Origin of the sequence: Pseudomonas sp. KU26590, assembly GCF_026153515.1 — a bacterium.
In the GTDB taxonomy this organism is placed as follows: domain Bacteria; phylum Pseudomonadota; class Gammaproteobacteria; order Pseudomonadales; family Pseudomonadaceae; genus Aquipseudomonas.
Genome location: NZ_CP110644.1, coordinates 280,748 through 336,585, shown reverse-complemented (window position 1 = coordinate 336,585; position 55,838 = coordinate 280,748). Strand labels below are relative to the sequence as shown.

General features: G+C 59.9%; 53 protein-coding genes and 1 pseudogene (2 of these 54 running past the window's edge). 25 read left to right on the top strand and 29 right to left on the bottom strand.

The window, feature by feature from the left end:
- A protein-coding gene (locus tag OKW98_RS01585; protein ID WP_265387697.1) for a hypothetical protein crosses the window boundary here: on the top strand, nt 1-332 show its 3' end. Its footprint begins 967 nt before the window's first position; the window shows 332 of its 1,299 coding nt (coding positions 968-1,299); its start codon lies off the left edge, out of view; its stop codon occupies nt 330-332.
- Nucleotides 333-416: 84 nt separating this feature from the next.
- On the opposite strand, the gene OKW98_RS01580 is transcribed toward OKW98_RS01585, so the two are convergent.
- The 3 genes from OKW98_RS01580 to OKW98_RS01570 form a co-directional block, all read right to left on the bottom strand.
- A complete protein-coding gene (locus OKW98_RS01580) occupies nt 417-1,421 on the bottom strand; it encodes an asparaginase (protein WP_265387696.1) in 1,005 nt (334 codons plus the stop codon).
- A gap of 30 nt (nt 1,422-1,451) precedes the next feature.
- Entirely contained in the window at nt 1,452-2,906 is a 1,455-nt protein-coding gene (locus tag OKW98_RS01575) for an alanine/glycine:cation symporter family protein (protein WP_265387695.1), read from the bottom strand.
- A gap of 199 nt (nt 2,907-3,105) precedes the next feature.
- Nucleotides 3,106-4,530 carry an aspartate ammonia-lyase gene (locus OKW98_RS01570; RefSeq protein WP_265387694.1) on the bottom strand — a complete coding sequence of 475 codons (1,425 nt, stop codon included), beginning with the start codon at nt 4,528-4,530 and terminating at the stop codon, nt 3,106-3,108.
- A 211-nt stretch (nt 4,531-4,741) separates the two neighbouring features.
- Here OKW98_RS01570 and OKW98_RS01565 point away from each other — a divergent pair, with 211 nt between their 5' ends.
- From OKW98_RS01565 to OKW98_RS01545, 5 genes are all read left to right on the top strand, one after another.
- Nucleotides 4,742-5,653 carry a LysR substrate-binding domain-containing protein gene (locus tag OKW98_RS01565; RefSeq protein ID WP_265387693.1) on the top strand — a complete coding sequence of 304 codons (912 nt, stop codon included), beginning with the start codon at nt 4,742-4,744 and terminating at the stop codon, nt 5,651-5,653.
- A 211-nt stretch (nt 5,654-5,864) separates the two neighbouring features.
- Nucleotides 5,865-6,356 carry a 5-(carboxyamino)imidazole ribonucleotide mutase gene (gene purE, locus OKW98_RS01560; RefSeq protein ID WP_074885928.1) on the top strand — a complete coding sequence of 164 codons (492 nt, stop codon included), beginning with the start codon at nt 5,865-5,867 and terminating at the stop codon, nt 6,354-6,356.
- Nucleotides 6,357-6,363: 7 nt separating this feature from the next.
- The gene (locus OKW98_RS01555) at nt 6,364-7,446 is read left to right on the top strand and encodes a 5-(carboxyamino)imidazole ribonucleotide synthase (protein WP_265387692.1); all 1,083 of its coding nucleotides are present in this window, start codon (nt 6,364-6,366) and stop codon (nt 7,444-7,446) included.
- A 262-nt stretch (nt 7,447-7,708) separates the two neighbouring features.
- Nucleotides 7,709-7,954: a GlsB/YeaQ/YmgE family stress response membrane protein gene (locus tag OKW98_RS01550; protein ID WP_037016790.1), complete on the top strand. Its 246-nt coding sequence runs from the start codon at nt 7,709-7,711 to the stop codon at nt 7,952-7,954.
- Nucleotides 7,955-8,033: 79 nt separating this feature from the next.
- Nucleotides 8,034-8,570 carry a DUF3299 domain-containing protein gene (locus tag OKW98_RS01545; RefSeq protein WP_265387691.1) on the top strand — a complete coding sequence of 179 codons (537 nt, stop codon included), beginning with the start codon at nt 8,034-8,036 and terminating at the stop codon, nt 8,568-8,570.
- A gap of 130 nt (nt 8,571-8,700) precedes the next feature.
- Here the strand turns inward: OKW98_RS01545 and OKW98_RS01540 are convergent, their stop codons facing one another.
- A complete protein-coding gene (locus OKW98_RS01540) occupies nt 8,701-9,612 on the bottom strand; it encodes a D-hexose-6-phosphate mutarotase (protein ID WP_265387690.1) in 912 nt (303 codons plus the stop codon).
- A gap of 108 nt (nt 9,613-9,720) precedes the next feature.
- Nucleotides 9,721-10,122, bottom strand: coding sequence for an acyl-CoA thioesterase (locus OKW98_RS01535; RefSeq protein WP_037016781.1), 402 nt, complete (start codon nt 10,120-10,122; stop codon nt 9,721-9,723).
- Nucleotides 10,123-10,502: 380 nt separating this feature from the next.
- On the opposite strand from OKW98_RS01535, the gene OKW98_RS01530 reads away from it, so the two are divergent.
- Entirely contained in the window at nt 10,503-11,798 is a 1,296-nt protein-coding gene (locus OKW98_RS01530) for an MFS transporter (RefSeq protein WP_265387689.1), read from the top strand.
- Nucleotides 11,799-11,853: 55 nt separating this feature from the next.
- On the opposite strand, the gene OKW98_RS01525 is transcribed toward OKW98_RS01530, so the two are convergent.
- Entirely contained in the window at nt 11,854-13,212 is a 1,359-nt protein-coding gene (locus tag OKW98_RS01525) for a hypothetical protein (protein ID WP_265387688.1), read from the bottom strand.
- Nucleotides 13,213-13,673: 461 nt separating this feature from the next.
- Here OKW98_RS01525 and OKW98_RS01520 point away from each other — a divergent pair, with 461 nt between their 5' ends.
- The 7 genes from OKW98_RS01520 (at nt 13,674) to OKW98_RS01490 (ending at nt 22,786) form a co-directional block, all read left to right on the top strand.
- Entirely contained in the window at nt 13,674-14,654 is a 981-nt protein-coding gene (locus tag OKW98_RS01520) for a phosphate ABC transporter substrate-binding protein PstS family protein (RefSeq protein ID WP_265387687.1), read from the top strand.
- Between the two features lie 184 nt (nt 14,655-14,838).
- A complete protein-coding gene (locus OKW98_RS01515; protein WP_265387686.1) occupies nt 14,839-17,124 on the top strand; it encodes an ABC transporter permease subunit in 2,286 nt (761 codons plus the stop codon).
- 15 nt (nt 17,125-17,139) lie between these two features.
- Nucleotides 17,140-18,810, top strand: coding sequence for a phosphate ABC transporter permease PstA (gene pstA / locus OKW98_RS01510; protein WP_265387685.1), 1,671 nt, complete (start codon nt 17,140-17,142; stop codon nt 18,808-18,810).
- A gap of 103 nt (nt 18,811-18,913) precedes the next feature.
- Nucleotides 18,914-19,747: a phosphate ABC transporter ATP-binding protein PstB gene (gene pstB, locus OKW98_RS01505; RefSeq protein WP_265387684.1), complete on the top strand. Its 834-nt coding sequence runs from the start codon at nt 18,914-18,916 to the stop codon at nt 19,745-19,747.
- 51 nt (nt 19,748-19,798) lie between these two features.
- Nucleotides 19,799-20,557, top strand: coding sequence for a phosphate signaling complex protein PhoU (gene phoU, locus OKW98_RS01500; protein WP_122534192.1), 759 nt, complete (start codon nt 19,799-19,801; stop codon nt 20,555-20,557).
- 173 nt (nt 20,558-20,730) lie between these two features.
- Nucleotides 20,731-21,636: a response regulator gene (locus OKW98_RS01495; RefSeq protein ID WP_265387683.1), complete on the top strand. Its 906-nt coding sequence runs from the start codon at nt 20,731-20,733 to the stop codon at nt 21,634-21,636.
- Nucleotides 21,637-21,877: 241 nt separating this feature from the next.
- Nucleotides 21,878-22,786 (top strand): peptidoglycan DD-metalloendopeptidase family protein, encoded by a 909-nt coding sequence (locus OKW98_RS01490; protein WP_265387682.1) that lies wholly within the window; start codon nt 21,878-21,880, stop codon nt 22,784-22,786.
- Between the two features lie 95 nt (nt 22,787-22,881).
- On the opposite strand, the gene OKW98_RS01485 is transcribed toward OKW98_RS01490, so the two are convergent.
- The 3 genes from OKW98_RS01485 to phoB all read right to left on the bottom strand — a co-directional run bounded on the left by OKW98_RS01485 (nt 22,882) and on the right by phoB (nt 26,362).
- On the bottom strand, nt 22,882-24,222 hold the full coding sequence (locus OKW98_RS01485; RefSeq protein ID WP_265387681.1) for a hemolysin family protein: 1,341 nt from the start codon (nt 24,220-24,222) through the stop codon (nt 22,882-22,884).
- Between the two features lie 100 nt (nt 24,223-24,322).
- Nucleotides 24,323-25,582: a phosphate regulon sensor histidine kinase PhoR gene (phoR, locus tag OKW98_RS01480; protein WP_265389623.1), complete on the bottom strand. Its 1,260-nt coding sequence runs from the start codon at nt 25,580-25,582 to the stop codon at nt 24,323-24,325.
- 90 nt (nt 25,583-25,672) lie between these two features.
- Nucleotides 25,673-26,362: a phosphate regulon transcriptional regulator PhoB gene (gene phoB, locus OKW98_RS01475; RefSeq protein WP_065988205.1), complete on the bottom strand. Its 690-nt coding sequence runs from the start codon at nt 26,360-26,362 to the stop codon at nt 25,673-25,675.
- Nucleotides 26,363-26,532: 170 nt separating this feature from the next.
- Between phoB and OKW98_RS01470 the strand changes: the two genes are divergently transcribed.
- The gene (locus tag OKW98_RS01470; RefSeq protein ID WP_265387680.1) at nt 26,533-26,913 is read left to right on the top strand and encodes a hypothetical protein; all 381 of its coding nucleotides are present in this window, start codon (nt 26,533-26,535) and stop codon (nt 26,911-26,913) included.
- Nucleotides 26,914-26,948: 35 nt separating this feature from the next.
- On the opposite strand, the gene ubiA is transcribed toward OKW98_RS01470, so the two are convergent.
- Together ubiA and OKW98_RS01460 are read right to left on the bottom strand one after the other, a co-directional pair.
- Entirely contained in the window at nt 26,949-27,839 is an 891-nt protein-coding gene (ubiA, locus tag OKW98_RS01465; RefSeq protein WP_265387679.1) for a 4-hydroxybenzoate octaprenyltransferase, read from the bottom strand.
- Nucleotides 27,839-28,417, bottom strand: a complete 579-nt coding sequence (locus OKW98_RS01460) for a chorismate--pyruvate lyase family protein (RefSeq protein WP_265387678.1) — start codon at nt 28,415-28,417, stop codon at nt 27,839-27,841. Before OKW98_RS01460 ends, ubiA begins: the two co-directional genes overlap by 1 nt.
- A gap of 595 nt (nt 28,418-29,012) precedes the next feature.
- On the opposite strand from OKW98_RS01460, the gene OKW98_RS01455 reads away from it, so the two are divergent.
- The 4 genes and pseudogenes from OKW98_RS01455 to OKW98_RS01440 all read left to right on the top strand — a co-directional run bounded on the left by OKW98_RS01455 (nt 29,013) and on the right by OKW98_RS01440 (nt 31,535).
- Entirely contained in the window at nt 29,013-29,180 is a 168-nt protein-coding gene (locus OKW98_RS01455) for a rubredoxin (protein ID WP_002555879.1), read from the top strand.
- Nucleotides 29,181-29,214: 34 nt separating this feature from the next.
- Entirely contained in the window at nt 29,215-30,363 is a 1,149-nt protein-coding gene (locus OKW98_RS01450) for an NAD(P)/FAD-dependent oxidoreductase (protein WP_265387677.1), read from the top strand.
- A 188-nt stretch (nt 30,364-30,551) separates the two neighbouring features.
- Nucleotides 30,552-30,821, top strand: a pseudogene (locus OKW98_RS01445) (HU family DNA-binding protein); the annotation flags it as partial.
- 327 nt (nt 30,822-31,148) lie between these two features.
- A complete protein-coding gene (locus OKW98_RS01440; protein ID WP_265387676.1) occupies nt 31,149-31,535 on the top strand; it encodes a helicase in 387 nt (128 codons plus the stop codon).
- Between the two features lie 204 nt (nt 31,536-31,739).
- On the opposite strand, the gene OKW98_RS01435 is transcribed toward OKW98_RS01440, so the two are convergent.
- The 6 genes from OKW98_RS01435 to exbB all read right to left on the bottom strand — a co-directional run bounded on the left by OKW98_RS01435 (nt 31,740) and on the right by exbB (nt 38,467).
- Nucleotides 31,740-33,128, bottom strand: coding sequence for an aminoacyl-tRNA deacylase and HDOD domain-containing protein (locus tag OKW98_RS01435; RefSeq protein ID WP_265387675.1), 1,389 nt, complete (start codon nt 33,126-33,128; stop codon nt 31,740-31,742).
- Between the two features lie 87 nt (nt 33,129-33,215).
- Nucleotides 33,216-35,291 (bottom strand): ATP-dependent DNA helicase RecG, encoded by a 2,076-nt coding sequence (gene recG / locus OKW98_RS01430; protein WP_265387674.1) that lies wholly within the window; start codon nt 35,289-35,291, stop codon nt 33,216-33,218.
- 8 nt (nt 35,292-35,299) lie between these two features.
- Complete coding sequence (locus tag OKW98_RS01425; protein ID WP_065988216.1) at nt 35,300-36,229, bottom strand: hydrogen peroxide-inducible genes activator; 930 nt, start codon at nt 36,227-36,229, stop codon at nt 35,300-35,302.
- A 91-nt stretch (nt 36,230-36,320) separates the two neighbouring features.
- A complete protein-coding gene (locus tag OKW98_RS01420; protein ID WP_265387673.1) occupies nt 36,321-37,064 on the bottom strand; it encodes an energy transducer TonB in 744 nt (247 codons plus the stop codon).
- Nucleotides 37,061-37,486, bottom strand: coding sequence for a TonB system transport protein ExbD (gene exbD / locus OKW98_RS01415; RefSeq protein ID WP_133773871.1), 426 nt, complete (start codon nt 37,484-37,486; stop codon nt 37,061-37,063). Before exbD ends, OKW98_RS01420 begins: the two co-directional genes overlap by 4 nt.
- A 3-nt stretch (nt 37,487-37,489) precedes the next feature.
- The gene (gene exbB, locus OKW98_RS01410; RefSeq protein ID WP_265387672.1) at nt 37,490-38,467 is read right to left on the bottom strand and encodes a tonB-system energizer ExbB; all 978 of its coding nucleotides are present in this window, start codon (nt 38,465-38,467) and stop codon (nt 37,490-37,492) included.
- A 211-nt stretch (nt 38,468-38,678) separates the two neighbouring features.
- Here exbB and OKW98_RS01405 point away from each other — a divergent pair, with 211 nt between their 5' ends.
- Nucleotides 38,679-39,539 carry an SDR family oxidoreductase gene (locus tag OKW98_RS01405; RefSeq protein WP_265387671.1) on the top strand — a complete coding sequence of 287 codons (861 nt, stop codon included), beginning with the start codon at nt 38,679-38,681 and terminating at the stop codon, nt 39,537-39,539.
- A 123-nt stretch (nt 39,540-39,662) separates the two neighbouring features.
- On the opposite strand, the gene OKW98_RS01400 is transcribed toward OKW98_RS01405, so the two are convergent.
- The 6 genes from OKW98_RS01400 to OKW98_RS01375 form a co-directional block, all read right to left on the bottom strand.
- Nucleotides 39,663-40,400, bottom strand: coding sequence for a hypothetical protein (locus OKW98_RS01400; protein ID WP_265387670.1), 738 nt, complete (start codon nt 40,398-40,400; stop codon nt 39,663-39,665).
- A gap of 57 nt (nt 40,401-40,457) precedes the next feature.
- Nucleotides 40,458-40,838, bottom strand: coding sequence for a RidA family protein (locus OKW98_RS01395; protein ID WP_065988223.1), 381 nt, complete (start codon nt 40,836-40,838; stop codon nt 40,458-40,460).
- Between the two features lie 24 nt (nt 40,839-40,862).
- Nucleotides 40,863-42,971 (bottom strand): bifunctional GTP diphosphokinase/guanosine-3',5'-bis pyrophosphate 3'-pyrophosphohydrolase, encoded by a 2,109-nt coding sequence (gene spoT, locus OKW98_RS01390; protein ID WP_265387669.1) that lies wholly within the window; start codon nt 42,969-42,971, stop codon nt 40,863-40,865.
- A gap of 60 nt (nt 42,972-43,031) precedes the next feature.
- Nucleotides 43,032-43,295, bottom strand: coding sequence for a DNA-directed RNA polymerase subunit omega (gene rpoZ, locus OKW98_RS01385; protein WP_265387668.1), 264 nt, complete (start codon nt 43,293-43,295; stop codon nt 43,032-43,034).
- A gap of 129 nt (nt 43,296-43,424) precedes the next feature.
- Entirely contained in the window at nt 43,425-44,045 is a 621-nt protein-coding gene (gene gmk, locus OKW98_RS01380) for a guanylate kinase (RefSeq protein WP_265389622.1), read from the bottom strand.
- 13 nt (nt 44,046-44,058) lie between these two features.
- A complete protein-coding gene (locus OKW98_RS01375; RefSeq protein WP_265387667.1) occupies nt 44,059-44,922 on the bottom strand; it encodes a YicC/YloC family endoribonuclease in 864 nt (287 codons plus the stop codon).
- Between the two features lie 289 nt (nt 44,923-45,211).
- Here OKW98_RS01375 and rph point away from each other — a divergent pair, with 289 nt between their 5' ends.
- Nucleotides 45,212-45,934 carry a ribonuclease PH gene (gene rph, locus OKW98_RS01370; RefSeq protein WP_265387666.1) on the top strand — a complete coding sequence of 241 codons (723 nt, stop codon included), beginning with the start codon at nt 45,212-45,214 and terminating at the stop codon, nt 45,932-45,934.
- Between the two features lie 48 nt (nt 45,935-45,982).
- Nucleotides 45,983-46,351: a DUF4870 domain-containing protein gene (locus tag OKW98_RS01365; protein WP_265387665.1), complete on the top strand. Its 369-nt coding sequence runs from the start codon at nt 45,983-45,985 to the stop codon at nt 46,349-46,351.
- A gap of 83 nt (nt 46,352-46,434) precedes the next feature.
- Here the strand turns inward: OKW98_RS01365 and OKW98_RS01360 are convergent, their stop codons facing one another.
- On the bottom strand, nt 46,435-47,214 hold the full coding sequence (locus OKW98_RS01360) for an exodeoxyribonuclease III (protein WP_065988229.1): 780 nt from the start codon (nt 47,212-47,214) through the stop codon (nt 46,435-46,437).
- 82 nt (nt 47,215-47,296) lie between these two features.
- Here OKW98_RS01360 and pyrE point away from each other — a divergent pair, with 82 nt between their 5' ends.
- Both pyrE and OKW98_RS01350 read left to right on the top strand, forming a co-directional pair.
- Complete coding sequence (pyrE, locus tag OKW98_RS01355; protein ID WP_265387664.1) at nt 47,297-47,938, top strand: orotate phosphoribosyltransferase; 642 nt, start codon at nt 47,297-47,299, stop codon at nt 47,936-47,938.
- Nucleotides 47,939-47,950: 12 nt separating this feature from the next.
- Nucleotides 47,951-48,562, top strand: a complete 612-nt coding sequence (locus tag OKW98_RS01350; RefSeq protein WP_416147854.1) for a DUF4124 domain-containing protein — start codon at nt 47,951-47,953, stop codon at nt 48,560-48,562.
- Nucleotides 48,563-48,647: 85 nt separating this feature from the next.
- Here the strand turns inward: OKW98_RS01350 and argB are convergent, their stop codons facing one another.
- The 4 genes from argB to coaBC form a co-directional block, all read right to left on the bottom strand.
- Nucleotides 48,648-49,553 carry an acetylglutamate kinase gene (argB, locus tag OKW98_RS01345; RefSeq protein WP_265387662.1) on the bottom strand — a complete coding sequence of 302 codons (906 nt, stop codon included), beginning with the start codon at nt 49,551-49,553 and terminating at the stop codon, nt 48,648-48,650.
- A gap of 22 nt (nt 49,554-49,575) precedes the next feature.
- Nucleotides 49,576-50,973 carry a phosphomannomutase/phosphoglucomutase gene (locus OKW98_RS01340; protein ID WP_265389621.1) on the bottom strand — a complete coding sequence of 466 codons (1,398 nt, stop codon included), beginning with the start codon at nt 50,971-50,973 and terminating at the stop codon, nt 49,576-49,578.
- A 1,304-nt stretch (nt 50,974-52,277) separates the two neighbouring features.
- A complete protein-coding gene (gene dut, locus OKW98_RS01335; protein WP_265387661.1) occupies nt 52,278-52,733 on the bottom strand; it encodes a dUTP diphosphatase in 456 nt (151 codons plus the stop codon).
- 6 nt (nt 52,734-52,739) lie between these two features.
- Entirely contained in the window at nt 52,740-53,948 is a 1,209-nt protein-coding gene (gene coaBC / locus OKW98_RS01330) for a bifunctional phosphopantothenoylcysteine decarboxylase/phosphopantothenate--cysteine ligase CoaBC (RefSeq protein WP_265387660.1), read from the bottom strand.
- Nucleotides 53,949-54,080: 132 nt separating this feature from the next.
- Between coaBC and radC the strand changes: the two genes are divergently transcribed.
- Nucleotides 54,081-54,755: a RadC family protein gene (gene radC / locus OKW98_RS01325; protein WP_192171453.1), complete on the top strand. Its 675-nt coding sequence runs from the start codon at nt 54,081-54,083 to the stop codon at nt 54,753-54,755.
- Nucleotides 54,756-55,394: 639 nt separating this feature from the next.
- On the opposite strand, the gene OKW98_RS01320 is transcribed toward radC, so the two are convergent.
- Nucleotides 55,395-55,838, bottom strand: partial view of an ABC transporter substrate-binding protein gene (locus OKW98_RS01320; RefSeq protein ID WP_265387659.1) — the end only. 1,146 nt of this gene lie beyond the right edge of the window; 444 of the gene's 1,590 nt are visible here — the last part of the coding sequence; the start codon falls outside the window, past its right edge — the gene reads right to left on this strand; it ends in the stop codon at nt 55,395-55,397.

Here is a 55,838-nt window from a genome sequence, read left to right as displayed (position 1 = left end):
GCGGTGAGCCGTTAAGTATCCCATTGGGAGAGGGTAATATCGGTAGCTACGTCATACCGCTGGAATCGGGGCTGTCTATTGGCATCGGGACAACCTTCGGTGATACGAGTGCGCTTACTCTGAGCCGGATTAACGCTGACGGGACGCTGGATACAACTTTTGGTGAGCAGGGATCAGTACTGACCAAGGTTCCAGGGTACCTGTTCACTTCCTTTGCTGAAGAGATAAAGGATGACGAAGGAGCAGAGAGTAAGCTGCTCATAGGAGGATGGGTGGTTAACCCAAGGCCGGGTGAGAACACCAGTTTCTGGATTTCCCGGTACCTTACTTAAGTTCATGCAGCTGCATGCCTTACTTCGTAGGTTCCGTTTTCGCGAAGTAGGGCCCCGTTTGAAGCTACTGATTTCAGAGTAGCTTTAACGCAACTCGCCGCAAACATCCAGCTCAACCAGCCGTCGTACTTCCTCCCCCTCCAGACCAGCCCCCAGCAGTGCATGCAGCTTGCCGAATGCGGCTTCGCGGGTCATGCCTCCGCCGGACAGCACGCCGGCATCGCGCAGACGACTGCCAGCCTCATATACGTCCAGTTCGACGCCGCCTTCGTGGCATTGGGTAATCGCCACGACCACGACGCCTTGCTGATACGCACGCTGCAGGCTTGCAAGGAATCCTGCGTTATCGCTGGGGCCAGTGCCGCTGCCGAAGCATTCCAGCACAAGACCTTGAATGCCGCTGTCGATCAAACCGTCGAGCTGTGCAGCGCCAATGCCGGGAAACAGGGGCAGCACGGCGACATTCGCCAGTTTCTTAGGCTGGCGGTAATCCAGCGCCGTCGGCAACGCCGATACAGCCTCACCACCCCGGGCGCGATTAAGCGCCGCGAAAGGGTTACGGCCGAAGCTGCGAACCTTCGCACACCGTGTCGGCTCAAGCAGCTCGCCATGGAAGTACAAATGCACCCCCGAGGCGAGCCCTTGATCCAAGGCCTGCAAGGCGCCGTTGACGTTTTCCCAGGCATCGCTGTCGGGAACACCGGCTGGCAACATGGAACCGGTGAACACAACCGGGGCATTCAGGCCCAACAGTTGAAAGCTCATGGCCGCTGCGCTGTAGGCCAGGGTGTCGGTGCCGTGCAGGATCAGCACGGCATCGCAATGCTGAACCTCGATCGCGTCCACCACCGCTTCACGCAAGCGCTGCCAGTAGTCAGGGGTCATGTTGGCGCTGTCGATCAGGGGAGACATTTCGCGGAACGACCACTGCGGCACCAACAGTTCGGGCAGTGCGGCCAGTTGCTCAGCCATGCGTGCTTCAAAGCCGGAAGCGGGTGCCAGCCCGTTTTCGCTGGCCTGCATGCCGATGGTTCCACCGGTATACAGCACCATCACCTGGCGGGCTGCTGCGTGGTTTTTGCGATTCATGCCTGTCTCCCTGTACTGACGCTCAAATGATCAATGCGCGTCCGCGACCGATTTGCCGCTGACCGTTGCCGAGGTTGCCGCAGGCTGCGCGGTACCAGGCTTTGGCCAGGCTTGCAGGTCCAGGTCCAGATCAGGGAACTGGCTGGAGTCGAAAACCGGCGTCTTGATGCCGGCTTTACGCTGGTCATCGTAGTCTTTCAGCACCCGCAGCGCGATTTTGAACAGCATCGCCAGCGCAATCAGGTTGACGAAGGCCAGTAGCGTCATGGTGATGTCAGCGAAGGCGAACACCGTGCCCAGATCTTCGACCGCGCCCCACAGAATCAGCGCAAGGACCAACACGCGATAGAAGAAGATCGCCTTGCGGTTCTCGCCCAGCAGGAAGCGCAGGCTGTTTTCGCCCAAGTAGTAGTTGTAGAGAATCGAGGTGAACACGAACAGCGCCAGCGCCACGCTGATGAACAGCCTGCCCCAGTCACCGACGACGGCGGCGAGGGAGTTCTGCGTCAGGGCAATGCCATCGCCTTCGAAGCCGGGCGTGTAGAAACCCGACAGCAGGATCAGCAGCGCGGTGCAGGTGCAGATGACGAAGGTGTCGAGGAACACGCTGAACGCTTGAACCACACCCTGTGCAACCGGGTGCTCGACCTGAGCGACCGCTGCCACGTTGGGTGCGCTGCCTAAGCCGGCTTCGTTGGCGAAGACGCCACGTTTGACGCCCATGACAATGGCGCTGCCGATCAGGCCACCGAACACTTCATCCATGCCGAACGCGCTTTTGACAATGGTCATCAGCATGTGTGGAACGTGCTCGAACTGCACACCAATGACATACAGCGTGACCGCGATGTAGACCAGCGTCTTGATCGGCACCAGCAGGTCGGCGACCTTGGCGATGCGCTTGATCCCGCCGACGAACACCAGGCCCAGCAGAATCGCAAGACCGACGCCGGCGTAGCCTGGCGAGATCTTGAACGCGTCGTTGAGCGAGTGGGTCACGGCGTGGGATTGCAGGCCGTTGAAGGCGAAACCGAAGGTCACCAGCAACAACACCGCCATGATCATGCCCAGCCAGCGTTTACCCAGGCCGTGCTGAATGTAATAGGACGGGCCGCCGCGGAACTGGCCTTCGGCGTCGCAGCGTTTGTACAGCTGGCCGAGGGAGCATTCGAAAAAGCTGCTCGCCATGCCGACAAGGGCAGTGACCCACATCCAGAACACCGCACCGGGTCCGCCCAGGGTGACGGCGATGCCGACGCCTGCGATGTTACCGGCGCCGACGCGGCCGGCAAGGCTTAGCATCAGGGCCTGAAATGAACTCAGCTGGCCCGCGCTGCTGCGCAGACTGTCGCGAAAAACCGCGAACATGTGAAAGAAGTGACGGAACTGAACGAAACGCGAGCGAATCGTGAAATATCCACCGAGCCCCACAATGAGCACGATCAGTACTTTTCCCGAGAGGAAGTCGTTGATGACTTCAAGCATTGGTGTTTCCTCGCTTTCTTAGAGGGTGCGCACTATACCGGCGCGCGTTATTGGAGTCTTTATCCGGTTTGCATCAAGCCCGAATGACGCTGGGCAAAAAAAAGGGCCTGGAAGCGTGTGCTTCCGGCCCTCAAAAGGGTGAGGGGTGTCTAGACCCTCAGCCTGGTGATCGTGTTGCAAGTGCTGCAGAGCCGGACGATCAAGCCTTCAAGGGCACGAGTCGCGGCGCAATCATGTTCTCGGGGCGCAGGATGTCTGCCAGCATGACGTCATCGAGCAAGCCCTCTTCACGCACCAGCTCCAGCACGCCACGGCCTGTTTCCAGTGCAACGCGGGCGATACGGGTAGCGTTCTCGTAACCGATGTAGGGGTTCAGTGCGGTGACAAGGCCGATTGAGTGCTCGACCAGTTCGCGACAGCGCGCTTCGTTGGCGGTGATGCCGACGATGCAGTGTTCGCGCAGCATGTCCATGGCGCGCTGAAGCAGGCGAATCGAGTCGAAGATCTTGTAGGCAATCAACGGCTCCATCACGTTCAGCTGCAACTGGCCGCCCTCGGCAGCGATGGTCAGCGCCAGGTCGTTGCCCATGATTTCGAAGGCGCACATGTTCACCGCCTCCGGAATCACCGGATTCACCTTGCCCGGCATGATCGAGCTGCCTGGCTGACGGGCAGGGAGGTTGATTTCGTTGATGCCGGTGCGCGGGCCGCTGGAGAGCAGGCGCAGGTCGTTGCAGATCTTCGACAGCTTGACCGCGGTGCGCTTGAGCATGCCGGAGAACAGTACGAAAGCACCCATGTCGGAGGTGGCTTCGATCAGGTCCGCAGCTGGCACCAGCGGCTGGCCGCTGATGGTCGCAAGACGCTGAACGGCCAGGTGCTGATAACCAGGGTCGGCGTTGATGCCGGTGCCGATGGCGGTGCCGCCGAGGTTGACTTCGGTCAGCAGCTCAGGCGCCAGGCTGCGCAGGCGGTTGAGGTCTTCAGTCAATGTAGTGGCGAAGGCGCGGAATTCCTGACCCAGGGTCATCGGTACTGCGTCTTGCAGCTGGGTGCGGCCCATTTTCAACACGTGGTTGAACTCGTGACCTTTGGCCGCGAACGCCTGAATCAGGCTGTCGAGGCTGGCGAGCAGCGCGTCGTGGCCCAACAGCAAACCCAGGCGAATGGCCGTCGGGTAGGCGTCGTTGGTGGACTGCGCCATGTTCACGTCGTTGTTCGGGTGCAGGAATGTGTATTCGCCCTTGGCATGACCCATCGCTTCGAGGGCGATGTTGGCGATGACTTCGTTGGCGTTCATGTTAGTGGAGGTGCCGGCGCCGCCCTGAATCATGTCGACGACGAACTGATCGTGGAAATCACCGCGGATCAGTCGTGCACAGGCTTCGCTGATGCCCGCATGCTTCTCGGTGCTCAAATGGCCCAGCTGATGGTTTGCATCCGCTGCTGCCTGCTTGACCATCGCCAGCGCTACGACCAGCTTCGGGTAGTGCGAAAGCGGAACGCCAGAGAGGCGGAAGTTATGCACTGCGCGCAGGGTCTGGATGCCGTAATACGCTTCAGCGGGTACTTCGAGAACGCCAAGCAAGTCTTTTTCGATGCGAAATGATGCAGCGGAGGACATGATAGAGAAAGTCTCAAGAGGGGCACGGACTAAGCCGGAACGCCCTTGATACTAGGCCTGTGGGCTATTCTGGACCAATGCTGTAAAACGCTGCCCTATGCGCAATCGGCATAATGTCGCTGTGACGTGGGTATTGTGACGTGCGTGTGAATCAGTGTATGAGGCTCCCGTCCGCACGCGCGAATGCGCAACTTCCAAAGCTGGAGAAACGATGAACCTGGAAAGCAAATGGCTGGAAGACTTCAGTGCGCTGGCCGCGACTCGCAGTTTTTCCCAGGCGGCGGAACGTCGGTTTGTCACGCAACCGGCCTTCAGCCGGCGCATTCGCAGCCTTGAAGCGGCGCTGGGGCTGACGCTGGTCAATCGCTCGCGCACGCCGATCGAGTTGACGGCGGCGGGGCAGTTATTCCTCGTCACCGCCCGAACGGTGGTCGACCAGCTCGGCGAAGTACTGCGTCATTTGCACCATCTGGAAAGCGGGCAGGGCGAAGTCATGCAAATCGCCGCCGCGCATTCGCTGGCATTGAGCTTCTTCCCGCGCTGGATCGCGCAACTGCGCAATGAAGGGCTGAATATCGCCACACGCCTGGTCGCCACCAACGTCGGCGACGCGGTGCACGCGCTGCGTGAAGGCGGTTGCGATCTGATGCTGGCGTTTTACGACCCCGACGCCGCGCTGCAGATGGACGCCGAGATCTTCCCGTCGCTGCATCTGGGCGTGACCGAAATGCTGCCAGTCTGCTCAACGGACGAAGAGGGGCGGCCGCTGTTCGACCTGGAAGGGGAGCAGAGCGTGCCGCTGCTGGCGTACAGCGCCGGGGCGTTTCTGGGTCGTTCGGTGAACCTGCTGTTGCGCCAGCGCAGCGTGCGCTTCACGACGATTTACGAAACCGCGATGGCTGACAGCCTCAAAGGCATGGCGTTGCAGGGGCTGGGTATCGCGTGGGTGCCGCGGCTCAGCGTGACGGCGGAGCTTGAACGGGGAGAACTGGTGATCTGCGGCGGCACCCAGTGGCACGTCCCGCTGGAGATTCGGCTGTACCGCTGCGCGCTGGTTCGCAAGGCGAATGTCCGGCTGTTGTGGCGCAAGCTGGAAGCAGGCGACACCTCGCCGGCCGCCTGACCTGGGAGTCAGTAAATCCGGGCCTCCACAGGCCGAAATGGTTGGCTGACGGGAGGTCGCCGGCAGTCTGTCAAACGAGAATCTTTGCGGTATACTCCGCGGCCTTCGGCCGGTTCGACTGGTCATAATTCGTACGACAAGCCACGCCGGTTCTCCCGCGTGGCTTGTTGTTTTTAGCCGCGCCTGCGGGCGCCCGATGAGAGGCACGACGATGAGCGCACTGGTTGGCGTGATCATGGGCTCCAAGTCCGATTGGTCCACCCTTAGCCACACCGCCGACATGCTTGAAAAGCTCGGCATTCCGTACGAAGTCAAAGTGGTTTCGGCGCACCGCACGCCCGATCTGCTGTTCAAGTACGCCGAAGAAGCCGAAGGCCGTGGTATCGAGGTGATCATCGCCGGCGCCGGTGGCGCTGCTCATCTGCCGGGCATGTGCGCTGCCAAAACTCATCTGCCCGTTCTGGGTGTCCCGGTTCAGTCTTCCATGCTGTCGGGCGTTGATTCATTGCTCTCCATCGTGCAGATGCCTGCCGGCATTCCGGTGGCGACCCTGGCCATTGGCAAGGCGGGCGCGATCAACGCTGCGCTGTTGTCGGCCAGTATCCTGGGCGCCAAGCACCCACACTTCCACGCAGTGCTGAAGAAATTCCGCGCTGAGCAGACAGACAGCGTTCTGGACAATCCAGACCCACGCGAGGCCTGAGGTTTTCATGAAGATCGGCGTAATCGGTGGCGGCCAGTTGGGTCGCATGTTGGCACTGGCGGGCACCCCGCTGGGGATGAACTTCGCCTTCCTTGACCCCGCACCGGACGCCTGCGCCGCTGCGCTTGGCGAGCACCTGCTCGCCGATTACGGCGATCAGGAGCACCTGCGCCTGCTGGCGAATGATGTTGATCTGGTCACATTCGAGTTCGAAAGCGTGCCGGCTGAAACCGTCGCCTTCCTCTCGCAGTTCGTGCCTGTTTACCCGAGTGCCGAAGCGCTGCGCATCGCCCGCGATCGCTGGTTTGAAAAAAGCATGTTCAAGGACCTCGGCATCCCGACGCCGTCGTTTGCCGACATCCAGTCCCAGGCGGATCTGGACGCTGCGGTGGCCAGCATTGGTCTGCCGGCCGTGTTGAAAACCCGCACGCTGGGTTATGACGGCAAGGGCCAGAAAGTCCTGCGCACCGCTGAAGAGGTGAGCGGCACCTTCGCCGAGCTGGGCAGCGTGCCGTGCCTGCTTGAGGGCTTCGTGCCGTTCACCGGCGAAGTCTCGCTGATCGCCGTGCGTGCCCGTGATGGCGAAACCCGCTTCTATCCGCTGGTTCACAACACCCACGACAGCGGCATTCTGCGTCTGTCCATCGCCAGCACCGATCACCCGCTGCAGGCGCTGGCTGAGGATTACGCCGGGCGCGTGCTCAAGCAGCTGGATTACGTGGGCGTTCTGGCTTTTGAATTCTTCGAAGTCGATGGCGGCCTCAAAGCCAACGAAATCGCCCCGCGCGTCCACAACTCGGGTCACTGGACCACCGAAGGCGCCGAGTGCAGCCAGTTCGAGAACCATCTGCGCGCCGTTGCCGGGCTGCCGCTGGGTTCGACCGCCAAGGTCGGCGAAAGCGCGATGCTCAACTTCATCGGTGAAGTGCCCGCTGTGAGTGAAGTGATCGCTATTGAAGATTGCCACCTGCATCACTACGGCAAGGCCTTCAAGGCCGGGCGCAAGGTCGGCCACGCCACCGTGCGCAGCCAAGACCGCGCGACGCTGGATCGTCAGGTGAAGCAGGTCGAGGCACTGATCAAAAACTGATCACTGATCTGCAATGGTCGATTCCATGCCAGCTATTTGATAATTAGCCCCCGGCATCGCGCACTGTAGGAGCGCGCTTGCCCGCGATACGGTCTAACTGACACCTTTTTGGTGTCTGACCCACCGCCATCGCGGGCAAGCGCGCTCCTACAAAGACCGGTGTACTTTCCTGTTGAACCATTCGCCGGGCCACCCCTCTCATAGCGTGTTGCCAAGAGCCAGCTAGGCTTTTGGCATATTCATTCAAACAGAGGGACATGGCATGGGAATCATCGGAACCATCTTCATCGGCTTGATCGTAGGTCTGCTGGCGCGCTTTCTGAAGCCAGGCGACGACAGCATGGGCTGGATCATGACCATCCTGCTCGGCATCTGCGGCTCGCTTGCCGCCACTTATGGTGGTCAGGCGCTGGGTATCTACCGCGCAGGTGAGGGTGCAGGTTTCCTCGGTGCGCTCGTCGGCGCGATCATCCTGCTGGTGATCTACGGCATGATTAAAAAGCGTTAAGCACGCCTGGCCCTCTGCGTTATTGCTGCGCAGAGGGCTAGAATGCCCGGCACTCAACTCCTCCCGCCGAGCATCTCCAATGCGTCATCTCCTCTTCGTTTCACTGCTGCTGGTCTGCGGACTGGTACGCGCCGCTGAATTACCCGAAACCGACTGGCTTGAACTGATGCCGAAGTCGGATCAGAAAGCCCTCGAAGCCATGCCCGAAATCGACCACAACTCGCCGGAAGGCCAGGGCACGTTCGACAGCAAGGGTGGTTTGAAGCAGAGCAAGGGCTTGCCTGCCGTCATGTACTCCACCAAAACCGTCGCGTCGATGAACGACAAAACCATCCGCCTGGGTGGCTATCCGGTACCGCTGGAGACTGACGCGAAGGGTCGCAGCACGCTGTTCTTCCTCGTCCCATACCCGGGCGCCTGCATCCACGTGCCGCCACCGCCGCCGAATCAGCTGGTGTTGGTGCGCTACCCGAAAGGCTTGAAGATCGCTGACATCTACACGCCGTTGTGGGTCGTCGGCACGTTGAAGGTGGAGAAGGTGAACAATGATCTCGCCGACGCCGCCTATGCGCTGGACGCATCGAAAGTACGTGTGGTGGTAGAGGCGGATTTGTAGGACTGGTCTTGGAATCCACTGTGGGACCGGCTTTAGCCGGGAAGGCGTCGGGTGTCACACCGCAAAATTCATGGTGTTCATGCAGGCCTCTTCCCGGCTGAAGCCGGTCCTACAAAATAGCGCAGTGTTGTCAGGCTTCTGCCAACGGCTCGGCCCAGATGCTGACGCTCAGCGCGTGCATATCACCCGGCTTGAGCGTCACGACGTCGGTCATGACGTTCGCCGTCTCAACGCACACCATGCCTTGCCAGCCATCAGGCTGCATATCGTCGAAAGTCTGGGTCTTGTCGATCCACGGGTTCCAAACGATGGCCGATTGCGAACCCGTCGTCTGAATCTGAATCCGGCGTTTCCATTTTGGGTCGACCACGGAGATCAGGTCAGGCGTGTCCTGGTAAATACGGTCCGTCTCGCCGGTGAACGTGATATCACCCACCTGGACGTTCTGGGTGTCCCAGCTTTCCAGCGTGTTCAGATACTCGACGCCATCCAGCCCCTCGATGCAGACCTGGCTCACATCGCTGACCGCGAAATAACTGTGCAGCGCCTGGCTGAGGGTGACGTCTTCAGCGCCAGCGTTAAAGCTCACCAGACTGACATTCAGCGCGGCATCCAGGCGAACGTGCAGCTTCAGGCCAACGGCATGGGGCCAGCCCGGCAACTGTCCTTCAGCCTGAGGCTGGATGAATTCGACGATCAATGCGTCGCCATCTTCACCCACGCCCATCAACTCCCAGTCGATCGCCCGGACTTCACCGTGGGCCTTTGCCGGCTCGTCACTCTCGCGCATGGCCTGCACGCTTGACGGATTACGCTGGAAATTACCAAACCACGGCCAGCAGATCGGCATGCCTCCACGAATCGGCTTGCCCGTTTTAAACAGCGCGCCCGGGTTGGACCAGATCAGCGGCTCATCGCCGTCCACCTGATAACTGATGATGTGCGCGCCTTGTTGGGCGATCACCAGTTCGGCCTGGCCGTGGCGGATGCGCCAGCAATTAAGCTCACCGAGCTGGAAGGATTCGACGTTTGACGTAGGCATAGGGGTTCTCACTCGAAGGACAGTGACTGAATCAGACTGCGCCAAGCTTGATGAGTTTGTTGCGCAAAGCCAAGCGCGGGCACATCAGTGCCTGCCCTGGCTTAATGATCAGCGTCGAGCCGGCACCGAGCGGGTACGGCCGCTGCCGTCGATAGCGACGAAAACGAATACCGCTTCGGTCACCTTACGCCATTCGCTGGACAGGGGATCATCGCTCCACACCTCGACCATCATCTGAATCGAGCTGCGGCCGATTTCCAGGGTCTGGGTATAAAACGACAACTGAGCCCCCACCGCGACGGGCACCAGGAACGCCATGCGGTCGATGGCAACAGTCGCCACACGTCCACCGGCCACCTTGCTCGCCATGGCAGTACCGGCGAGGTCCATCTGGGAAACCAGCCAGCCGCCGAAAATGTCGCCGAAGCCATTGGTTTCGCGAGGTAGGGCGGTAATCTGCAGGGCAAGATCGCCCTGCGGTATTGGATCTTCTTGTTCGAGCTCAATCATTACTGGGTTCCTCTGACCCTTGACTCTACTAAGTCTTCATTTCGTTTAAAGGGAAACTCTGCGAAAACGACTTGGGTAAATGGCTTCGCACAACTTCCCTGAAGAGACCGGTTGAGTCGCGGCCGGCGAGTATATCGGGCGTGCCGTCATGAAACGACCGCCGCTTTTCCATAATGCCGTCGCGTCATTGCAATCCATGTGCATTTGTACGCAATTTGCTATCGTGCCGGACCGACTTGGCGCACTACGCCATTTTTGGCACGCAATTTTGATGCCCGATTAACTTTTCGAGTCGAGAAATCGCGTGTGAAGCCGTTACCCACGGTTGAGTCACCGTTGATTTTTCGCCCAAAGAGAGCCTCAAAAGAGAAGCCATTGTCATGTCCTCTGTGCCTTTAAGCGCCACACAGCCTTCGCGCCCGCTGAACCGCAACGATTACAAAACCCTTTCATTGTCTGCCCTGGGCGGAGCGTTGGAGTTCTACGACTTCATCATTTTCGTGTTCTTTGCAGCCGTGGTAGGCAAGCTGTTTTTCCCCGTAGACATGCCCGAATGGCTGCGTTTGATGCAAACGTTTGGCATTTTTGCCGCCGGTTATCTGGCTCGTCCGCTCGGCGGCATCGTCATGGCGCATTTCGGTGATCTGCTCGGCCGCAAGAAAATGTTCACCCTGAGCATTTTCCTGATGGCCGTGCCGACGCTGATCATGGGGCTGCTGCCCACCTACGCGCAGATCGGCATCTTCGCGCCGCTCTTGCTCTTACTGATGCGCGTCATTCAAGGCGCGGCGATCGGCGGCGAAGTACCTGGCGCGTGGGTATTCGTTTCCGAACACGTTCCCGCCCGTAACGTCGGTTACGCCTGCGGTACCCTCACGTCCGGTCTGACTGCCGGGATTTTGCTCGGCTCGCTGGTCGCGACCTGGATCAACAGCGTGTACTCGCCCGTTGAAGTCTCGGACTACGCCTGGCGGATTCCCTTCCTGCTCGGTGGCGTCTTCGGTCTGATGTCGGTTTACCTGCGTCGCTGGCTGCACGAAACCCCGGTGTTCGCCGAGCTTCAATTGCGCAAGCAACTGGCTGAAGAAGTGCCGCTAAAAGCCGTACTGCGTGATCACCGCGGTGCCGTTGTGCTGTCGATGTTGCTGACCTGGCTGCTTTCCGCCGGCGTGGTCGTGGTGATTCTGATGACCCCGACCCTGTTGCAAACCAACTTTGGCTTCGCACCAGCGCTCACGTTGAAAGCCAACAGCCTTGCCATTGTCTTTTTGAGCCTGGGCTGTATCGGCGCGGGCGCACTGGCGGATCGCGTTGGCGCGGGCCTGGTGTTCCTGTTCGGCTCGCTTGGGCTCTTGGTCACCTCGTGGATCTTCTATCACACCGTTGGCGATCATCCAGACTTGCTGTATCCGCTCTATGCACTGACCGGCCTGTTCGTTGGCACCATTGGCGCGGTGCCATTCGTAATGGTCAAAGCCTTCCCACCGGTGGTGCGCTTTTCCGGACTGTCCTTTTCCTACAATCTGGCCTATGCAATCTTCGGCGGGCTGACCCCAATGGTGGTGCAGGGGCTGAACAAAGTGAACCCGATGGCGCCCGCGTGGTATGTGGCGATTTTGTGTGCATTGGGAATGGTGATCGGCGTGTATCTGCTGCGCAGCCGGCGGATCAATTGATGTAAAAGGTTGGCGCCCGCGGCATGATCAAGCCGCGAGCGCTTCGCTTGCACCGTTAGACTTTGACAGCAAGTATCGTCGGTTTTCCATTGGACTCACCTGCGACCAGTATCTGGTCTGGCCTGGGATGGACAAATCCGGTCGACGCGTTGGATAAAAAGTCCGCGTCGATCAGTGTCCCGAACTTTGCCGGATTTGGCACAAAGGTCTCGTCGACACTGCCGTCCATGTTGAAACGCCCGATTACAGGTCCACGCGGCGACGCAGGGAGATCCCAGCTCCCCACTGCAATCACTTTTTCGGGCGTCTGCGCTGCTATGCTCGCCTGATGCCACCTATCCAGGTAGGGCGGGTCAATGAAGGCGTGAACAGCTGGCTTGCCCCCGTTAAAACTCTCTTCCGGCGAGCCATTGGTACCGTATAGCCCGACCAGACTTCTCCATGCATATTGAAGTGACGTGCCTGCTACAAGCATGAAGGGAGGGGCTTCGCAGACAGAGTGAAACTCATAAAACTGACCTGCTATCTCGGTTTCGCTGAACCCGTTTGTGCCAAAACTTTTATCAAGATTGCCCTCAGTGTCGAACTTCATAATAAGCCCGCCCAGTCCAAAACCATCGGGCAAGTGAGTCGTCCCGCATGCGAGAATACCGCCGTCCTGACTTGGGGCAAGGCTCCATATCCTGATCATTTTTTTGGGGTAATCAGGATGTCTAGGAGTCAATATCCCATCTTTTTGAAATGCGGTATCCAGTGCGCCTTCTTGCGTTAAGCGTGCAATATGAAAGTCAGGAGGAGACTTATTATATTCAGCAGTACCAACAAATATACCCGATGAACACACAATGCAGGCGTTGCCATCAAAGAGTTGTGCATCAGGCGCCGCAAATGTGTCGATATCCACTTTGCCTTCAATGCCGAAGCTTGAATCTGGCGCACCATCGCTCAATCTTTTTGTAAGGGCATAAGCGTGTTGGATTATCTGATTGTCTACCCACAAAGCGTGTCCCCAATTGAATATATCGCCAGTCGTTGTTTCGTGAAGGCCTCTGAGTACGGATATCTTCCCGGGATCCTTCGTGAAATGTGCTTTGATAGACCCTGTTCCAAGGTTCCCAAATGAAGCGTCGATGTTTCCGGCGGCGTCGAACCGCACCACAAAGGCGTCGTATTGTCGTGGCGGAGCGTCGACGTTGAGGATATCGTAATAGGTTGCGAGGAAATAACCTGGTTTGGCGACACTGGGTATTATGCATGTAGCCCAGCCATTGTCATTCCCGAGCCTTAATTTGCCTGCAGCCCCGAATGTTTGATCGTACTCGAGCGTTCCCAGTGATCGAGGAGAAGTCTGACGATCACCGGTATTGCCATAGAGATAAGATTTCGATATCTCCTCACGAAGTTTATTGTCCATGATGTATTGCCTCGGTATGAAGGTGCGCTTCCCTGGCACGTATTCGCTATCTGAGAAAAAGTGCGGATAGGGATATATATAACAACTTTAGGCGAATATCTTGGATGGGTGATCGCCATACAGTGAGTCTGGATCAGCGCGAGCGATTACGGTAGATTGAATCGCGATTTCAGATTTTTCTCTTATCGCGCTTTCAATACACCGGTTCCGACTAGTAAGCACTTCACCTGACAATTACGAATCGGTGCGCGCGGTAAAAAATACGCTGACCTGATAGTGGACTTGCCATGTGGGCGCACTCAAGCGTGTGCAGACACGCTGATTAATGACCTGCCACTGACTCTGGAAAGGAGTGCATGTTTTTCTGGATTTCATGGATCTGTCACAATTCAGACATAGAGTAGTCACATGGCCATCACTCTCCCCCCGGGCCGGCACCCTAATCTCGCCAGGAGCAAGGCATGACACTCAAGCGTTTGATGACTGCACTGACTTTTGCCGCTGCTGGCTTAACCACTGCGGCTGCGGTTGCCGCCGTCGATCCGGCGATCAAGCCCTACATCAAAACCAGCGGTGTTTCGGGCACCCTCTCAAGCGTGGGCTCCGACACGCTGGCCAACCTGATGACCATGTGGGCCGAGGCCTATAAGAAAGAATACCCAAGCGTAAACATCCAGATTCAGGCCGCCGGCTCATCAACAGCGCCGCCTGCACTGACCGAGGGTACTGCCACCCTGGGGCCCATGAGCCGCAAGATGAAAGATGGCGAGCTGTCCGCCTTCGAGCAGAAGCACGGCTACAAGCCGACAGCCATACCCGTGGCGGTGGATGCCTTGGCAGTGTTCGTCCACAAGGACAACCCTATCAAGGGCCTGACGCTGCAGCAGGTTGACGCGATCTTCTCCGCGACCCGGCTGTGCGGCGCCAGGACCGATGCAAAAACCTGGGGCGATGTAGGCGTGACGGGGGATCTGGCCGGCAAGGCCATCCAGCTGTTCGGACGCAATTCGGTTTCCGGCACCTATGGTTATTTCAAGGAAGAGGCGCTGTGCAAGGGCGACTTCAAACCCAACGTCAACGAACAGCCCGGCTCTGCGTCGGTGGTCAGCTCCATCAGCAATTCGCTGAACGGCATTGGCTACTCGGGTATTGGTTATAAAACGTCCAGCGTGCGCACCGTACCCCTTGCGAAAAAAGAGGGCGGCGAGTTTGTCGAAGACAACGAAGCCAACGCGCTGAATGGCACTTACCCGCTGGCACGCTTCCTTTATGTGTACGTCAACAAAGCGCCGAACAAGCCGTTGAATCCGCTCGAAGCCGAGTTCGTCAGATTGATCCTGTCAAAACAAGGTCAGGAAGTTGTCATGAAAGACGGGTACATTCCGTTACCAGCCAAGGTCGTCAGCAAAGCCTTGGCTGATCTGGGGCTACAAGAACGGTAGCGAGCACGCTGCCAGACAACCCTGATGCGGGGTGACAGGTTCGTCCCGCCATAAACGACAAAGGCCTTATGGAACGAGGCTCGCAGAACACTGAACAGTTCGTTGCCTCGATTCAGGGGCGGCGGGCTTTTTTGCGTCACCTCGCTGTCATGTATTTGTCATACACAGCGACTACGGTGTGCGCATGAATGATTTGGCCAATTCATCAATGACCGAAAACCCCCGTCCCGAGCGCATCGATTTCAATGCGCCCGAGCTGCAACGCAAGCGCAGGATTCGTGCGCTCAAAGACCGTCTGACGCGTTGGTACGTGTTAGTGGGCGGTCTTGCCGTGTTGGCCGCCATCACGCTGATATTCTTCTATCTCGCCTATGTCGTCGCGCCGTTGTTTCAGGGTGCGAAGCTGACGCGCGACGACGCTCAGACGCCTGCCTGGATGCAGGATGCGGGCAAGCCCATGGTCCTCGTTATCGAAGAGCAGAATCAGGTCGCCATGCGCGTGTCCGACAAGGGCGAAGCGCTGTTTTTCCATCTCAAGGACGGCGGCGAAATTTCCCGCGTGACCTTGCCGATCCCTGCTGGCGCGAAGGTCACGTCGGTAGCGCAGGATCAGCCCGGCAAGCCCCTGATCGCGATCGGCCTGTCCAACGGCCAGGTGCTGGTTTTCAAGCACGCTTACCCGATCAGCTATCCCGACAACAAAAAAACCATCACGCCCACGATTACCTATCCCTACGGCGAGACGCCGCTGGTACTGGACGAAGGAGGGCGGGTCCTCGAGCACGTCAATCTGAGCGCCAGCGACACGACCCTGATGCTGGCCGGTGCAACCGGTACGCAGTTGCACGTGTTGTCGCTGACCCAATCCGAAAATTTGATGACCGGCGAAACCAATCGCGAGCAGAGCCGAGTCGACCTGCCGCAGCTGTCGGCGGCGGTCAAAGCCATTTATATCGACCCGCGCCAGCAATGGCTGTACGTGATCAATGGTCGCGCGTTGGTGGATGTGTTCGACCTGCGGGACCGCACGCTGAATGGCCGCTACAAATTGCTTGAAGACGCCAACGCCGAAACCACCGCCAGTACGCAATTGGTGGGTGGCATCTCGCTGGTGATCGGCAGCTCCCGAGGCAATATCGCGCAGTGGTTCATGGCGCGGGACGTCGATGGCGAGATGCGTCTGCAGCACATTCGTGACTTCAAAATGAGTGGCGCGCCGATTTCACAGATCACCGCCGAGCAACGCCGCAAAGGCTTTATTGCCATGGACACCTCCGGCAAGCTCGGCGTGTTCCACAGCACCGCCCACCGCACGCTGTTGATCGACCCGATTGCCAGCGGCCCGGCGGTGATGGGTTTGTCGCCGCGGGCGGATCGGATCATTGTTGAAGACAGCGGCAAGCTGCTGCCCTTGAGCCTGGACAATCCGCACCCGGAGATTTCCTGGAGCGCGCTGTGGGACAAGGTCTGGTACGAAAACTACGACGAACCCAAATACGTCTGGCAATCCACCGCGTCCAACAGTGATTTCGAACCCAAGCTGAGCCTTGCGCCGCTCACCTACGGCACGCTCAAAGCCGCGTTCTACGCCATGCTGCTGGCTGCGCCGATTGCCGTCGCCGCTGCTATCTACACCGCATACTTCATGGCGCCGCGCATGCGCCGCAAGGTCAAGCCGATCATCGAACTGATGGAAGCGATGCCGACGGTGATTCTTGGCTTCTTCGCCGGGCTGTTCCTGGCGCCGTATCTGGAAGGGCACCTGCCGGGTATCTTCAGCCTGCTGATCTTCACCCCCATTGGCATATTGCTGGCCGGGTTTGGCTGGACGCGCCTGCCTGACTCTATTCGCCTGCGTGTGCCCGACGGTTGGGAAAGCGCGATTCTGATTCCGGTCATTCTGCTGATTGGCTGGGTCTCGCTGAGCATGAGCCCGCACCTGGAGAGCTGGTTCTTCGGCGGCGACATGCGCTCGTGGATCACCAACGATCTGGGCATCACCTACGATCAGCGCAACGCATTGGTGGTCGGAATCGCGATGGGTTTTGCGGTCATACCCAACATTTATTCGATTGCCGAGGACGCCGTGTTCAGCGTGCCGCGTGGTCTGACGCTCGGCTCACTGGCCCTCGGCGCCACGCCTTGGCAGACGCTGATTCGCGTGGTGATTCTCACGGCGAGCCCGGGGATTTTCTCTGCGCTGATGATCGGCATGGGGCGCGCCGTCGGCGAAACCATGATCGTGCTCATGGCCACCGGCAACACGCCGATTATGAACATGAACCTGTTCGAAGGTATGCGCACCCTGGCGGCCAACGTGGCGGTGGAGATGCCCGAGTCGGAGGTAGGCGGCAGCCATTATCGCGTGCTGTTTCTCGCCGCTCTGGTGCTGCTGATGTTCACATTTGTCATGAACACCTTGGCGGAGCTGATTCGTCAGCGCCTGCGCAAGCAGTATTCGTCTCTTTAGGGCAGGTTGAAACCGATGAAGCAGACCTCCCTCAAGCGATGGTTCAACAGTGGCGGCCCCGGTGTCTGGCTGAGCGCGGGTGCGGTGTCCATCGCGGTGATCATGACCATCGGCTTGCTGGCGGTGATCGCCGTGCGCGGGCTGGGGCACTTCTGGCCTGCCGATGTGATTTCCGCCCAGTACGATGTTCCCGGGCAGGAAAGCCACGTGCTGGTGGGTGAGCTGGTTCAGTCTGAACAAGTGCCGCGCGCCAGGCTCAAGGCCGCCGGGCTGCCAGTCCCTGATCAGGGGCCCGAGTTCATGACCCGCGATTTGTTCAAGGTCGGCAACCGGGATGTCAGCCCCAGCGATTTCAACTGGGTCATTGGCGAGTGGCTCAAGGATCAGCGCAAGCCAGCGGAATTGATGACACTGGAGCGCCGCGAGTGGGGCAACTTTTACGGCTATCTGCTCAACGTCAAGGAAGACGGCAAAGTGGTCGCGGAGGGCGAAGCCGCATGGCCGCAACTGCAGGCGCGTATCGAGCGGGTGCAGGGCATCTCCGATCAGCTGGACGACCTGGAGAAGGGCGAGATCGGCGCGATCAACCACGGCATCGAGCGGCTGCGTCTGCACGCGCGCAAGCTCGAGCTCAACGGCGAACTTGATGCAGCGGCCCAGGCCGACATGGCCATTGAGCGCGCCGAATACGAAGCGCGCTACAAGGACGTCGAGTCGCGCCTGGGCGCGTTGCACGCCGAATACAATCGCGACAGCCTGACGGCCCGTGACGCCAACGGCAAAGAGATCGAGATCAGCATCGGCAAGGTGGTTCACGCGTATCAGCCCAACGCTATGGGCACGATGACCAAGCTGGGGTTCTACTTCCAGAAGCTCTGGGAGTTCCTCAGCGACGACCCGCGCGAGGCCAATACGGAGGGCGGGATTTTCCCGGCGATCTTCGGCACCGTGATGATGACGCTGATCATGGCCGTCTTCGTGACGCCCTTCGGCGTGCTCGCCGCTGTGTATTTGCGTGAGTACGCACGCCAAGGCGTAATGACGCGCTTGATCCGCATTGCCGTCAACAACCTCGCGGGTGTTCCCGCTATCGTCTACGGCGTCTTCGGGCTTGGCTTTTTCGTTTACGTGCTGGGCGGTTCTCTGGATCAGCTGTTCTTCCCCGAAGCCCTCCCGGCGCCGACCTTCGGCACGCCCGGCTTGCTGTGGGCGTCGTTGACGCTGGCGCTGCTCGCCGTGCCGGTGGTGATCGTCGCCACCGAAGAAGGTCTGGCGCGTATCCCGCTGACGTTGCGCGAGGGCTCGCTGGCCTTGGGCGCCACCAAGGCCGAAACGCTGTGGAAGATCGTTTTGCCCATGGCCAGCCCGGCCATGATGACGGGCCTGATTCTGGCGGTGGCACGGGCGGCGGGTGAAGTGGCGCCGCTGATGCTGGTGGGTGTGGTCAAGATGGCGCCTTCGTTGCCGTTGGACGGCAATTACCCGTATCTGCACCTCGACCAGAAGATCATGCACCTGGGTTTTCATATTTACGATGTCGGTTTTCAAAGCCCCAACGTCGAGGCTGCGCGCCCGCTGGTGTATGCCACGGCACTGTTGCTGGTGCTGGTGATCGCGCTGCTGAACCTGTCGGCGGTGACGATTCGCAACCGCCTGCGCGACAAGTACAAGGCGTTTGAAGACTGAGTCAGCTACAAGCTTCAAGCGGCAAGCTGTAAGTCGCGTACCGTATCTGCACCACACTTGCAGCTGGCAGCTCAACGCTGGCAGCTACGAACGGAGAGAGACCATGCAACAGGAACCCCACGCCCACGGCATCAACATGTCGGCCCTGGGTCGCAAGCGCCAGGTGCTGGATCTGGCGAACGAAGCCGTTGCGCTGGAAGTGCCGGGGCTGGATCTCTTCTATGGCGAGAAGCAGGCGCTGTTCGACATCCGCATGAACATCCCGAAACAACGCGTCACCTCGTTCATCGGGCCGTCCGGGTGCGGGAAGTCCACGTTGCTGCGCACCTTCAACCGCATGAACGATCTGGTGGACGGCTGCCGAGTACAGGGCGAGATCAAGCTCTATGGCCACGACATCTACACTAAAGGCGAGGACGTCGCCGAGTTGCGTCGCCGGGTCGGCATGGTCTTCCAGAAGCCCAACCCGTTCCCCAAGACCGTTTACGAGAACGTGGTCTACGGGCTGCGCATTCAGGGCGTGAACAAAAAGCGCGTGCTCGACGAAGCCGTCGAGTGGGCCTTGCGTGGCGCCGCACTGTGGGACGAGGTCAAGGACCGCCTGCACGAGTCGGCGCTCGGACTTTCCGGTGGTCAGCAGCAACGTCTGGTGATCGCCCGCACCATCGCCGTCGAACCCGAGGTGCTGCTGCTCGATGAGCCGTGCTCCGCGCTCGACCCGATTTCGACCCTGAAAGTCGAAGAGTTGATCTACGAACTGAAATCCAAATACACCATTGTGATCGTTACCCACAACATGCAGCAGGCGGCGCGCGTATCGGATTACACCGCGTTTCTGCACATGGGCAAGGTGGTCGAATACGGGGACACCGATACGTTGTTCACCAATCCGACCAAAAAGCAAACTGAAGACTACATAACCGGTCGTTACGGCTAGCACGTGTTTCGTCAGCCTTGAACCACCGCGCAATCAATCGGACGGACACTCATGATCAAAGACAGCCATACACATCACATCTCCCAGCAGTTCAACGCTGAACTGGAAGAAGTTCGCAGCCACCTGCTGGAAATGGGTGGTCTGGTCGAGAAGCAGGTCAACGACGCGGTCACCGCCTTGATCGAAGCCGACTCGGGCCTGGCCCAACGGGTGCGTGAGGTTGACGACCGCATCAACCAGATGGAGCGCAACATCGACGAAGAGTGCCTGCGCATCCTGGCCCGTCGTCAGCCTGCTGCCTCCGACCTGCGTCTGATCATCAGCATCTCCAAGTCGGTTATCGACCTTGAGCGCATCGGCGATGAGTCCACCAAGATCGCCCGCCGTGCGATTCAGCTGTGCGAAGAGGGTGAGTCGCCGCGCGGTTACGTCGAAGTGCGCCACATCAGCGATCAGGTCAGCAAGATGGTGCGTGACGCACTGGACTCGTTCGCCCGCTTCGATGCCGATCTGGCGTTATCGGTCGCGCAGTACGACAAGAACATCGACCGCGAGTACAAGACCGCATTGCGTGAGCTGGTCACCTACATGATGGAAGATCCGCGCTCGATCTCCCGCGTGCTGAACGTGATCTGGGTCCTGCGTTCGCTGGAGCGCATCGGCGATCACGCGCGCAACATCTCCGAACTGGTCATCTACCTCGTGCGCGGTACCGACGTTCGTCACCTGGGCCTCAAGCGCATGCAGGAAGAAGTCAAAGGCCTGACCGCCGAAAGGATTAATGTTCTGGACAAGCCTGACGATAAATAAGATTGCCTGAGAAAAAACGCCTGGCGACCGCCGGGCGTTTTTGTTTTTCCGGTCTGCCCGTATTTTTCAAGTCACCCGCGAATAAAAGTCCCGGTGTCGTCAAACAGTTTGGCAGCTGGCCACCCGCCAGCGAATGCTCGCCATTTACGGTGAACACGCCATCAGGAGCGTCGATGAGTAAAGTCAGTGTATTGGTGGTGGATGACGCACCGTTCATCCGCGATCTGGTCAAGAAAGGCCTGCGCAACGCGTTTCCAGGAGTTGCTCTGGAAGACGCAGTCAACGGCCGCAAGGCGCAAGTCCTGCTCAGCCGTGAAGTGTTTGATCTGGTGCTGTGCGATTGGGAAATGCCCGAAATGTCCGGGCTGGAATTGCTGACCTGGTGCCGCCAGCAGGACAACCTGAAGACCATGCCGTTCATCATGGTCACCAGCCGTGGCGACAAGGAAAACGTGATTCAGGCGATCCAGGCCGGCGTCTCTGACTTCATCGGCAAGCCGTTCACCAACGAGCAACTGCTGACCAAGGTCAAAAAAGCGCTGCACAAGGTCGGCAAACTCGAGGCGTTGATGTCCAGTGGTCCGGCCCGCGTCAATGCCGCATTTGCCAATGACTCGCTCAGCGCTTTGATGGGTAATCGGCCTGAGGTCGTCAACACGGCACCCGCTGCGTCGGCTGCACCGCAGGCCGCTCAGCCTCAGGTCCAGCCTACGGCCAATGCCGCTCCCGCCGCCGCACCTACGGGTCGTGGCCAGGGTCAGTTGCGTCTTCCGAGCGGGATTCAGCCCTGCGTGATCAAGGCGCTGACGCTCAAGGAAGCGTCGCTGCTGGTCCGCCGTGGCGAGGTGCTGCCGCAGATCCTCGAGAGCGCCGTGCTCGATCTGGAGCAGGGTGAAAACGCCGAGGTCGCGCGTCTCAATGGCTATCTGCACGCGATTTCCGCGTTCGAGCAGAAGCCAGACAGTGATTGGCTGCAGGTGACTTTCCGATTCGTCGACAAGGACACCCAGAAGCTTGATTACCTGTCGCGCCTGATTGCCCGTGGCACAGCGCAGAAGCACTTCGTGCCGGGTGCCTGATTGGCAAGCCAGTTCGCTGCGCTCGCGCGCAGCGTCTGGACGATGGGCATGTCAGCGGATGCGAAGAACGGCCTGACGAAACGCACTATCACCCAGCATAGAAATTGCAATTCCGATCGCGCCCCTGGCTGACGCGATTTCCTTGACGCTTCGTCTATTACCGATTGATTCGGATGAGTCCAATTTCGTCGGCATCGCTGTTAGGCTGGGCGCCAATCGTCCACTCACCAGGTCTATCCCGATGTTCGAGCGCGTGCTGGTTGTCTGTGCCTTACTGCTGGCCACGCAGACCGCCGGAGCGGTCACGATCTATCGGTTCACCGATGCCAATGGCGTGGTGTCGTTTACCGACCAGCCTGTACGCGGCGCGCAGGTGATGAAGCTTCGCGAGCGCATGGTCGAGCGCATCGACAGCCAGGTGCGCCTGAGCGTCAAGAAGGCCAACGGCAGCGACAGCCTGTACGTGCGAAACGACCTTTACGCGCCCGTTGAAGTCGAACTGCGTCTGGCCGGGGTGAAGAACGTGGTCGGCGTATCGGATCAGGTTATTCGCCGCACGATTCCAGCGCGCAGCAACGAACGTCTCATCGCCCTCAGCCCGCAAGTCGCCAGCAAGGCCATGGCCTACAAGCCCAGTCTGCGATCAATCGTGGGCGACCCACAGCGGGGCGTCTCGGCGGGTGGATTCGCCTATCGCTATCCGTTGCCGTGGGTGGGCGGGCCGTTTCGCATCAGTCAGGGCGCCAATGGGTCCTACAGCCATATAGGCGCCAAGAGCCGCTACGCCATCGACATTGCCATGCCCGAAGGCACGCAGATCATCGCGGCGCGGGGCGGTACTGTGATCAAGACGGAGAATGCCCAGTCGGGCCGAGGCGAAAATCCATCGGGCAACTTCGTGCGGATCCTGCACGACGACGGCACGATGGGCGTTTATCTGCATTTGCAGCAGGGATCGGTGAGCGTCAAGGAAGGCCAGCATGTGGCAGTGGGCGCGCCGCTCGGGCGCTCCGGCAACACCGGCAACAGCACCGGCCCGCATTTGCACTTCGTGGTGCAGCGCAACGTCGGGCTGGCGCTGGAGTCGATCCCTTACGAATTCTCGCAGCCGGTCCAGAGCCTGCCCAACTTCGCGATTGGCGGGAATTGATCATCTGCCGCTGACCTGTAGGAGCGTGGCTTGTCCCGCGATCTGGCGCGCAGCGGCAGCAAAATGGCACAACCGAGACCCGGCCAGCGGCAAGATCAATCCAGCTTCAGCACCTTCGCCAGCACGATCTTCGGGCCTTTCATCTTTTTGATGATGATGCGCAGGCCTTCGACTTCCATGACTTCCTCTTCCTCAGGCACGCGCTTGAGGCTGTCGTAGATCAGGCCAGCCAGGGTTTCAGCTTCCACGTGGTCCAGATCGATGCCCAGCAGGCGCTCGACCTTGAATAGCGGCGTATCCCCGCGCACCAGCAGCTTGCCCGGCTGATAGGCCAGAATGCCGCGCTCGGCCTTGCGATGTTCGTCCTGAATGTCGCCCACCAGCACTTCCAGCACGTCTTCCATCGTCAGGTAGCCGATGATCTTGCCGTCGGCTTCTTCGACCAGCGCAAAGTGCGCGCCGCCCTGACGGAACTGCTCCAGCAGGCGCGACAACGGCATGTGCTTGGACACGCGCTCCAGCGGCCGCGTGAGCTCGGCAAGGTTGAAGGACTCGGGAAGGTGATCCAGCGCCGCCAGCTCCAGCAGCAGGTCCTTGATGTGCAACAGACCCACAAACTCATTGCGGTCCGAGTCATACACCGGGTACCGGCTGAACTTGTGCCGGCGGAACATCGCAAGGATTTCCTTGAGCGGGGCGTTGAATTCCAGCGAGACCATGTCTTCGCGGGAATTTGCCCAGTCCACCACTTCCAGCTCGCCCATTTCCACGGCGGAGGCCAGTACGCGCATGCCTTGGTCGCTCGGGTCCTGACCGCGGCTTGAGTGCAGGATCAGCTTGAGCTCTTCACGGCTGTAATGATGCTCGTGATGCGGGCCGGGCTCGCCCTGGCCTGCGATGCGCAGAATGCCGTTGGCACTGGCGTTGAGCAGGTAGATGGCCGGGTACATCGCCCAGTAGAAGAGGTACAGCGGCACCGCCGTCCACAGCGACAACAGCTCGGGTTTGCGAATGGCCCAGGATTTCGGCGCCAGTTCACCCACCACGATGTGCAGGTACGAAATCATGAAAAAGGCGCTGAAGAACGACACGCCTCTGACGACCTCGGGCGACTCCACGCCGACTGTCTCGAGCAGCGGCGCAAGCAGGTGCGCGAACGCCGGCTCGCCGACCCATCCCAGTCCCAGCGACGCCAGCGTAATACCCAGCTGGCAGGCTGACAGATAAGCATCCAGCTGGCTGTGAACGGTGCGCAGAATGCGTCCGCGCCAACCGTTTTTCTCGGCAATGGACTCCACGCGGGTGGAGCGCAGTTTGACCATGGCGAACTCGGCCGCAACGAAGAATCCGTTGAGCAGAACCAACACCATTGCGAAAAGAATCATGCCGAAATCGGCGAAGAGTGAAGCCAGGCTAATACCAGGGGAAGGGTCCATGATGGGGTTTTGCAGGTTCCGTTTTGAAGTGTGGAATGAAACACGCCCTCACAATTGGAGGGCACAAGGGACGCAATTTAGCGGCTATCTGCTGGCTTGCCTAGGCTTTGGTCATCTGGGCCGGGGCAAAGTTGCAGATAAACACACTGCCCTTGCCGGGGACGCTGTTGATTTCCAGTGCCGCGCGGTGGCGCAGCAGCACGTGCTTGACGATCGCCAGGCCCAGGCCTGTCCCGCCGGTGTTTGATGCGCGGCTGGAGTCGACGCGGTAGAAGCGCTCGGTCAGGCGCGGAATGTGTTTGCTGTCGATGCCGATGCCGGAGTCCTGCACACTCAGGTGCGCGCCACGCCCGTCACTCCACCAGCGGATACGGATCTTGCCCTCGGCCGGTGTGTATTTGACGGCATTGAAGATCAGGTTGGAGAACGCGCTGCGCAGCTCCGCCTCGCTGCCCTTGAGGCTTACGTCGCTTTCCAGGTCCAGAGTGATCTGCTGATTCTTGCTTCCCGACAGGGCTTGAGCATCGTTGGTGATGCTTTGCAGCAGCGACGACACGGCCACGGGCTGGTTATCGGACGGGTAATCGGTGGCTTCCAGCTTGGCCAGCAGCAACAGGTCGTTGAGCAGCGTCTGCATGCGCCCGCCTTGCTGATGCATTTGCTGCAACGCCCTGACCCAGCGCGGATTCACTTCCTCGACGTTATCCAGCAGCGTCTCCAGATACCCGCAGATGACCGTCAACGGAGTGCGCAGCTCATGGGACACGTTGGCGACGAAGTCTTTGCGCATTTGCTCCAGCTGATGCATGCGCGTCACGTCGCGCACCAGCATCAAATGCTCGTTGTTGCCGTAGCGGGTGATCAGCATCTGAATGCGCAAGCGGTCATTGACCGGCGAAGGGATTTCCAGCGGTTCGACGTAATTAGCGTGTTCGAAGTACTCCTTGAACCGCGGGTGGCGGACCAGATTGGTCACCGGCTGACCGCTGTCCTGGGGCGTCTTCAGGCCCAGCAAGGTTTCGGCGGCGCGGTTCCACCATTCCAGGTTGCCGTCGCTGTCGAGCATGATCACCGCATCTTTCAGCGCGGCAGTGGATTCCTGGACACGGTCGATAACCGCTTGCAGGCGGCCACGCACGCGCTGATCGCGACGCTGCAGATGGTAAATGCTGTCGAACACCTCACCCCACAAGCCATAGCCATCGGGTGGCGGCTCGTCGGGTTTGTGATGGCGAAGCCAGTCGTGCAGGCGCAACAGCTGTTTGAGGGTCCAGGCCAGATAAAGCCCCAGACCGATTGCCAGACACCCGCCGTAATGCCCGCTGATCAAACCGGCCAGCAGCGAGACTGTGACCAACATCAGCAAGTGGCGGATCAGGGTGCCATGCCAGTTGTGATTCAATTAACGCGTCCTTGTCTTCAGCGGTCTGAATCGCTGCCAAAAGCTTTTTCAGCTTTTGGTGGAGAAACGGTAGCCAGTACCGCGGACGGTTTGTACCAGATTTTCGTAAGCCTCGCCGAGGGCTTTGCGCAGACGCCGGATGTGGACATCCACGGTGCGCTCTTCCACGTAGACGTTTCCGCCCCAGACCTGATCGAGCAACTGCCCGCGGGTATAGGCGCGTTCCTGATGGGTCATGAAGAATTGCAGCAGGCGGTATTCGGTCGGGCCCATCTCGGCAGGGGTGCCGTCGATGGTCACGCGGTGGCTGATCGGGTCCAGCAGCAGACCGCCCACTTCGATCGGCGATTCGCCATCGTTCGGGGCAGCCCGCCGCAGCACGGCCTTGAGCCGGGCGACCAGCTCGCGGGGAGAGAAGGGTTTGGTGATGTAATCATCGGCGCCGACTTCAAGACCCTGGATCTTGTTGTCCTCTTCGCCTTTGGCCGTGAGCATGATGATCGGGATGTCACCGGTCAGCTCGTCACGCTTCAAACGACGTGCCAGCTCGATGCCGGATGTGCCGGGCAGCATCCAGTCGAGCAGGATGAGGTCCGGCTTGCGGTCGACGATAACGGCGTGGGCCTGTTGCGAATTCTCAGCCTCAATGCAGTCATAGCCGGCCATTTCCAGTGCGACGGCAATCATTTCGCGAATGGGCGCTTCGTCGTCGACGATCAGAATACTCCTGCCAGCCATGCCTCGAACCTCATGTCATTTAACTGTCTTGGGGCGCATTAGATAACGGAATTATTGCAGTCGTGTGACAGGTTAGTTCGAGCTAGGCGTATTCGCCGATCTAGCGCTAAGCTGGCGACTTGTCCTACAAGAAATGTCTATCCAGCGACAAACAAAAAGAGGATTCACCTATGGCTAAAATTTCTTCCGCTCTGGCGAGCCTTTTGGCTGCAGCCGCGTTGGCGTCCTCCGGCATGGCCTTCGCTGCCGCGCCAGCGATGACCATCGACGGCATGCTCACTGATCATAAAAGCATGACCCTTTACACCTACGACAAAGACACATCGGCGGGCAAATCCGTCTGCAACGACCAATGCGCAACCAACTGGCCGCCGCTGATTGCCACAGCAAGCGACAAGCCTATGGGCGACTGGACCATCATCAAGCGCGATGACGGTGCTTCGCAGTGGGTTTACAAGGGCAAGCCGCTTTACACCTTCAAAAATGACAAAGCCGCTGGCGACAAAACCGGCGACGGCAAGGGCGACGTCTGGCACATCGCCAAACCGTGATCTGAGCCTTCGAGCGCTGCGTTGGTCCGAATCGGTCAGCGCAGCGCGTAGTCCAGCACGATACCGACAAAAATCGCCAGCCCCGCCCAATGGTTGTGCAAAAAGGCCTTGAAGCAGGCTTGCGGGTCTTTGTCCCGCGTCGACCAGAACTCCCAGGCAAAGCATCCCGCCGCTACCAGCAGGCCGATGAAGAAGTACAGGCCCAGCTCGAAGCGCGTACCCGCCAGCATCAGGCAGAACAACGCCAGGCATTGCAGCGTCAGGATGATCACCCGATCCGCGTCGCCGAACAGCACGGCGGTGGATTTCACCCCGATCTTCAAGTCGTCCTCGCGATCGGTCATCGCGTAATACGTGTCGTATCCCACCGTCCACAGCAGATTGGCGATGTAAAGCAGCCAGGCAGCAGCGGGCAGCTCGCCGGTCTCCGCCGTGAATGCCATCGGCATGCCCCACGAAAACGCCGCGCCCAGCACCACTTGCGGGTAGTAGGTGTAGCGCTTCATGAAGGGGTAACACGCAGCGAGCGCTAGACCGCCGAAAGACAGCCAGATGGTCGTCGCGTTGGTGAATAGCACCAGCACAAAACTCAGCCCCACCAGCACGGCGAATAGAATCAGTGCTTCTTTTGGCGTCACCCTGCCACTGACCAACGGCCGCTGCTCGGTACGTTTGACATGGCCGTCCACCTTGCGGTCGGCGAAGTCGTTGATCACGCAGCCCGCCGCGCGCATCAGGAACACGCCAACGACGAAAATCAGCAGCGTGCTCAGAGACGGCGAGCCTTTGCCTGCGATCCAGACGGCCCACAACGTTGGCCACAGCAACAGGTAAATGCCGATGGGCTTGTCGACGCGCGTGAGCTGGACGAAGTCCCAGGCGCGCGGGTACAGACGGTTAAGGGATTTGAGCAACGACAGGTACATCAGCGGCCCTCTTGGGCGTGCAGCGGAAGGTTGGCTTCGATCGCGCGCCATGCCGTGGGCAGAAACACTTCCGCCACCAGAATGCTTAAAGCCCCCCGGCTGAAACAGGAGCGACGTCCCCACAAGCCCTGCTGTGCGTCAGTCTGGGGCAGCCATTGCGCAGGATAGTGGCAGACCTGCAGCGGGCCGCGGGCGAAGGCTTTATCGCTGAACAGTAACTCGCCCAGCGACCGGGTGCCGAGTTCGTCCATGTGCAGGCCGTCATGCTCCAGTGCAGTTCGCCCAGCAACGCTGCGGGCAAACACCCACTTTTCATCGTGGCCCAGTAGATAGACTTCCCGCACCCAGCCTTCGCTGCCCTCAGGCAATTGCAGCGCGGCACACTCATCTTCACGCAGATCCTGCCAGCCTTCGAACTGCGGCTTGACGCAGAAGCGGTTGTCGGAGAGCCGGTTCAGGCGTCGTGTCAAAGAATCTTCGTGGAACAGCCACTCAAGAACGACAGGCGAGGGTGCTTCGAGCAACTGATCGCGCAAAAGCCACTCGGGCGCTGGAAATGCAGGGGTTTGCTGGATCACGGGAGACAGATATCGGCGGCAATCGAGGCGGCGAGCTTAACATGATTGCGATGTTTGACAGACGACCGGAGTACCCGCCATCTTGCGCTGAGGCTCCCGACGCCTTCCCGGCTAAAGCCAGTCCTACCGGGATATGCGGTGTATTTGTGGGACCGGCTTCAGCCGGGAAGAGGCCGGTGTGTGCGCTATCAATCTTGCAGCGTGGCACCCGACGCTTTCCCGGCTAAGCCGGTCCCGCAGGGATATGCGGTGTATTTGTGGGACCGGCTCTGACCGGGAAGAGGCCGGTGTGTGCGCTATCAATCTTGCAGCGTGGCACCCGACGCTTTCCCGGCTAAGCCGGTCCCGCAGGGATATGCGGTGTATTTGTGGGACCGGCTTCAGCCGGGAAGAGGACGGTGTGTGCGCCATCAATTTTGCGGAGTGTCGCCCGACGCCTGCCTGGCTACACCAGTCCTGCTAAAAACGCTCGTTGTGAATCGATGAAACTTGCGTCATGGCGCTGTGATCAGTAAAAGGCCTGACCCATTCGATAAACTTCGCGACGACAGCGGAGCGTCTGGGACGTCTAGCCTGAAACCAAGAGAACCGATCAATGAAAAAGTGGCAATGCATAGTCTGTGGCCTCATCTACAACGAAGCCGACGGTTGGCCTGATGACGGCATCGCGCCGGGCACGCTCTGGCAGGATGTGCCGGAAGACTGGCTGTGCCCTGACTGCGGCGTCGGCAAAATGGATTTTGAGATGATCGAAATCGGCTGATCCGCCGACTTCCACCACCCCTCTGGAGAAATGAATGAACGCACCCGTCGTGATCATCGGTACCGGGTTGGCCGGCTACAACCTCGCTCGCGAATTTCGCAAGCTGGATGGCGAGACGCCGCTCTTACTGATCACCGCCGATGACGGCCGTTCATACCCCAAGCCGATGCTCTCCACCGGCTTTGGCAAAAAGAAGGAAGCCGACGGCCTGAGCATGGCCGAGCCGGGCGCGATGGCCGATCAGCTCAAGGCTGAAGTGCGTACGCACACCCGCGTCAGCGGTATTGATCCAGGCCACAAGCGGCTCTGGATCGGCGAGGAAGCGGTCCCCTACCGTGACCTGATTCTGGCCTGGGGCGCGGAAACCGTGCGCGTACCGGTGGCGGGTGACGCTGCCGAGGCCATATTCCCGATCAATGATCTGGAGGACTACGCGCGCTTCCGTGCCGCAGCCGCCGGCAAGAAGCGGGTGTTGATCCTCGGCGCAGGCCTGATCGGCTGCGAGTTCGCCAATGACCTGATCCTGGGCGGCTACGAAATCGACCTGGTTGCGCCGTGCGAGCAGGTGATGCCGGCGCTGTTGCACCCTGCGGCTGCCGCAGCATTACAAGCCGGGCTGGAAAGCCTGGGCGCGCGTTTCCACCTCGGCCCTTTAATGACACGGCTTGATCGTGCCGACAACGGGCTCGAAGCGCACCTGTCCGATGGCGAGGTGCTGCATTGCGATCTTGTGGTGTCAGCCATTGGCCTGCGCCCCCGCACTGATCTCGCCGCAGCGGCGGGCCTTGAAATCGGGCGTGGCGTTGTGGTGGATCGGCATTTGCAGACCTCCCACGCAAACATCTATGCGCTGGGCGATTGCGCTGAAGTCGATGGGCTGAACCTGCTTTACGTCATGCCGCTGATGAACTGCGCCCGAGCATTGGCGCAAACCCTCGCTGGCACGCCCACACCCGTCAAATATGGCCCAATGCCGGTCACGGTGAAAACGCCGGTTTGCCCGCTGGTTGTGTCTCCGCCGCCCAAGGGCTCGGAGGGTGTCTGGACCGTGGAAGGTGGGAGCGCCGACATCAAGGCGCTGTGCCGCGACGGCGACGGCAACCTGCTGGGTTACGCCCTGACAGGCGCTGCGGTGATGGACAAGCTTGCCTTGAACAAGGCTTTGCCCCCACTGCTTGCTTGATTAACAGTCGTTCTGTCGGATAAGCCATCTTTTAGTTGAAACAAACGTGGCTTGCGTACTGGCGCGGGTCCCGGTGGCGTGCCATTCTCATTCCGGTCTGCCGCAACGTAGAGCTGTTGCGGCACCTGCTCGCTGTCCGCAAGGGCTGCACGGGACATAAAAACAAAAAACCGTAAAAGAGGCTTCATATGCGTAAACCAGAACTGGCAGCGGCTATTGCCGAGAAAGCAGATCTCACCAAAGAACAAGCCAATCGCGTCCTCAACGCCGTGCTCGACGAAATCACCAACGCGCTGCACAAGAAGGACAGCGTCACGCTGGTTGGCTTCGGTACTTTCTTGCAACGCCATCGTGGCGCCCGCACCGGTAAGAACCCTCAGACCGGTGAGCCCGTCAAGATCAAGGCCAGCAACACGGTGGCATTCAAGCCGGGCAAGTTTCTCAAAGACAGCGTTAATCCGGACGCGGCAAAGCCAGCGAAAGCTGCCAAGCCGGCTGCAGCCGCCAAAGATGCCAAGCCCGCCAAGGCAGCGGCGGCAAAGGCGCCTGCAGCAAAGAAAAAGTAATTCGCTGAGCGCTCTGCGGAGGGCGAGCAGCATGGAAATGGGCATACCGATCAGTCGGCATGCCCATTTTTTTGGCCGGCGAATCAACCTGCGCTGCTCGGCGCGTTGCGTCTGCCCCGCCACTTTGCGACTGACCGGTTCTGCTTGCTCATCGCACAACCAGGCTCGCTACACTGCGATCGGTCATCCTGACCGCCGCTGATCCCATGAGGCCCACGCATGAAGTTTCGTTTTCTACTCTGGATGTTGGGCCTGTTGATGGCCCGCGCCAGTCGCAACAATCCCGCCTTCCAGCAGCAACTCGCGGGGAAGGATCTGGCTTTCCAGTTGCAGACGGCTGACGGCAAGATCGCCCGGCATTTCATCGTGCGCGATCAACGCGTCAAGAGCCGCGCTGGCACCTTTGCGGCGCCTGCTTTCGTGATTGCTTTCAAGGATGCCGCTTACGGCTTCGCCACAATGCAGGCCCGGAACAAGCAGCTCGCTTTCATGCAGGGCATTCAAGACAAAAACATCCTGGTCACCGGCAACGCCGGATTGGTGATGTGGTTTCAGGGGCTGACAAAGTATTTGAAGCCGAGGAAGAAGAACAAGGTCGCGGGCTGACCGACGAAGCCTGTGGTTTAACAGAATCAGTACAGAATTGGCTGCAGATCCAACGTCTGATAAAGACCCCGCCCCCTGCATGACTCTGTAGGAGCCGGCTTGCTGGCGAACGCGGTATGTCAACTATGAACATGCCGACTGACACAATGCATTCGCTAGCAAGCCGGCTCAGTTGCCCCTTAGTCTCACTCGAGCACTTCGAAATCAGCTGAACTGCGCGGCCAGTTCGCGCAACATCACTTCTGCCTCCAGCACTTTCTTCACGACGTCCTGAGCTTTCTCGCGAGAGAGCTTCAGGCGCTCGAGCAGTTCGTCCGGAATGCTTTCCATGGGGCCTGAGCCGATGCCTTCCTTGCGCAGCAGCCTCACTGCCAGGCACACCAGGTTCGCATACTTGTAATGCTCGCCTGTGTAGTGCGGGTCGTGCTGAAAGCGCAGTGCAATGACCAGCTCCTCCGGCATGTCCCAGTTGCGCATCAGCCAGGAGCCAATCTGCTCGCGAGTGATGCCCAGCAGGTGCTGCTCGACATAGCTGTGATGCAGATGCGGATTGACTTCGATCTGGCGGCAAATCAGCGAAAAGTGCGGCGGGAACACATGCGCCAGCAGCAGATAACCGAAGTTGTGCAGCAAGCCGGCGAGATACGTCAGGCCACTTTCCGGACGCTCGGCACGGGGCATGGCGCGGGTCAGGCCTTCGATGATCGCAGCCGTGTAGATCGACTGCTGCCAGTAAGGGGTTGCCTGCTGCGGATGATCCTTGGGCAGCGCCAGGGTTTTGCCCAGCGCCAGACCGAGCGCCAGATTGATCACCAGATCAAAACCCAGCACGCGAACGATGGCATCTTCCACCGAGCGAATTTTGCCGGCCGAACCGTAATACGGGGAGGCCGCCCAGCTCACGACCTGTGCCGCCAATGCCGGATCGGTTTCGACTACGCCAGTGATGTCGTCGATGGTAGCGTCGGGGTCGACACGCAGCTTGATGATCTTCTGCGCCGTGTCGGCCAATGGCGGGATTTCCACCGTGGATTCCAGACGCTGCTGAATGCGCCGGGCGGTGAAATTCTGTACGGCTTTGGTGATCTCCTCGCGGTCGTCATGGGGGCGCGTGAGGTTGGGCGTCACAGACGTCACCGGTTCACCGAAGCGGGCGGCGCTGGCCTTGGTCAATAGCGTCTTGAATTCTTCGCTGTTGATTTCCAGCAGCAGGCCCGGCTCGCCGGAATCGATCAGAACAGTAGGGCCGGACAGAATGCGCTCTTCATACAGGCAAGGCGAGCTGGTCAGCGAAGGGAGACCGGGTAACGTGCCGAGGTCATGTTTTCTCAGCATGAGGTCGAGCGACTCTTTCGGAACCGCTTTCAACTTGCGGCCGGTCAACTCGGTGATACGACTGAGATCAAGCAACTGGTTCTGCGGAAACAGGATGAACAGCGCGCCAACGGAGTCGTCGACCAGAATGGCCTGAACCTTCTGGGCAACCGGCAGAGACTCGTCGTCAGTTACTTCACGGAAGTTGAGTTTGCCGAGCAACTGCCGGATAACAGAAGGGCAGTGTGGGCTTGTGTCGATGTGGGCAACTTCTGTCATGGCCTGTATCCAGATTCCTACAATCGCTGAAGTATAACCAGCTTAGTTGTTATAGAGGTGAGGCACCCTGTTATTGCGTTGACTGCTTCACACTTGGCCGTATTGCTGACCATGACGCAGCCAGCGTTCCAGCAGCGGACTGACATGTTGCGGCCAGCGCTCAAGCAGCGCCTGCGCGGCGTCCCTGACTGCCGGCAGTAAATCTGCATCGCGCATCAGGTCTGCGACCTTGAACTGCAGCAGCCCTGTCTGACGCGTGCCGAGCATCTCGCCCGGCCCACGCAGCTCCAGATCTTTTTCGGCAATGACGAAGCCGTCGTTGGTTTCACGCATGATGCCCAGACGCTGACGTCCGATCTGCGAAAGTGGCGGGTGATACAGCAACACGCAATGGCTGGCGGCGCTGCCCCGGCCGACCCGACCGCGTAATTGATGAAGCTGCGCCAGGCCCAGACGTTCCGGGTTTTCGATGATCATCAGGCTGGCATTCGGGACGTCCACGCCAACCTCGATCACCGTCGTCGCGATCAGCAGATTCAGATTGCCCTGCTTGAACTCGGCCATGACGGCGGCTTTTTCGGCGGGCTTCATGCGCCCGTGAATCAAGCCGACCTTGAGCTCGCCCAGCGCGCTGGTCAGTTCCTCGAAGGTGGTTTCAGCGGCCTGACACGTCAGCTCTTCAGACTCCTCGATCAGCGTGCACACCCAATACGCCTGCCGACCTTCCGCGCACGCGTTGCGCACGCGCTCGACGACTTCGATCCGTCGGCTGTCGACCACCAGAACGGTATTCACCGGCGTACGCCCGGGTGGCAGTTCGTCGAGGATCGACGTGTCGAGGTCAGCGTAGGCGCTCATCGCCAGGGTGCGCGGGATGGGAGTGGCGGTCATGATCAACTGATGCGGACACATCAAGCCGCCGACGCCTTTCTTGCGCAGGGCCAGACGCTGCTGAACGCCGAAACGGTGCTGTTCGTCGATGATGACCAGCGCGAGGTTCTTGAACTGCACCTCGTCCTGGAACAATGCGTGGGTGCCGACGACCATGGGGGTGCCACCGGCGATCTGCGCCAGTGACGCCACCCGCGCCTTGCCTTTGAGTTTGCCCGCGAGCCAGGCCGTCTCGATGCCGAGAGGCTCCAGCCAGCGGGTGAAATTGATGAAATGCTGTTCGGCAAGAATCTCTGTGGGTGCCATCAGTGCTACCTGGTAGCCCGCCTCCAGAGCCTGCAACGCCGCGAGGGCTGCGACGACTGTTTTGCCAGCGCCCACATCGCCCTGAATCAGCCGCAGCATCGGCTCGTGCTGACTGAGGTCGTAGGCGATCTCGTTGCCCACACGCTGCTGCGCACCTGTGGGCGGGAATCCAAGGTTGGCGAGGAATTTCTTCGGCAGGCGTTTCGCCGGTGGCAGCGCAGGTGCGCGTTGCGAGCGCAGGCTTTCACGCAGGCGTTGCTGGGACAGCTGGTGCGTCAGCAGCTCTTCAAACGCCAGTCGGTGCTGAGCCCAGTGATGGCCCAGCGCGAGCTCTTCAACGTCGGCATCGGCAGGCGGGTTATGCAGGTAATGAATGGCGTCAGCCAGGGGCGCGAGTTGATAGTCGCTCGCCAGTTCATCCGGCAGCCAGTCAGGCAGGCTTTTGGGGCCGAGCATCGACAGGCTCTGCTGACACAATTGGCGCAGGCGCTGCTGGGTGAGGCCTTCAGTCGTAGGGTAGATTGGCGTCAGCGTCTGCTCGACCGCGACCGGTTCATCGCCGGTGATCGCGCGGTATTCCGGGTGGTAGATCTCAAGCCCCGAAGCGCCGGGCCTGGCTTCGCCGTAACAGCGCACGTGAGTACCGCGCTTGAGGCCGTCCTTCTGCGCGTTGCTGAAGTGGTAAAAGCGCAGGCTCAACACGCCGGTGCCGTCGCCAATCCTGACCAGCAAGCTGCGGCGCTTGCCCATGACCACGTCGGCGCCGCTGACCACACCTTCGATCACCGCGTCCTGTCCTGGGCGCAATTCGCCGATGGGCACAACGCGAGTGCGATCCTGATAACGCAACGGCAGGTGAAACAGCACGTCCTGAATGTTCTCAAGACCGACTTTCGCCAGCTTTTCAGCCATTGCCTCACCGACGCCTTTTAGCGCCGTGACCGAGACATGAGACAGCTCCGTCATACCGTCCCTTAACTCGCTTCAGCCTGAGCTTTAGGGCGAGCAACGGAACACAGACGAATCGAGTCAGCGAGGATCTCGATGGCTTTCGGGCGCGGGAAACTGGCACGCCAGGCGATTGCCACAGTGCGGAACGGCACCGGCGGCGACAGCGGACGGACTTCGATCACGCCCGGCGCGTAGTGATGGCTGTCGACGGCGGACATCGGCAGGATGGAAATCCCCAGCCCCGAAGCGACCATGTGCCGAATGGTTTCCAGCGAGCTGGACTCTACGGTGGTGTGCTTCGCAGCGTCGCCGCCCTTGACCAGCGTTGGACAGGCTTCGAGCACCTGATCGCGGAAGCAGTGACCTTCGCCCAGTAGCAGCAGGCTCTTGTCGTTCAGCGCCGAGGCATCGATGGTCTTTTTCTGGGTCCAGGGATGATCGGCCGGCATCAGCACGTAGAACGGCTCGTCGTACAGCGACAGCGTCAGGACATCGGCTTCGTTGAACGGCAAGGCGATGATGATCGCGTCGAGCTCGCCATTGCGCAGCTTGTCGCGCAGCACGTGGGTGAAGTTTTCCTCGATGTACAACGGCATCTGCGGGGCGACCCGGTGCAGTTGGGGAATCAGGTGAGGAAACAGGTAAGGGCCAACGGTGTAGATCGCGCCGACTTTAAGCGGCGCGGTCAGTTGATTTTTGCCAGTCTGGGCCAGTTCACGAATGCCCTGAGCCTGTTCAAGGACCTTCTGCGCCTGAGCCACGATGCCCTCGCCAACCGGGGTCAGACGTACGGCACTCTTGCTGCGCTCGAAAATCAGCACACCGAGTTCATCTTCCAGCTTTTTGACGCCCACCGACAAAGTCGGCTGACTGACGTGACAGCGTTCAGCGGCGTGGCCGAAATGCTGCTCTTGAGCGAGGGTAACGATGTAGCGCAATTCTGTGAGGGTCATAACGTGGGTCCATGAAGTTGCGGCCCCAGCATAGCGGGTGCAATCGATAGACGCACGTTATCAACCCGTCGCGGCGGACAAAATTCTGGTTTCAGCGTTTATCCAGGGAATAAACGAAGGGAGCGACCACTTCCAGCGACCCGTTCTTCAGTAATTCCGGCGGCGGCTTGGGCAATGGCTGCGCGCGGCGGATCATTTCCAGCGTCGCTCGATCCAGTGAAGCGCTTCCTGAACCTCCGGCCAGTTCATAGGACAACACACGACCTTCGCCATCGACCACGAAGCGCAGACGACTGGTGCCCTGCATGCCCCGACGTCGGGCGTCTTCCGGGTAGCGCTTGAACTTGCTCAGGTGACTCAACAATTCGCCCTGCCAAGTGGGTAATGCATTGCTTGGCGGCGTGGGCGGAGCAGGTTGCGGCGACGCTGATTTCTCTGGCTTGGCGTTGGACGGCGGGGCGTCCAGCGGCTTGTCATCGGCTGGTTTTTCTTCTTTCGGCGGCTCGACCTTCTTCACAGGTTTTGGCGGCTGTGGTTTGGGCTTGGGCTTGACCGGCTTGGGTACAGCGATTTCGGCCTTGGGGGCTTCGGCGACTGGCGGAATCGGCAGTTGTTCTTCCGGCGCAGGCGGCTGCGGCGGTTGCACAACTTTCGGTGGCGGCGGCGGGGCGGGCTCGGGAACAGGCGCGAGCTCAACCATCATCGCTGCCGGCGGCAGCTCGATGGCCTGCGAGGAAGGCCAGCGCAATGCGACGACGATCGCAACGGCATGGACCGCCAGCACCACCAACAGACTACCGCTATAGCGCGTCAGCTTTTGGCGCGTATTGATCATTTCTTGCCGACCGTCTCAAGACCCACCAGGCCCACCTTAAGGTAGCCGGCGCCGCGCAAGGCGTTCATGACGTCCATCAGGTCGCCGTAGTCGACGCCCTTGTCGGCCTGGAAAAAAATCGTGGTGTCTTTCTTGCCTTTGGTTTTGGCATCCAGCACCTGACCAATTTGCTCACGCGCCACTTTTTCATCGCCCAGGTACAGGCTCTGGTCGGCTTTCACACTCAGGAAAATCGGCTTCTCGGGTCGAGGCACCGGTTTGGCAGTAGAGGCGGGCAGATCAACCTTGATGTCCACGGTTGCCAGCGGTGCGGCAACCATGAAGATGATCAGCAGTACCAACATGACGTCGATGAACGGCGTCACGTTGATTTCGTGGTTCTCGGCGAGCTCGTCGTCGCCTTCCTTCAAATGCAGGCCCATGGTTTACCCCATCTTTACCATGTGCGGCGGTTGGCTGCGCTCGGCCGCAGGCTGGTGATCCAGATCGCGGCTGACCAGCAACAGAACCTGCGCCGAAGCGTCGGACACCTGCGCCTTGTAACCGGCAATGGAGCGGGCGAAGACGTTGTAGATGACCACGGCTGGAATCGCTGCAACCAGGCCCAGCGCGGTGGCCAGCAAGGCTTCGGCGATGCCCGGCGCCACAACGGCCAGGTTGGTGGTCTGGGTTTTGGCAATGCCGATGAAGCTGTTCATGATCCCCCAGACGGTGCCGAACAGGCCAACGAAGGGCGCAGTCGAACCGATGGTGGCCAACACGCCGGTGCCCATGCTCATGTTGCGGCCGCAAGCGGCGACCAGGCGTTCAAGGCGGAAAGCGACGCGCTCCTTGATGCCTTCTCGCTCGCGGGTGTTGACCGACAGGCGCATCTCTTCCAGTGCGTCGTGCACCAGCAAATGGGAAAGGGTGCCTTCTTTTTTCGCCCCTGCGCTGGCTTCGTCCAGATTGCGTGCGCGTTTCAGCGCAGCGATTTCGCTTCGCAGACGACGCTTGGCGCCCAGCAGTTCGAAGCCCTTGGCGATCCAGATGGTCCAGGTGATGACCGATGCAATGGCCAGACCGATCATCACGACTTTGACGATGATGTCCGCGTTCTTGTACATGCCCCATGGCGAGAGATCATGGGACATGCCCAGGCTGTTATCTTCCGCCGCGGCGTCGAGCGACTCAGCCGGAGCAGATGCCGGGGTCAGTTCTTGAACGCTTGGCGCTGTAGCAGGGTCAACCGGTGTAGCGGCTGGCGCCTGGGCTTGTACGGCAGGTTTTTGTGCGGGAGCGTTGGAGTCGGCGAGCGCTACGGGCGTCAACATCAGGCTGAACAGCAGCGCGGCAATGGCGCGTCCTGCGCGTGGCAGACCTCGATTGGCAATTGACGAAGCGGGGGTTTGAATAGATGTCATGCTGGCCCGACCTGATATGAAAATAGGTGTTCGTTCTGAGAGCGTCACGCTGGCGCGAGGCGAGCGGAGGAGAACAAAGGGCCGTCATTATTGCAAGTAATTCTTGTTAACAAAAGTAAGAGCGTCTCTTTTTCTTGAGAATGCTTCCCAATGGTCGGTTTCATAGCCCGTTTTACGGGTTGAAATTCAACGAGTGATGTGGAGATTGGACATGTCAGCGCCATCCGTTTTGATTGCTGGATGTGGCGATATCGGGAGCCGACTGGCCTCCCAACTGTTGCCTGATGACTGGACGGTGTACGGCCTGCGCCGGTCCATAGAGAAATTGCCCGCAGGCGTGCTCGGCGTCAGCGGCGACTTGTTCGACGCCCGCATTCCCGCGCACTGGCCGGAAGGCCGGCTTGATTACCTGGTCTATTGCGCCACACCCACTGACCGGGATGAGGCGGGTTACCGCGCGGCTTATGTAGAAGGCCTCCGGCACGTACTGGGCTGGAGCGAGCGCAGCGGACAGAGACCGAAGCGGATATTTTTCGTGTCCAGCAGCAGCGTTTATGGCCAGCTGCAAGGTGAGTGGGTCGATGAAACGTCGCCCGCCGAAGCCACCGGGTACTCTGGCCAGGTCATGCGCGAGGCAGAGCAAGTGGCGTTGGACAGCGGAGTGCCTGCGACAATCGTCAGACTGACGGGCATTTATGGGCCGGGACGCAGTGACTTGATGAATCGGGTCCGCCAGGGCTACAGCGTTGCGATCGATCCGCCGCTGTATGGCAACCGCATTCATGCTGATGATGCGGCCGGGCTGCTGGCATTTTTACTGCGGGCGGCCTCGGACGAGGTGGCGCTGGAAGACTGCTATATCGGCGTCGACGATGCACCCGCGCCGCTGGCCGAAGTGGTCGACTGGATACGTCAGCGCCTGGGCGTCACAGAGTGGTCGGATGAAAATAGCGTCCGCCGCGTCGGGAGCAAGCGCTGCCGCAACGCCCGCGCCAAGGCGCTGGGCTGGACGCCGCATTATGCGACTTATAAGGAAGGTTATGAGGCGATGCTGGCAGCCCAGCCGGAGTAGAGCGGATCACATAACCCCTGTAGGAGCGCGCTTGCCCGCGAATGGATTTTTCTGGCTATACCGTGCCAGATGACCCACCGCAATCGCGGGCAAGCGCGCTCCTACATTTTCGGGCGTGGCGACTTAGTTCTTCTCAAGCACCCAATGCCGCTCACCCGGGCGCAGGTCAGGCATTTCGGTTGCCTGGGCGTTGTTGACTGCCTGGAACAGCTCAAGCTGCTTGCCGTTGCGAACGAAGATCCATGGGTTGCCGCGCTCTTTCTTCTCCAGCCACATGCTGTCGTACTCACCGCTCATGGCCGCGCAGTCGCCAGCGAGGCACAGCGCATAGCGATCATTGCCCGGCAGGCCACTAACGCTGCCGTCTGGCATGAATTCAACCGTGCTGCCCTGCCCGTCGCCATTGACGATGGTCCACTTGCCGCCGAGGTAGGCGGTGTAAAGAGCACGCTCGAAGCTGGTGCCGGGTTGCGCGCCGGCCGGAGGTGCTTCCTTGGGCGTGCGGAAGTGCTGCTCGGGCCCGGTGTCGCTGGCGCCCTGCACCAGCTCATCGCCCTTGATGGTCAACTCATCAGACGCATTCCCATAGAAGTCGACGCGCAGCTTGCCATCGGCATTGCTGGCGATCTTGCCTTCACTCAGCTCGAAGCCGTTGGAAGCAGTGGCTTGTCCGGCCTTGGTATTGATGTTCCATTCCAGATTCGGGCCGTGAGCCAGCAGCGCCTGACGCAGGTTGCCGCCTTGGGCTGCCGCATCGATGGCGGCCTGGTTGATCCAGGTGCCGTCCGGGCTTTTGTCGGAGTGGCTGGCGCAGCCGCTGAGCAGTGCGACCAGCAGCGAGAGGGCAAACGCAACGCGCATGGGCGGGGTCCTTCCTTTTGTGAGGAGGCGAAGCTTGCTTGAGCTCCGCACCGGGATTTACTCGATGACCAGAATGGCGTCCATCTCGACCTGCGCGCCTCGCGGCAGCGCAGCAACGCCAATGGCGGCGCGCGCCGGGTAGGGCTGCTCGAAATACTTGCCCATGATCTCGTTGACCTTGGCGAAGTGGCTCAGATCGGTCAGGAAGATATTCAGTTTGACGATGTCCTTGAACGAACCGCCTGCGGCTTCAGCCACAGCTTTCAGGTTTTCGAAGACCTGAACGGTCTGTGCTTCAAAGCCTTCGACCAGCTCCATGGTCTTGGGGTCCAGCGGAATCTGGCCCGACATGTAGACGGTGTTGCCCGCCTTGATTGCCTGAGAGTAGGTGCCGATGGCGGCAGGGGCTTTGTCGCTGGAGATGACGGTCTTACTCATGAAAAACTCCTGTTTGCGGTTTGACTACGCGCGCATACGGGTGATGCGGATCACGCCGGCCAGGGCGCGCAGTTTCTTGATCACACGGGCTAGGTGCACGCGGTCGTGTACGCTGACCACCAGTTGGACCACGCTGATGCGACCATCGCGTTCATCCATACTGATTTTTTCGATGTTGCCGTCTGCGGCATTGACGCTGCTGGCGAGCAGAGCGATCAGGCCGCGCTGGTGTTCCAGTTCGACGCGCAGTTCGACATTGAATTCGCCGGTGACGTCTTTGGCCCACGACAGCTGAATGCACTTCTCGGGGTTGTGGCGGATTTCCGCGATGTTCCGACAGTTGTCCAGGTGCACGACCATGCCTTTGCCCGCAGACAAATGCCCGACGATCGGATCGCCCGGAATCGGCGTGCAGCACTTGGCATAACTGAGCACCAGGCCTTCGGTACCGCGAATGGCCAGAGGACCTTCTGCGTTCGGCAGTTGATCGCCCTCACTGGCCAGCAACCGGCGAGCGACCACATAAGCCATGCGGTTACCCAAGCCGATGTCTTCGAGCAGGTCTTCGATGACTTCCACTCGGTACTCGGCAAGTATCAGGCGCACGCGGTCGGCCGGAATCTTGTCCAGCGTGCTGTCGAAACCGTTCAGCACTTTGTTCAACAGGCGTTCGCCGAGATTGATCGACTCCGACCGGCGCTGCAGTTTGAGCGCATGACGGATGTGGGTGCGAGCCTTGCCGGTGACGACAAAATTGAGCCACGCCGGATTCGGGCGTGCCCCCGGCGCACTAACGATCTCGACGGTCGAGCCGCTTTGCAGCGGTTCGGAAAGCGGGGCCAGCCGGCGATTGATCCGGCAGGCGATGCAGCTGTTGCCGACATCGGTGTGCACGGCATATGCGAAGTCCACCGCCGTGGAGCCTTTTGGCAGCTCCATGATCCGACCCTTCGGCGTGAACACGTAGACCTCGTCCGGGAACAGGTCGATCTTCACGCTCTCGATGAATTCCAGCGAGTTGCCCGCACGCTGCTGCATTTCCAGCACGCCCTTGACCCACTGACGGGCCCGCGCATGGGTGCTCTTCGGCTGTTCATCGCCAGAGGACTTGTACAGCCAGTGCGCCGCGATGCCGTTGTTGGCCATCTCTTCCATTTCGCGGGTACGAATCTGGATCTCGATGGGCACGCCGTGCATTCCGAACAGGGTGGTGTGCAGCGACTGATAGCCGTTGGCTTTCGGGATCGCGATGTAATCCTTGAAGCGGCCGGGCAGCGGCTTGTACAAATTATGTACAGCGCCGAGCACGCGATAGCAGGTGTCGACCTTGTCGACGATGATCCTGAACGCGTAGACGTCCATGATCTCGTTGAAGGCTCGGCGTTTGCCGCGCATCTTTTTGTAGATGCCATACAAATGCTTTTGACGTCCGCTGACTTCGCCTTCGATGCCATCAACGGCAAGGCAGTGGCTCAGCGACTCTTCGATCTTGTTGACCAGTTCCTTGCGGTTGCCGCGCGCGCGCTTGACCGCCTGGCCAATGCGCGCTGAGCGCATCGGGTACATCGCCTTGAAACCCAGGTCTTCGAATTCGATGCGCACGCTGTGCATGCCAAGACGATTGGCGATAGGGGCGTAGATTTCGAGGGTTTCTTTGGCGATGCGGCGGCGCTTCTCTCCGGAAAGGACTTCCAGCGTGCGCATGTTATGCAGGCGGTCGGCGAGCTTGACCAGAATCACGCGGATGTCCCGCGCCATGGCCATCGCCATCTTCTGGAAGTTCTCGGCCTGAGCTTCGGCTTTGGTCTCGAAGTTCATCTGGGTCAGTTTGCTGACCCCGTCGACCAGTTCAGCAACCGTTTCGCCAAACTGTGCGCAGAGCGCTTCTTTGGCGATGCCGGTGTCTTCGATCACGTCATGCAGCATGGCGGCCATCAGGCTCTGATGGTCCATGTGCATGTCGGCAAGAATATTGGCCACCGCCAGCGGGTGCGTGACGTAGGCTTCGCCGCTGCGACGGCGTTGGCCGTCGTGGGCTTGTTCGGCATAGAAATACGCCCGGCGGACCAGATTGACCTGGTCTGCGCCGAGGTAGGTCGACAGGCGATCGGCGAGGGCGTCTATGCTCGGCAAGATAAAACTCCTTGTCGAAGACTGTGACCCTGCGCCTTGCTACGTCGACCAGGCATAGGCTTAGACGGCCTCGCTGGACTCGTCCTCGAATGCGGCGAACAGGGGTTCATCTTCAACGATTTCGGCTTCTGCGATAACAGCGTAACTCATCAGGCCTGCAGCGATTTCACGCAGGGCCACTACGGTAGGCTTGTCGTTTTCCCATGCCAGCTTCGGCTCTTTGCCACCGGTCGCCAGTTGACGCGAGCGCTTGGTGGCGAGCATGACCAGCTCAAAACGGTTATCTACATGTTCCAGGCAGTCTTCAACGGTCACGCGGGCCATGGGTATTCCTCGTAGCAAATGCGGTATGCGCGGTGCCCGAATGGGCGAGCGGACTCGACAGTCTAAAAAATCACCAGCGTTTAGGGAAGCGCTGATTTCATTAGCCCGGTTTTGCCGGGCAAAAACGGGTCAGGCCAGCAGTTGAGCCAGCAGCTCGGTGTGACGCTGCTGTTGATGCTCCTGGCTCAGCAAGTTGGCGCGGAAGATCGCTTTCAGGTCTTCGAGCGCCGTGGCGAAATCGTCGTTGATCACAATGTAATCGTATTCGGCGTAGTGACTCATCTCGCTGACGGCTTCGCGCATGCGGCCTTCAATGATCTCGTCGCTGTCCTGACCCCGATTGGTCAGGCGCTGGCGGAGCGCTTGCTGCGTCGGCGGCAGAATGAAGATCGAGCGCGCGCGGGGCATCAGTTTGCGAACCTGCTCGGCGCCTTGCCAGTCGATCTCCAGAATCAGGTCATGACCCTCGTCCAGCGTCTGCTGCAAACGGCTCTGTGAAGTCCCGTACATATTGCCGAAGACTTCAGCCTGCTCGAGAAAATCGCCATGCTCGATCATGCGCACGAACTCGGCGCGATCGACGAAGTGGTAGTTCACGCCGTCCACCTCGCCCGGACGCATGGCCCGGGTGGTGTGGGACACCGACACGCGGATCTGCGGCTGAGCGGTGATCAGGGCGTTGACCAGGCTGGTCTTGCCCGCGCCCGAGGGGGCGGAAATTATGTACAGGGTGCCGGTGCTGTGGGTCATGTCGGAGGTGGCCTTACTCAATGTTCTGCACTTGTTCGCGCATTTGCTCGATCAACACTTTGAGGTTGACGGCAGCTTGCGTGCTTCGAGGATCAAAGGCTTTGGAGCCCAGTGTGTTGGCTTCCCGGTTGAGCTCTTGCATCAGAAAGTCCAGCCGGCGCCCGGCTTGTCCGCCCGCCTTGAGTACGCGGCGAACCTCAGTGACGTGAGTGCTCAGGCGGTCGAGTTCTTCAGCTACATCGCTTTTTTGCGCCAGCAGGACCATTTCCTGTTCCAGGCGCTGTGGATCGAGCTCTGCCTTCATGTCGGCAAAACGATCGAGCACCTTCTGGCGCTGGGCGGCTAGCATCTGCGGCACGAGGGTACGCAAGGTCGCGACTTCAGTCTTGATCGCGGTGAGCCGTTCGTCGAGAAGCCTGGCCAGATCAGCGCCTTCACGGGCACGACCGGCTTTGAGTTCTTCGAGGGCTTCGTTGAACAGCGCTAGTGCGTCATTGTTCAGCGCTTGAGGATCGGCAGCGTCAGCAACCAGAACACCGGGCCAGGCCAGCACTTCAAGGGGGTTCAGCGCAGCAGGTTGCTTGATCAGGCTGGCGACGATTTCTGCTGCTGCCACCAATTGCCCGGCGCGTTCGCGGTTGACTTGCAGCGGCTTGCCTGCGGTTTCTTCAGTGAAACGCAGCGTGCACTCGATTTTGCCCCGGGAGAGGCCCTGACGGAGGGCTTCACGTACGGCTCCCTCCAGGTCACGAAATGATTCCGGCAGACGCAAGTGGGGTTCGAGGTAGCGGTGATTGACCGAGCGCATTTCCCAGCTCAGCGTGCCTTGTGGGCCGGCTCGTTCAGCGCGGGCAAAAGCCGTCATGCTGTGCACCATGGAAAGTACCTCTATAAATTCAGGCGTTTGCGGATAGCCGATCCGGGATGAATCCCTGGCAGAGTGTCGTGGAGAAACGACTGGCTATAAAGGCGCAGGATTGTAGCTCAGTGCAGGGTGTGCGCCCAAATGTGGCATTGTCGCAAGCGATACGCGGCGTTGTGATCGTGCGGTCAGGCGTGCAAATCTGCAGCGCCCGTCGTGAGCAATGTGTCATTAGATGTCCCAAGCCGTGCCTGCACCTCTATAATGCAGGCCAGTTTTCCGTCTCCCAGTACAGGTATCCCAGATGAAACGTCCAAGTGGTCGCGCTGCCGATCAGCTTCGCCCGATCCGCATCATCCGCAACTACACCAAGCACGCCGAGGGTTCTGTGCTGGTCGAGTTCGGAGATACCAAGGTGATCTGCACCGTCAGCGTTGAAAACGGCGTTCCGCGTTTTCTCAAGGGCCAGGGTCAAGGCTGGTTGACGGCTGAATACGGCATGCTGCCTCGTGCAACCGGCGAGCGTAACCAGCGCGAAGCCAGCCGTGGCAAGCAGGGCGGCCGTACCCTCGAGATCCAGCGCCTGATCGGCCGCTCGCTGCGCGCGGCACTGGACATGTCCAAGCTCGGGGAAATCACCTTGTACGTCGACTGCGACGTGATCCAGGCGGACGGCGGGACGCGCACTGCGTCGATCACCGGCTCCATGGTTGCGCTGATCGATGCTTTGAAGTCCATCAAAAAGCGTGGCGGCCTCAAGGGCGGCGATCCGCTGAAGCAGATGATCGCGGCCGTATCGGTGGGCATGTATCAGGGCGAGCCGGTCCTCGACCTGGATTACCTTGAAGACTCCGCTGCCGAGACCGACCTCAACGTGGTCATGACCAACGCGGGCGGTTTCATCGAAGTACAGGGGACTGCCGAAGGCGCGCCATTCCAGCCTGAAGACCTGAACGCGATGCTGGCACTGGCTCAAAAAGGCATGAACGAAATCTTCGAACTGCAGCAGGCGGCACTGGCCGACTGATCGGTTTCTACATACGTCAGAGCACTGCATCAAAACAGGGAAAGCATGATGATCGAGAGTCAGTCGCCGTTGCCAACGCCGAGTAAAGAAGTCCGCCAGTGGGCAATGCTGTGCCACTTCGCGGCGTTTTTCGGCCTGATCTTTCCGTTCGGCAATTTGCTCGGGCCGCTGATCGTCTGGCAGCTCAAGAAAGAAGTCGACCCGTACATCGATGCTCAAGGCAAGGAAGCCCTGAATTTTCAGATCACCGTCACCATTGCCGCGATGATCTGTTTTTTGCTGATGGTGGTGATCATCGGCTTTCCGCTGCTGATGCTGGTGGGCGTCGGCGCGCTGGTCCTGACGATCATCGCGGGCGTTAAGGTGAATGACGGCGTCGCCTACCGCTATCCGTTCACCTGGCGGTTGATCAAGTAAGTGCTTCCGCAGATCGGGCGATTGCCTGATCTGCGGACAAACAAAAGCCGACTTCACGTCGGCTTTTTTTGAGCAACTGAACGTCAGATGGTGAGCGTCCAGTCGTAGTCCACGATCAGTGGCGCGTGTTGCGAGAAGCGCGGCTGGCGTGGAAGACGGGCACTGCGTACGAAACGGCGCAGGCCCGGGGTCAGCAGTTGATAATCGAAGCGCCAGCCCAGATTTAGCATCTCGGCCTGTTCGTTGTCCGGCCACCAGCTGTACTGATCGCCTTCACGGCTGACTTCGCGCAGGGCATCGACATAGCCCATGTTGCCAACGATCTCGTCCATCCATGCACGCTCTGGTGCCAGGAAGCCCGGAGATTGCTGGCTGTCGCGCCAGTTTTTGATGTCCAGCTTCTGCTGCGCCACGTACAGCGAGCCACAGTAAATGTACTCGCGGCGTTTGCGTCGCTGCTTGTCGAGGTACTTGCCGAAATCGTCCATGAGCTTGAATTTCTGATTCAAGTCTTCATCGCCGTTCATCCCGGAAGGGAGTAGCAAGGTCGCGATACTGACTTTGTCGAAATCTGCCTGCAGGTAACGCCCGTAACGGTCAGCCGTCTCGAAACCAAGACCGTTGATGACCGCCTTCGGTTGCAGCCGCGAGTAAAGCGCCACGCCACCCTGGGCAGGCACTTCGGCTTCGCAGGCATATAGGAAGTAGCCGTCCAGTTGGAAGGCTGGGTCGTCCAGTTCAAAGGCGGAGGCGCGGGTGTCCTGAAGGCAGATGACGTCGGCATTCTGAGCTTGCAGCCAACTGAGCAAACCACGCTCGACTGCAGCCTGAATACCATTAACGTTCACACTGATGATCCGCATAAATGGCCCCAAAAATCACGTGCGTGTATGATACCCGAGCTCTACCTAATTAGCTAAATCCGTGGTATTCGGGGCTTTTTTCATGCAGGCGTATCAACGCGATTTCATTCGTTTTGCCATCGATCGCGGCGTTTTGCGCTTCGGTGAGTTCACTTTGAAGTCTGGGCGCACCAGTCCTTACTTCTTCAATGCCGGTCTGTTCAACAGTGGTTCGGCCCTTGCCCAACTGGGTAAGTTCTACGCCGCCGCCGTGGTTGAAAGCGGTATTTCCTTCGATGTTCTGTTCGGCCCGGCCTACAAGGGTATTCCCCTTGCAGCGGCGACTGCCGTGGCGCTTGCCGAGCATCACAGTCTCGATCTGCCCTGGTGCTTCAACCGCAAAGAGGCCAAGGCCCATGGTGAAGGCGGCAGTCTGGTCGGCGCGCCGTTGACCGGCGATGTGCTGATCATCGACGACGTGATCACCGCAGGCACCGCTATTCGCGAGGTCATGCAGATCATCCAGGCCCAGGGCGCGAACGCTGCCGGCGTGCTGATCGCGCTGAACCGTCAGGAGCGCGGCAACGGCGAGCTGTCTGCCATTCAGGAGGTCGAGCGTGATTTCGGCATTCCGGTAGTGAGCATCGTTTCGTTGAATCAGGTGCTGGAATTCCTGGCCGACGATCCGCAGCTCAAGCAACACTTGCCTGCCGTCGAAGCGTACCGGGCTCAATACGGAATCTGAGCCTCCAAAAGGATGCGGTTTATGCTCAAGCTGGGCACGTTGGGTTTTTGTCTGTCGCTGGGTTTGGGTTGCATCGCGAGCGTTCATGCGGACGACGCCCCGGGCATCGTGTTGTATCGCTACGTCGACAGTCGCGGCGTGACTGTGCTTGATCGCCAGGGCGTGCCCCCGGAGTACGTCGGCAAGGGTTATGAAGTGCTCAATCAGCGCGGTCGCGTGGTGCAGACGATACCGCCTGCACCGTCCGCCAATGAGTTGCGCGATGCCCAGGCCGCCAAGCTTCAATCCGACGCCGATGCACATTTGCTGCGCCTCTACAGCAGCGTCGAAGACGTCGACCGGGCGAAGAATCGCCGGCTCGCCGAACTCGACGGGCTGATCGTCGTGGCGCAAGGCAACATCCAGAACCTCGTTACCCAGCAAGGCACGCTGCAGACACAGGCGGCTGATCAAGAGCGGGCAGGGCACCCGGTGCCGAAGACGCTGCTTGATCAGATGGATGATCTGCGTGATCAGCAGCAGAACCTGAAAGTCGACATCCTGCGCTACCAGACAGCGCGAACCCAGGCTCAGGCCGAGTTTGCGCAGGATCGCGCCCGTCTGCAGAAACTGCTCGGTCGGTGATAACCGCTCATGGGTGCTACTAACAACCAGCCACAAAAAAGCCCCGCCTGGCAGTGAGCCGAGCGGGGCTTTTTTACAGCAGCAATCAGTGACGCTTGCGATTGCTGATCAGCGTGCCGACGCCGGTATCGGTGAAGATCTCCAGCAGCACGGCATTCGGCACACGGCCGTCGATGATGTGCGAGGTGTTCACCCCGCCCTGAACCGCTTCCAGTGCACAGCGGATCTTTGGCAGCATCCCGCCATAGATGGTGCCGTCAGCGATAAGGCCATTGACCTGCTCGGTGGTCAGGCCGGTCAGCACCTTGCCTTCCTTGTCCATCAGGCCGGCGATGTTGGTCAGCAGCATCAGCTTTTCGGCCTTCAGGGCTTCAGCGACTTTGCCCGCGACCAGATCGGCGTTGATGTTGTAGGACTCGCCATCGGCGCCCACGCCAATCGGCGCAATAACCGGAATAAAATCGCCTTTCACCAGCATGTTCAGCAGGTCGGTGTTGATGCCGACGACTTCACCCACATGGCCGATGTCGATGATTTCCGGCTTGAGCATGTCCGGGGTCTGGCGCGTGACGTTCATCTTCTTCGCACGGATCAGCTGCGCGTCTTTACCGGTCAGGCCGATGGCACTGCCGCCGTGACGGTTGATGAGGTTGACGATGTCCTTGTTGACCTGGCCGCCCAGCACCATTTCCACCACATCCATCGTCTCTGCATCGGTCACGCGCATGCCGTCGACGAAGTGGCTCTCGATGGACAGGCGCTTGAGCAGGTCGCCAATCTGAGGGCCACCACCGTGAACCACGACCGGGTTGATGCCCACCGCCTTCATCAGCACGATGTCGCGGGCGAAGCCGGTTTTCAGCTCATCGCTCTCCATGGCGTTGCCGCCGTATTTGATGACAAGCGTCTTGCCGACAAAGCGTCGGATGTAGGGCAACGCTTCGGAGAGGACCTTGGCGGCATTGGCTGCGGCATCATGTTCGAGGGTCATTTGGGCTCCACTCAAAATAGGGTCAAAAAGGAAGTTCTAGATCCGGTGCTACGTGTTTCAACTGGGTGTGGAAGACGTCTTTGATTCGTTGCAGCTCGAGCTCGGTTTCGGCCTCGAAGCGTAATACCAGCACCGGCGTGGTATTGGAAGCGCGAACCAGGCCCCAGCCTTTCGGATAATCGACCCGCACACCATCGATGCTGGTGAGGTTGGCATTGCCCCACTGCGCGTCGCGCTCCAGCGCTTCCATGATGCTGAACTTGCGGGTCTCGGTGACTTTGATGTTGATTTCCGGGGTGGAAAAGTCATTCGGAAACGTCTGGAAAAGCTCCTCGGCGCTGAGTTTTTCCTGGCTGAGGATTTCCAGCAGACGCGCTGCGCTGTAGATGCCGTCGTCGAAACCGAACCAGCGCTCCTTGAAGAAGATGTGTCCGCTCATCTCGCCTGCCAGCAGGGCGCCGCTTTCCTTCATCTTCTTCTTGATCAGGGAGTGACCAGTCTTCCACATAACCGGGCGGCCGCCGTATTCCTGGATCAACGGTATCAGGCGGCGCGTGCATTTGACGTCGAAAATCACGTCGGCGCCGGGATTGCGTTTGACCACATCGCGGGCAAACAGCATCAGCAGGCGGTCAGGGTAGATGATGGTGCCGGTATTGGTGACGACACCGACACGATCGGCATCACCGTCGAACGCCAGGCCCAGATCGGCACCGGTTTCCCGGACCTTGGCGATCAGGTCCTGAAGATTTTCAGGCTTGCCCGGATCAGGGTGATGGTTGGGGAAATTGCCGTCAACTTCGCAGTACAGCGGGATGACTTCGCAATTCAGTGCTTCGATCAATTGCGGGGCGATGACGCCGCCTACACCGTTGCCGCAGTCCACCACCACTTTCATGCGGCGCGCGAGCACGACGTCGCCAATGATCTGGCTGGCATAACGGTCGAGAATATTGACCTTGATAATGCTGCCTTTGGCGGACGGCAGGTCATTGGCCTTGATGCGTTCATGCAGCGCCTGAATCTGCTCGTCTGCGAGGGTGTCACCGGCGATGACGATCTTGAAGCCGTTGTAGTCTTTCGGGTTGTGGCTGCCCGTCAGCATAACGCCTGTTTTGCCCGCCAGCACATGGGTGGCGTAGTACAGCGCCGGGGTGGGCACCAGACCAATGTCGCTGACGTGGCAGCCACTGTCGTGCAGGCCCTTGATCAAATGCGCGACCAGTTCAGGGCCTGAAAGTCGACCGTCGCGGCCCACCGAAACATGCGGCTCGCCCTGCGCCAGGCTCTCTGCACCGACGGCTCGGCCGATCCAGTAGGCGGTTTCGGCGTTCAGCGTATCGCCAACAATGCCGCGAATGTCGTAGGCGCGAAATATCGTCTCGGGAAAGGGCGGGGCGCTGGAAACGCTGCTGCTCATTGCGGGGGACGGCTCCAGCTGCGGGAGTTCCCGGGGATCATCGATCAAGTCGAGGTCAAGAATATCGGTGTCCTGGAACAGCGGGTCGGTCAGGTGGTCTTCCTCCGACACGACCGGAAGGTGCGGTGCGGGACCGTTCAGAGGTGTCCCGGTTGTCGAAGCGTGATCTGCCGGCGCAGCGCCCGCCGGACTGTTGCGTAGCGAGAACCGCGCCATGCCCTGGGCGAGCCCGTTCAACGACGGCAGGCTCAAGCTGAAGGCTTTGACGGCCTTGCCTCCGGACAGTTCTTGCAGCAATTGCTCAAGCTGCCGCGCGTCAGCCGCGACTCGGCGCTTGAGCGCACTCTCGTTCAGATACAACCCCAACAGCATCGCACCGGCGGCAACCAGCAAGGCGAGCAGCAGCATCAGCCAGGGCGTTGAACCTTGCAGCGCGGGGCCGGCGGCAAAGGTCAGTTTCCAGTTGGGGTAGCCGGTGGAAAATTCTTGCGGACGGCTGCCGTCGTCCTCGCCACGGGTAAGAAAATTCTGCGCGGTGGCGTTACCGAACTGCTGGACGAGCACCACCTGACCCACATCGGCGGGGGTCTCGGGAAGTGCATTGATCAGGCGCTGCGGGTCGAACGCCAGCAGCACGGTGCCGGTGATTGGCGCGTCTGGCGCTGTGCGCAACGGCGCGGCGCTGTAGATCAGCCATTTGTCGCCGACGTTGCGCGCTTCGGGCGCCGGCATTTCACCCTTGCCGGCCTTGGCCAGCATGTCCAGCGTGGCGAAGCTGATCGGCAGCGCGCTTTGGGTGTCTACGCTGTTGAACCCCGCAGGGTTGAGCCGTGCGCCCACCACGCCGTCGCGATATCGCAGTTGCGCCTGCGCGCTTTCGATGACTGACGGGTTGTTGCTCAACAGGGCCTGGCTCAGCGCGGCGTCCATTGCAGCCGCCTGGGTGTCGGCGTTGATCTGGCGCAGTGCCTTGTTGACGGCCCCTGCCTGCGCGCTGCCCCACGCCTGAACCAGCTGCTCCTGTTCCTGCGGCTGGCTTTGAATGGCAAGCCACACCAGCACCATTGCCGCGAGCAGGCCGATGAGCGAAGGCATGAGGCCGGGACTCGCCAGGCTCAGACTGGCGTCTTTGCCAGGCGGGACAGTTGTTTCCGCGGTGGGGGTCGCTTTGGCTGTGCGTTTGATGCCTTTCAAACTAACTCTCCCTACTTGGTCGTCCTGACGCGTTCTTGTTGTTTTCGCACCGCTCAAAGCCCGTCAGGCCACAAACAATGCGTTAGCCAAAGTGAGTGTTTGTGGCTGGATCAGTGGCTGCCGGAGTGACCGAAGCCGCCCGCACCGCGCTGACTTTCATCGAACTCTTCGACGATTTCAAAGTGCGCCTGCACTACCGGCACCAGTACGAGCTGGGCCAGACGCTCGCCGATGGAGATATTGAAAGCGGTCTGGCCGCGGTTCCAGCAGGAGACCATGAGCTCGCCTTGATAATCGGAGTCGATCAAGCCCACCAGGTTGCCCAGCACGATGCCGTGTTTATGGCCCAGGCCCGAGCGCGGCAGAATCAGCGCAGCCAGGCCAGGGTCTGCGATGTATATCGACAGCCCGGTAGGAATCAGGAGGGTTTGACCGGGTTCGAGCAGGGTGTCTTCTTTCAGCATGGCGCGCAGGTCCAGGCCGGCCGAGCCTGAAGTGGCGTAAGCGGGAAGCGGGAATTCGCTGCCAATGCGAGGGTCGAGGATCTTGGCTTGTAGAGCGTGCATTCGTGATTAAACCTGGTTCATGCGATCGGCAATAAAAGTCACCAGCTGCCGCGCGATCTTGGCTTTGCTGGTCTGGGCGAAGAGCGTCGCTTGCAACGCTCGATCGATCACGCTACAGGCGTTTTCTTCGCTGTTGAAGCCAATGCTGGGATTGGCGACGTCATTGGCGACGATCAGATCAAGGTTCTTGTCCTTGAGCTTGCGTGCGGCGTAATCAAGCAGGTGTTCGGTTTCGGCCGCGAAGCCCACGCTGAACGGGCGATCCGGGCGCTGGGCAATGCTGGCGAGAATGTCCGGATTGCGCACCATCTGCAGCAGAAGACCATCACCGGTCGTGGGATCTTTCTTCAACTTCTGTGTGGCGACGACTTCGGGCCGGTAGTCCGCGACCGCTGCGGAGGCGATGAAGAGATCGCAAGGCATCGCGTCTTCGCAGGCGGCGAGCATGTCGCGGGCACTGACGACGTCGACACGCGACACGCGGTCAGGCGTCTGCAGGTTCACCGGGCCGGTGATCAGCGTAACCCGTGCGCCGGCTTCGGCAGCGGCTTCGGCCAGGGCGAAGCCCATTTTTCCGGAGCTGTGGTTGGTAATGTAGCGAACCGGATCGATGTTTTCCTGGGTCGGGCCGGCGGTGATCAACACGTGTTTGCCGGTCAGCGTCAGGCGCTGGAAGCAATCGGCGGCAGATTGCGCCAGATCATTGGGTTCGAGCATGCGCCCGTAGCCCACGTCCCCACAGGCCTGGCTGCCGCTGGCCGGGCCGAACATGCGAAAGCCGCGCTGTTCGAGCAGTTGCAGATTCGCCTGCACGGACGGGTCGCGCCACATGGCCTGATTCATCGCGGGCGCGACGGCGACGATGGCGTCAGTCGCCAGCACCACGGTGGTCAGCAAATCGTTGGCAATGCCTTGGCCCAGACGCGCCATGAGGTCGGCGGTGCCCGGTGCGATGAGGATCATGTCGGCCCACTTGGCCAGCTCGATATGGCCCATGGCGGCTTCCGCTGCGGGGTCGAGCAAGTCCAGGTGGACGGGGTGGCCTGACAAGGCCTGCATGGTCAGCGGGGTGATGAATTCAGCGCCGCCTTTGGTCATGACGACACGAACTTCTGCACCGTGGTCGCGCAAGCGGCGGACCAGTTCGGCGCTCTTGTAGGCCGCGATGCCACCGCCGACGCCGAGAACGATACGTTTTCGATACAGCCGCTGCATAGGCCTGCCTTTAGGTCGGTTAACACGCGGCAATCATTACGCCTCCCCAGGCCTGACTGTCGCGCAAAAAAGAGCGGCTAAGATAGCACAGCGACCGCACGGGAACAGCGGCGCCACAGACAGGGAGCTGCTATGAGTATTCGCGATTGGCCGGCGGCAGAGCGTCCGCGGGAGAAGCTGCTGGAACGGGGGGCGTCGAGTCTGTCGGACGCTGAATTGCTGGCGATTTTCTTGCGCACGGGCGTGTCGGGAAGAAGCGCCGTGGACTTGGCCCGGCACCTTTTGCATCAGTTCGGGAGCCTGCGCGCGTTACTCGAGGCCAACCTGACGGCGTTCAGCAGCGAGCTGGGGCTGGGGCCCGCCAAGTTCGCGCAGTTGCAGGCGGTCATGGAAATGGCCCGGCGCAATATGGGCGAGGATTTGAAGCGCGATTCTGTTCTGGAAAACCCGACTCAGGTGCGTCGCTATCTCAAGGCGCTGTTACGGCACGAGCCCCATGAAGTCTTCGGCTGTCTGTTTCTGGACAGCAAAAACCGGGTTCAGACGTTCGAAGTGCTGTTTCACGGCTCGATCAACACCGCGCATGTTCACGCGCGGCAGGTGGTCAAGCGGGCACTGGCCCACAACTCGGCTGGATTGATCCTTTGTCACAACCACCCTTCCGGCGTCAAAGACGCCAGCGAAGCCGACATCGACCTGACGCGGCATCTGAAACAGGCGCTGGCGCTGGTGGACGTGGTGGTGCTGGATCACTTGATCATCGGCGACGGCGATCCGTTGTCGATGGTTGAGTATGGGTTGATGTAGCGCCTTCAGGACTGGCTAATCACCTATATTCTGGGGCTGGCCGCCGAACGAATGTAGGATCGGCTTTAGCCGGGAAAGCGTCGGCAGCTACGCCGCATAACGTCGGCAGTCATACCGCAAACTAACGGCGTGCAAACCAGTCTCTTCCCGGCTGAAGCCGGTCCTACGAAAAGCATCGTGCGCATCCAGTGGCATCGGCTGTGACCTCGATAGTGGGACCGGCTTTAGCCGGGAAAGCGTCGGCAGCTACGCCGCATAACTGTCGGTGTGAAAACCTGCCTCTTCCCGGCTGAAGCCGGTCCCACTAAAAGCATCGTGCGCATCCAGTGGCATTGGCTGTGACCTCGATAGTGGAACCGGCTTTAGCCGGGAAAGCGTCGGCAGTCATACGCAAACTGGCGGTGTGCAAACCTGCCTCTTCCCGGCGCAAGCCGGTCCTACGAAAAGCATCGTGCGCATCCAGTGGCATTGGCTGTGACCTCGATAGTGGAACCGGCTTTAGCCGGTAAAGCGTCGGCAGTCATACGCAAACTAGCGGTGTGCAAACCTGCCTATTCCCGGCTGAAGCCGGTCCTACGAAAAGCATCGTGCGCATCCAGTGGGGGAGCGCATGAGCCCAGCTCTCCAGCTTCTTGCGAATTACTTCACGGTCACCTTGGAGAAATCCTGACGACCGAACGGGCTCACGCTATAACCCTCAACATTCTTGCGAGTCAGCGCGTACGCAGTTGGATGCGCAAGAGGCAGCCAAAGTGCCTGCTTCTGGATCTGCTCTTGAGCCTGGTGATACAGCTTGCTGCGCTGCGCCTGATCGGTCACGGCCTTGCCCTCGCTGATCAGCTTGTCCAGTCCTTGGTCGCAATAGCGCGCGAAGTTGGTGCCGGATTTGACCGCAGCGCAAGAGAACTGCGGCGTCAGGAAGTTATCCGGATCACCGTTATCCCCCGCCCAGCCCATGAACAGCAGGTCATGCTCGCCTGTTTTGGCGCGGCGAATCAGCTCGCCCCATTCGATGACTTTGATCTCTGCCTTGATCCCTACCGCCGCCAGATCGTTTTGCAGCAACTGAGCACCGGCGTTCGG

Excerpts from the sequence above, each read along its gene's own strand:
- OKW98_RS01580 (WP_265387696.1), bottom strand. The coding sequence starts at position 1,421 with ATGAATCGCAAAAACCACGCAGCAGCCCGCCAGGTGATGGTGCTGTAT.
- OKW98_RS01575 (WP_265387695.1), bottom strand. The coding sequence starts at position 2,906 with ATGCTTGAAGTCATCAACGACTTCCTCTCGGGAAAAGTACTGATCGTG.
- OKW98_RS01570 (WP_265387694.1), bottom strand. The coding sequence starts at position 4,530 with ATGTCCTCCGCTGCATCATTTCGCATCGAAAAAGACTTGCTTGGCGTT.
- OKW98_RS01565 (WP_265387693.1), top strand. The coding sequence starts at position 4,742 with ATGAACCTGGAAAGCAAATGGCTGGAAGACTTCAGTGCGCTGGCCGCG.
- purE (WP_074885928.1), top strand. The coding sequence starts at position 5,865 with ATGAGCGCACTGGTTGGCGTGATCATGGGCTCCAAGTCCGATTGGTCC.
- OKW98_RS01555 (WP_265387692.1), top strand. The coding sequence starts at position 6,364 with ATGAAGATCGGCGTAATCGGTGGCGGCCAGTTGGGTCGCATGTTGGCA.
- OKW98_RS01550 (WP_037016790.1), top strand. The coding sequence starts at position 7,709 with ATGGGAATCATCGGAACCATCTTCATCGGCTTGATCGTAGGTCTGCTG.
- OKW98_RS01545 (WP_265387691.1), top strand. The coding sequence starts at position 8,034 with ATGCGTCATCTCCTCTTCGTTTCACTGCTGCTGGTCTGCGGACTGGTA.
- OKW98_RS01540 (WP_265387690.1), bottom strand. The coding sequence starts at position 9,612 with ATGCCTACGTCAAACGTCGAATCCTTCCAGCTCGGTGAGCTTAATTGC.
- OKW98_RS01535 (WP_037016781.1), bottom strand. The coding sequence starts at position 10,122 with ATGATTGAGCTCGAACAAGAAGATCCAATACCGCAGGGCGATCTTGCC.
- OKW98_RS01530 (WP_265387689.1), top strand. The coding sequence starts at position 10,503 with ATGTCCTCTGTGCCTTTAAGCGCCACACAGCCTTCGCGCCCGCTGAAC.
- OKW98_RS01525 (WP_265387688.1), bottom strand. The coding sequence starts at position 13,212 with ATGGACAATAAACTTCGTGAGGAGATATCGAAATCTTATCTCTATGGC.
- OKW98_RS01520 (WP_265387687.1), top strand. The coding sequence starts at position 13,674 with ATGACACTCAAGCGTTTGATGACTGCACTGACTTTTGCCGCTGCTGGC.
- OKW98_RS01515 (WP_265387686.1), top strand. The coding sequence starts at position 14,839 with ATGAATGATTTGGCCAATTCATCAATGACCGAAAACCCCCGTCCCGAG.
- pstA (WP_265387685.1), top strand. The coding sequence starts at position 17,140 with ATGAAGCAGACCTCCCTCAAGCGATGGTTCAACAGTGGCGGCCCCGGT.
- pstB (WP_265387684.1), top strand. The coding sequence starts at position 18,914 with ATGCAACAGGAACCCCACGCCCACGGCATCAACATGTCGGCCCTGGGT.
- phoU (WP_122534192.1), top strand. The coding sequence starts at position 19,799 with ATGATCAAAGACAGCCATACACATCACATCTCCCAGCAGTTCAACGCT.
- OKW98_RS01495 (WP_265387683.1), top strand. The coding sequence starts at position 20,731 with ATGAGTAAAGTCAGTGTATTGGTGGTGGATGACGCACCGTTCATCCGC.
- OKW98_RS01490 (WP_265387682.1), top strand. The coding sequence starts at position 21,878 with ATGTTCGAGCGCGTGCTGGTTGTCTGTGCCTTACTGCTGGCCACGCAG.
- OKW98_RS01485 (WP_265387681.1), bottom strand. The coding sequence starts at position 24,222 with ATGGACCCTTCCCCTGGTATTAGCCTGGCTTCACTCTTCGCCGATTTC.
- phoR (WP_265389623.1), bottom strand. The coding sequence starts at position 25,582 with ATGTTGGTCACAGTCTCGCTGCTGGCCGGTTTGATCAGCGGGCATTAC.
- phoB (WP_065988205.1), bottom strand. The coding sequence starts at position 26,362 with ATGGCTGGCAGGAGTATTCTGATCGTCGACGACGAAGCGCCCATTCGC.
- OKW98_RS01470 (WP_265387680.1), top strand. The coding sequence starts at position 26,533 with ATGGCTAAAATTTCTTCCGCTCTGGCGAGCCTTTTGGCTGCAGCCGCG.
- ubiA (WP_265387679.1), bottom strand. The coding sequence starts at position 27,839 with ATGTACCTGTCGTTGCTCAAATCCCTTAACCGTCTGTACCCGCGCGCC.
- OKW98_RS01455 (WP_002555879.1), top strand. The coding sequence starts at position 29,013 with ATGAAAAAGTGGCAATGCATAGTCTGTGGCCTCATCTACAACGAAGCC.
- OKW98_RS01450 (WP_265387677.1), top strand. The coding sequence starts at position 29,215 with ATGAACGCACCCGTCGTGATCATCGGTACCGGGTTGGCCGGCTACAAC.
- OKW98_RS01440 (WP_265387676.1), top strand. The coding sequence starts at position 31,149 with ATGAAGTTTCGTTTTCTACTCTGGATGTTGGGCCTGTTGATGGCCCGC.
- OKW98_RS01435 (WP_265387675.1), bottom strand. The coding sequence starts at position 33,128 with ATGACAGAAGTTGCCCACATCGACACAAGCCCACACTGCCCTTCTGTT.
- recG (WP_265387674.1), bottom strand. The coding sequence starts at position 35,291 with ATGACGGAGCTGTCTCATGTCTCGGTCACGGCGCTAAAAGGCGTCGGT.
- OKW98_RS01425 (WP_065988216.1), bottom strand. The coding sequence starts at position 36,229 with ATGACCCTCACAGAATTGCGCTACATCGTTACCCTCGCTCAAGAGCAG.
- OKW98_RS01420 (WP_265387673.1), bottom strand. The coding sequence starts at position 37,064 with ATGATCAATACGCGCCAAAAGCTGACGCGCTATAGCGGTAGTCTGTTG.
- exbD (WP_133773871.1), bottom strand. The coding sequence starts at position 37,486 with ATGGGCCTGCATTTGAAGGAAGGCGACGACGAGCTCGCCGAGAACCAC.
- exbB (WP_265387672.1), bottom strand. The coding sequence starts at position 38,467 with ATGACATCTATTCAAACCCCCGCTTCGTCAATTGCCAATCGAGGTCTG.
- OKW98_RS01405 (WP_265387671.1), top strand. The coding sequence starts at position 38,679 with ATGTCAGCGCCATCCGTTTTGATTGCTGGATGTGGCGATATCGGGAGC.
- OKW98_RS01400 (WP_265387670.1), bottom strand. The coding sequence starts at position 40,400 with ATGCGCGTTGCGTTTGCCCTCTCGCTGCTGGTCGCACTGCTCAGCGGC.
- OKW98_RS01395 (WP_065988223.1), bottom strand. The coding sequence starts at position 40,838 with ATGAGTAAGACCGTCATCTCCAGCGACAAAGCCCCTGCCGCCATCGGC.
- rpoZ (WP_265387668.1), bottom strand. The coding sequence starts at position 43,295 with ATGGCCCGCGTGACCGTTGAAGACTGCCTGGAACATGTAGATAACCGT.
- gmk (WP_265389622.1), bottom strand. The coding sequence starts at position 44,045 with ATGACCCACAGCACCGGCACCCTGTACATAATTTCCGCCCCCTCGGGC.
- OKW98_RS01375 (WP_265387667.1), bottom strand. The coding sequence starts at position 44,922 with ATGGTGCACAGCATGACGGCTTTTGCCCGCGCTGAACGAGCCGGCCCA.
- rph (WP_265387666.1), top strand. The coding sequence starts at position 45,212 with ATGAAACGTCCAAGTGGTCGCGCTGCCGATCAGCTTCGCCCGATCCGC.
- OKW98_RS01365 (WP_265387665.1), top strand. The coding sequence starts at position 45,983 with ATGATCGAGAGTCAGTCGCCGTTGCCAACGCCGAGTAAAGAAGTCCGC.
- OKW98_RS01360 (WP_065988229.1), bottom strand. The coding sequence starts at position 47,214 with ATGCGGATCATCAGTGTGAACGTTAATGGTATTCAGGCTGCAGTCGAG.
- pyrE (WP_265387664.1), top strand. The coding sequence starts at position 47,297 with ATGCAGGCGTATCAACGCGATTTCATTCGTTTTGCCATCGATCGCGGC.
- OKW98_RS01350 (WP_416147854.1), top strand. The coding sequence starts at position 47,951 with ATGCGGTTTATGCTCAAGCTGGGCACGTTGGGTTTTTGTCTGTCGCTG.
- argB (WP_265387662.1), bottom strand. The coding sequence starts at position 49,553 with ATGACCCTCGAACATGATGCCGCAGCCAATGCCGCCAAGGTCCTCTCC.
- OKW98_RS01340 (WP_265389621.1), bottom strand. The coding sequence starts at position 50,973 with ATGAGCAGCAGCGTTTCCAGCGCCCCGCCCTTTCCCGAGACGATATTT.
- dut (WP_265387661.1), bottom strand. The coding sequence starts at position 52,733 with ATGCACGCTCTACAAGCCAAGATCCTCGACCCTCGCATTGGCAGCGAA.
- coaBC (WP_265387660.1), bottom strand. The coding sequence starts at position 53,948 with ATGCAGCGGCTGTATCGAAAACGTATCGTTCTCGGCGTCGGCGGTGGC.
- radC (WP_192171453.1), top strand. The coding sequence starts at position 54,081 with ATGAGTATTCGCGATTGGCCGGCGGCAGAGCGTCCGCGGGAGAAGCTG.